At 61.6% G+C, this 57671-nt stretch carries 49 protein-coding genes, 2 tRNA genes and 1 pseudogene (2 of these 52 only partly in view); 32 read left to right on the top strand and 20 right to left on the bottom strand.

What is annotated here, in order from left to right; genetic code table 11:
• Positions 1-621: the 5' portion of a tyrosine-type recombinase/integrase gene (locus ACQUSW_RS12305; RefSeq protein WP_428932597.1), read on the bottom strand. It extends 333 nt beyond the left edge of the window; 621 of the gene's 954 nt are visible here — the first part of the coding sequence; its start codon is at positions 619-621; its stop codon lies beyond the left edge, outside the window.
• A gap of 474 nt (positions 622-1095) precedes the next feature.
• Positions 1096-1172: transfer RNA gene (locus ACQUSW_RS12300), tRNA-Met, on the bottom strand.
• A 127-nt stretch (positions 1173-1299) separates the two neighbouring features.
• Between ACQUSW_RS12300 and ACQUSW_RS12295 the strand changes: the two genes are divergently transcribed.
• A complete protein-coding gene (locus tag ACQUSW_RS12295; RefSeq protein ID WP_428932596.1) occupies positions 1300-2133 on the top strand; it encodes a carbon-nitrogen hydrolase family protein in 834 nt (277 codons plus the stop codon).
• Positions 2134-2201: 68 nt separating this feature from the next.
• Here ACQUSW_RS12295 and ACQUSW_RS12290 read toward each other — a convergent pair whose 3' ends face one another.
• The gene (locus tag ACQUSW_RS12290; RefSeq protein ID WP_428932595.1) at positions 2202-3407 is read right to left on the bottom strand and encodes an aminotransferase class I/II-fold pyridoxal phosphate-dependent enzyme; all 1206 of its coding nucleotides are present in this window, start codon (positions 3405-3407) and stop codon (positions 2202-2204) included.
• Between the two features lie 97 nt (positions 3408-3504).
• On the opposite strand from ACQUSW_RS12290, the gene ACQUSW_RS12285 reads away from it, so the two are divergent.
• From ACQUSW_RS12285 to ACQUSW_RS12275, 3 genes are all read left to right on the top strand, one after another.
• Positions 3505-5010, top strand: a complete 1506-nt coding sequence (locus ACQUSW_RS12285) for a trypsin-like peptidase domain-containing protein (RefSeq protein WP_428932594.1) — start codon at positions 3505-3507, stop codon at positions 5008-5010.
• Positions 5011-5071: 61 nt separating this feature from the next.
• Entirely contained in the window at positions 5072-6376 is a 1305-nt protein-coding gene (locus tag ACQUSW_RS12280; RefSeq protein WP_428932593.1) for a CDP-glycerol glycerophosphotransferase family protein, read from the top strand.
• Entirely contained in the window at positions 6373-7824 is a 1452-nt protein-coding gene (locus ACQUSW_RS12275) for a CDP-glycerol glycerophosphotransferase family protein (RefSeq protein ID WP_428932592.1), read from the top strand. Before ACQUSW_RS12280 ends, ACQUSW_RS12275 begins: the two co-directional genes overlap by 4 nt.
• Positions 7825-7846: 22 nt before the next feature.
• Here ACQUSW_RS12275 and ACQUSW_RS12270 read toward each other — a convergent pair whose 3' ends face one another.
• Positions 7847-8887, bottom strand: coding sequence for a glycosyltransferase family 2 protein (locus tag ACQUSW_RS12270; protein WP_428932629.1), 1041 nt, complete (start codon positions 8885-8887; stop codon positions 7847-7849).
• A 108-nt stretch (positions 8888-8995) separates the two neighbouring features.
• Between ACQUSW_RS12270 and ACQUSW_RS12265 the strand changes: the two genes are divergently transcribed.
• Together ACQUSW_RS12265 and ACQUSW_RS12260 are read left to right on the top strand one after the other, a co-directional pair.
• On the top strand, positions 8996-10243 hold the full coding sequence (locus tag ACQUSW_RS12265) for a CDP-glycerol glycerophosphotransferase family protein (protein WP_428932591.1): 1248 nt from the start codon (positions 8996-8998) through the stop codon (positions 10241-10243).
• 9 nt (positions 10244-10252) lie between these two features.
• Positions 10253-11233 (top strand): annotated as a pseudogene (locus tag ACQUSW_RS12260) (aldo/keto reductase).
• Positions 11234-11263: 30 nt separating this feature from the next.
• Here the strand turns inward: ACQUSW_RS12260 and ACQUSW_RS12255 are convergent.
• Positions 11264-11569 carry a hypothetical protein gene (locus tag ACQUSW_RS12255; RefSeq protein ID WP_428932590.1) on the bottom strand — a complete coding sequence of 102 codons (306 nt, stop codon included), beginning with the start codon at positions 11567-11569 and terminating at the stop codon, positions 11264-11266.
• A 142-nt stretch (positions 11570-11711) separates the two neighbouring features.
• Positions 11712-12404 (bottom strand): phosphocholine cytidylyltransferase family protein, encoded by a 693-nt coding sequence (locus tag ACQUSW_RS12250; RefSeq protein WP_428932589.1) that lies wholly within the window; start codon positions 12402-12404, stop codon positions 11712-11714.
• A 219-nt stretch (positions 12405-12623) separates the two neighbouring features.
• Between ACQUSW_RS12250 and ACQUSW_RS12245 the strand changes: the two genes are divergently transcribed.
• The 3 genes from ACQUSW_RS12245 to ACQUSW_RS12235 are packed head-to-tail and all read left to right on the top strand — an operon-like array spanning position 12624 to position 15949.
• Positions 12624-14087 (top strand): ABC transporter ATP-binding protein, encoded by a 1464-nt coding sequence (locus tag ACQUSW_RS12245; protein WP_428932588.1) that lies wholly within the window; start codon positions 12624-12626, stop codon positions 14085-14087.
• Positions 14063-15640, top strand: coding sequence for a hypothetical protein (locus ACQUSW_RS12240; RefSeq protein WP_428932587.1), 1578 nt, complete (start codon positions 14063-14065; stop codon positions 15638-15640). The genes ACQUSW_RS12245 and ACQUSW_RS12240 overlap by 25 nt, the downstream gene beginning before the upstream one ends.
• Positions 15641-15682: 42 nt before the next feature.
• Complete coding sequence (locus ACQUSW_RS12235; RefSeq protein ID WP_428932586.1) at positions 15683-15949, top strand: DUF3039 domain-containing protein; 267 nt, start codon at positions 15683-15685, stop codon at positions 15947-15949.
• 12 nt (positions 15950-15961) lie between these two features.
• Here the strand turns inward: ACQUSW_RS12235 and ACQUSW_RS12230 are convergent, their stop codons facing one another.
• Positions 15962-17293, bottom strand: coding sequence for a nicotinate phosphoribosyltransferase (locus ACQUSW_RS12230; RefSeq protein ID WP_428932585.1), 1332 nt, complete (start codon positions 17291-17293; stop codon positions 15962-15964).
• A gap of 54 nt (positions 17294-17347) precedes the next feature.
• Positions 17348-18340, bottom strand: a complete 993-nt coding sequence (locus ACQUSW_RS12225) for an N-acetylglucosamine kinase (protein ID WP_428932584.1) — start codon at positions 18338-18340, stop codon at positions 17348-17350.
• Between the two features lie 163 nt (positions 18341-18503).
• Between ACQUSW_RS12225 and ACQUSW_RS12220 the strand changes: the two genes are divergently transcribed.
• From ACQUSW_RS12220 to ACQUSW_RS12190, 7 genes are read left to right on the top strand one after another with little or no spacing between them, the layout of a single operon-like run.
• Positions 18504-19790, top strand: a complete 1287-nt coding sequence (locus ACQUSW_RS12220) for a sugar ABC transporter substrate-binding protein (protein WP_428932583.1) — start codon at positions 18504-18506, stop codon at positions 19788-19790.
• A gap of 6 nt (positions 19791-19796) precedes the next feature.
• Positions 19797-20771 carry a carbohydrate ABC transporter permease gene (locus tag ACQUSW_RS12215; RefSeq protein WP_428932582.1) on the top strand — a complete coding sequence of 325 codons (975 nt, stop codon included), beginning with the start codon at positions 19797-19799 and terminating at the stop codon, positions 20769-20771.
• Positions 20768-21598 carry a carbohydrate ABC transporter permease gene (locus ACQUSW_RS12210; protein ID WP_428932581.1) on the top strand — a complete coding sequence of 277 codons (831 nt, stop codon included), beginning with the start codon at positions 20768-20770 and terminating at the stop codon, positions 21596-21598. The genes ACQUSW_RS12215 and ACQUSW_RS12210 overlap by 4 nt, the downstream gene beginning before the upstream one ends.
• Positions 21595-23169 carry a glycoside hydrolase family 3 N-terminal domain-containing protein gene (locus ACQUSW_RS12205; RefSeq protein ID WP_428932580.1) on the top strand — a complete coding sequence of 525 codons (1575 nt, stop codon included), beginning with the start codon at positions 21595-21597 and terminating at the stop codon, positions 23167-23169. The genes ACQUSW_RS12210 and ACQUSW_RS12205 overlap by 4 nt, the downstream gene beginning before the upstream one ends.
• Complete coding sequence (locus tag ACQUSW_RS12200; protein ID WP_428932579.1) at positions 23166-24410, top strand: anhydro-N-acetylmuramic acid kinase; 1245 nt, start codon at positions 23166-23168, stop codon at positions 24408-24410. The genes ACQUSW_RS12205 and ACQUSW_RS12200 overlap by 4 nt, the downstream gene beginning before the upstream one ends.
• Positions 24407-25339: an N-acetylmuramic acid 6-phosphate etherase gene (murQ, locus tag ACQUSW_RS12195; RefSeq protein WP_428932578.1), complete on the top strand. Its 933-nt coding sequence runs from the start codon at positions 24407-24409 to the stop codon at positions 25337-25339. The genes ACQUSW_RS12200 and murQ overlap by 4 nt, the downstream gene beginning before the upstream one ends.
• Positions 25340-25382: 43 nt before the next feature.
• The gene (locus tag ACQUSW_RS12190; RefSeq protein WP_428932577.1) at positions 25383-26267 is read left to right on the top strand and encodes a MurR/RpiR family transcriptional regulator; all 885 of its coding nucleotides are present in this window, start codon (positions 25383-25385) and stop codon (positions 26265-26267) included.
• On the opposite strand, the gene ACQUSW_RS12185 is transcribed toward ACQUSW_RS12190, so the two are convergent.
• Positions 26255-27187 carry a sugar kinase gene (locus tag ACQUSW_RS12185; RefSeq protein WP_428932576.1) on the bottom strand — a complete coding sequence of 311 codons (933 nt, stop codon included), beginning with the start codon at positions 27185-27187 and terminating at the stop codon, positions 26255-26257. The two genes, ACQUSW_RS12190 and ACQUSW_RS12185, sit on opposite strands and share 13 nt — an antisense overlap.
• A gap of 84 nt (positions 27188-27271) precedes the next feature.
• Between ACQUSW_RS12185 and murI the strand changes: the two genes are divergently transcribed.
• From murI to ACQUSW_RS12165, 4 genes are all read left to right on the top strand, one after another.
• Positions 27272-28129 carry a glutamate racemase gene (murI, locus tag ACQUSW_RS12180; protein WP_428932575.1) on the top strand — a complete coding sequence of 286 codons (858 nt, stop codon included), beginning with the start codon at positions 27272-27274 and terminating at the stop codon, positions 28127-28129.
• Positions 28126-28869 (top strand): ribonuclease PH, encoded by a 744-nt coding sequence (gene rph / locus ACQUSW_RS12175; RefSeq protein ID WP_428932574.1) that lies wholly within the window; start codon positions 28126-28128, stop codon positions 28867-28869. Before murI ends, rph begins: the two co-directional genes overlap by 4 nt.
• The gene (gene rdgB / locus ACQUSW_RS12170; RefSeq protein ID WP_428932573.1) at positions 28866-29507 is read left to right on the top strand and encodes an RdgB/HAM1 family non-canonical purine NTP pyrophosphatase; all 642 of its coding nucleotides are present in this window, start codon (positions 28866-28868) and stop codon (positions 29505-29507) included. Before rph ends, rdgB begins: the two co-directional genes overlap by 4 nt.
• Positions 29508-29578: 71 nt before the next feature.
• Positions 29579-30499, top strand: coding sequence for a cation diffusion facilitator family transporter (locus ACQUSW_RS12165; RefSeq protein WP_428932572.1), 921 nt, complete (start codon positions 29579-29581; stop codon positions 30497-30499).
• A 68-nt stretch (positions 30500-30567) separates the two neighbouring features.
• Here the strand turns inward: ACQUSW_RS12165 and ACQUSW_RS12160 are convergent, their stop codons facing one another.
• Positions 30568-31281, bottom strand: coding sequence for a DedA family protein (locus ACQUSW_RS12160; RefSeq protein ID WP_428932571.1), 714 nt, complete (start codon positions 31279-31281; stop codon positions 30568-30570).
• 53 nt (positions 31282-31334) lie between these two features.
• Positions 31335-31416, bottom strand: a tRNA-Leu gene (locus ACQUSW_RS12155).
• 182 nt (positions 31417-31598) lie between these two features.
• Here ACQUSW_RS12155 and ACQUSW_RS12150 point away from each other — a divergent pair.
• The 5 genes from ACQUSW_RS12150 (at position 31599) to ACQUSW_RS12130 (ending at position 37097) form a co-directional block, all read left to right on the top strand.
• Complete coding sequence (locus ACQUSW_RS12150) at positions 31599-32174, top strand: PadR family transcriptional regulator (protein ID WP_428932570.1); 576 nt, start codon at positions 31599-31601, stop codon at positions 32172-32174.
• Positions 32174-33958 (top strand): sulfatase, encoded by a 1785-nt coding sequence (locus tag ACQUSW_RS12145; RefSeq protein ID WP_428932569.1) that lies wholly within the window; start codon positions 32174-32176, stop codon positions 33956-33958. Before ACQUSW_RS12150 ends, ACQUSW_RS12145 begins: the two co-directional genes overlap by 1 nt.
• Positions 33959-34019: 61 nt before the next feature.
• Positions 34020-35375: an MFS transporter gene (locus ACQUSW_RS12140; RefSeq protein ID WP_428932568.1), complete on the top strand. Its 1356-nt coding sequence runs from the start codon at positions 34020-34022 to the stop codon at positions 35373-35375.
• 148 nt (positions 35376-35523) lie between these two features.
• Positions 35524-36375 carry a CPBP family intramembrane glutamic endopeptidase gene (locus tag ACQUSW_RS12135; RefSeq protein ID WP_428932567.1) on the top strand — a complete coding sequence of 284 codons (852 nt, stop codon included), beginning with the start codon at positions 35524-35526 and terminating at the stop codon, positions 36373-36375.
• Between the two features lie 80 nt (positions 36376-36455).
• Positions 36456-37097: an ATPase, T2SS/T4P/T4SS family gene (locus ACQUSW_RS12130; protein ID WP_428932566.1), complete on the top strand. Its 642-nt coding sequence runs from the start codon at positions 36456-36458 to the stop codon at positions 37095-37097.
• Between the two features lie 5 nt (positions 37098-37102).
• Here the strand turns inward: ACQUSW_RS12130 and ACQUSW_RS12125 are convergent, their stop codons facing one another.
• Entirely contained in the window at positions 37103-40951 is a 3849-nt protein-coding gene (locus tag ACQUSW_RS12125; protein ID WP_428932565.1) for a YobI family P-loop NTPase, read from the bottom strand.
• A 142-nt stretch (positions 40952-41093) separates the two neighbouring features.
• Between ACQUSW_RS12125 and ACQUSW_RS12120 the strand changes: the two genes are divergently transcribed.
• On the top strand, positions 41094-41786 hold the full coding sequence (locus ACQUSW_RS12120; protein WP_428932564.1) for a hypothetical protein: 693 nt from the start codon (positions 41094-41096) through the stop codon (positions 41784-41786).
• Positions 41787-42031: 245 nt separating this feature from the next.
• On the opposite strand, the gene ACQUSW_RS12115 is transcribed toward ACQUSW_RS12120, so the two are convergent.
• From ACQUSW_RS12115 to mobF, 3 genes are all read right to left on the bottom strand, one after another.
• Positions 42032-42205: a hypothetical protein gene (locus ACQUSW_RS12115; RefSeq protein WP_428932563.1), complete on the bottom strand. Its 174-nt coding sequence runs from the start codon at positions 42203-42205 to the stop codon at positions 42032-42034.
• Positions 42206-42254: 49 nt separating this feature from the next.
• Positions 42255-42626 (bottom strand): sulfate permease, encoded by a 372-nt coding sequence (locus tag ACQUSW_RS12110; protein WP_428932562.1) that lies wholly within the window; start codon positions 42624-42626, stop codon positions 42255-42257.
• A gap of 178 nt (positions 42627-42804) precedes the next feature.
• On the bottom strand, positions 42805-46347 hold the full coding sequence (mobF, locus tag ACQUSW_RS12105; RefSeq protein WP_428932628.1) for a MobF family relaxase: 3543 nt from the start codon (positions 46345-46347) through the stop codon (positions 42805-42807).
• Between the two features lie 275 nt (positions 46348-46622).
• On the opposite strand from mobF, the gene ACQUSW_RS12100 reads away from it, so the two are divergent.
• On the top strand, positions 46623-47726 hold the full coding sequence (locus ACQUSW_RS12100; RefSeq protein WP_428932561.1) for a DNA cytosine methyltransferase: 1104 nt from the start codon (positions 46623-46625) through the stop codon (positions 47724-47726).
• 31 nt (positions 47727-47757) lie between these two features.
• Here ACQUSW_RS12100 and ACQUSW_RS12095 read toward each other — a convergent pair whose 3' ends face one another.
• From ACQUSW_RS12095 to ACQUSW_RS12075, 5 genes are all read right to left on the bottom strand, one after another.
• A complete protein-coding gene (locus ACQUSW_RS12095) occupies positions 47758-48453 on the bottom strand; it encodes a response regulator transcription factor (RefSeq protein ID WP_428932560.1) in 696 nt (231 codons plus the stop codon).
• Positions 48450-49658, bottom strand: coding sequence for a sensor histidine kinase (locus tag ACQUSW_RS12090; RefSeq protein WP_428932559.1), 1209 nt, complete (start codon positions 49656-49658; stop codon positions 48450-48452). Before ACQUSW_RS12090 ends, ACQUSW_RS12095 begins: the two co-directional genes overlap by 4 nt.
• Before the next feature lie 54 nt (positions 49659-49712).
• Complete coding sequence (locus ACQUSW_RS12085) at positions 49713-50438, bottom strand: hypothetical protein (protein ID WP_428932558.1); 726 nt, start codon at positions 50436-50438, stop codon at positions 49713-49715.
• 131 nt (positions 50439-50569) lie between these two features.
• Positions 50570-51385: an ABC transporter permease gene (locus ACQUSW_RS12080; protein ID WP_428932557.1), complete on the bottom strand. Its 816-nt coding sequence runs from the start codon at positions 51383-51385 to the stop codon at positions 50570-50572.
• The gene (locus ACQUSW_RS12075; RefSeq protein ID WP_428932556.1) at positions 51382-52329 is read right to left on the bottom strand and encodes an ABC transporter ATP-binding protein; all 948 of its coding nucleotides are present in this window, start codon (positions 52327-52329) and stop codon (positions 51382-51384) included. The genes ACQUSW_RS12080 and ACQUSW_RS12075 overlap by 4 nt, the downstream gene beginning before the upstream one ends.
• A gap of 230 nt (positions 52330-52559) precedes the next feature.
• Here ACQUSW_RS12075 and ACQUSW_RS12070 point away from each other — a divergent pair, with 230 nt between their 5' ends.
• From ACQUSW_RS12070 to ACQUSW_RS12050, 5 genes are all read left to right on the top strand, one after another.
• The gene (locus ACQUSW_RS12070) at positions 52560-53267 is read left to right on the top strand and encodes an ABC transporter ATP-binding protein (RefSeq protein ID WP_428932555.1); all 708 of its coding nucleotides are present in this window, start codon (positions 52560-52562) and stop codon (positions 53265-53267) included.
• Between the two features lie 44 nt (positions 53268-53311).
• Positions 53312-54595, top strand: coding sequence for an ABC transporter permease family protein (locus ACQUSW_RS12065; protein WP_428932554.1), 1284 nt, complete (start codon positions 53312-53314; stop codon positions 54593-54595).
• A 152-nt stretch (positions 54596-54747) separates the two neighbouring features.
• Positions 54748-55608: a helix-turn-helix domain-containing protein gene (locus ACQUSW_RS12060; RefSeq protein ID WP_428932553.1), complete on the top strand. Its 861-nt coding sequence runs from the start codon at positions 54748-54750 to the stop codon at positions 55606-55608.
• Positions 55609-55805: 197 nt separating this feature from the next.
• Positions 55806-56894: an ArdC-like ssDNA-binding domain-containing protein gene (locus ACQUSW_RS12055; RefSeq protein WP_428932552.1), complete on the top strand. Its 1089-nt coding sequence runs from the start codon at positions 55806-55808 to the stop codon at positions 56892-56894.
• Positions 56894-57671: the 5' portion of a bifunctional DNA primase/polymerase gene (locus ACQUSW_RS12050; protein WP_428932551.1), read on the top strand. Its footprint extends 155 nt past the window's final position; the window shows 778 of its 933 coding nt (coding positions 1-778); its start codon is at positions 56894-56896; its stop codon lies beyond the right edge, outside the window. The genes ACQUSW_RS12055 and ACQUSW_RS12050 overlap by 1 nt, the downstream gene beginning before the upstream one ends.

Below are 57671 nucleotides of genomic sequence, written 5' to 3'. Positions count from 1 at the left end.
CCAATCCGGGCCAAGCATGCGGCGCACCCACTTGTAGATCGTGCACGGATGGACATGACCGGTCCCGCTGGTCCCCGGAAAATAGTAACTGTCCGCACCTTGCTCCCGTTCCAGCTCACGTAGCGTGGCCAGTGTGTGGTCATCGAGCGGAATCCGACGAGAGTGACCGCCTTTGCCGGTCACGGTCAAGACACGTTCCAGTCGATCACGTGGATGCAGCGTTGCGATCTCTGTGCGGCGGAGCCCGAGTGTGGCTCCCAAAAGCAAGACAGCACGATCTTTCAGGGGTGCAGATCTCAGTACATCTTCAATGAGTGCATCTGGTGCCGGTGGGCGAGCAAAACGCGGAACTCGTACCACTGGCAAGCCACGCGACGGGTCGTGGATCAATCGCTCTCGTCCTGCCCATCGAAAAAACAGGCGCAAACTAGTGGCAACTTTCTTGCGGTACTCCGGTTTCCATTGGGGGTGCGCAGCGAAATACGCCGTAACATCCGCTGCGGTTACGGCTTCAAGATTGGAAACCGACCGCATGAAGCGTTCTACGTCTCCTACTCGCTGAACAATGGTGTTTGAAGCACGACCGGCAGCGACAAGTGATGCCTTATATTCCTTCAACACAGTTGTCCTCGTTCGCCAGATTCTCAAAATCTACTACTTTGGCGTGTTGAGGCGCCACTATGTCGCATATTTAGCGTAGATTTTGGGGCATGACAACCCGCGCGATCGCAACGACGGAGCAGCAACATATCTCCGTCCGAACGAACTTGCTGATGTTTCTCAACGGAAATATGAAGCTCGCTGGAGTACAGCGGATCACAGGCCTCGACTACAGGACGCTGCAGTACAAGATGCTGGAGCAGAAAAAAGGCCGATGGAAAGCATCGGACGTGAAGAAGCTTGCGGAAGCTTTCGATGTGTCGGAGGAGTGGTTGCGTGGCGAGCTGCCGATCGACCCAATCGTCTACGGCTATGCTGCTGAAAAACTTACAACTGAAAACCAAACAAACCACGAGGAATTAACTTCTTCTACCACCCCCGCGGACAAGAAAGAAGGCCCGACTCCCTCTGGCAAGAGAGTCGGACCTTCGGCACTGGTTGCGGGGGCAGGATTTGAACCTACGACCTCCGGGTTATGAGCCCGGCGAGCTACCGAACTGCTCCACCCCGCGGCACAAGACATAACTCTAGCATGGGCCTGGGGGTGCCGCGAATCGTGTGTGTGGCGTGGTTGTCTCGGGCGTGTCATGGGGCGACATGCCTCTATCGTCGTACGGCGGTGGGCGGCAGTATAGAAGCATGCTTGCTGTTGCCGTGTGCCAATTTGCCCCTACCGATGATGTTGCCGATAACCGGCAGCGTATGAGCCAGTTCACCCGCGATGCCGTGCAACGCGGTGCGCAGCTGGTGGTTTTTCCGGAATACAGCAACTTTTTTGTTAATCCCATCGATGGGAGGCTCGCACAGAATGCCGAACCGCTCGATGGTCCTTTTGTGCAGCACCTGCAGCAGCTGGCGGGCGAGCACGCCGTCACGATTGTTGCCGGTCTCATTGAAGTAGCGCAGAATTCGGGTGCGGGCGGTGGCGACCAGCATCCGGCTCGCGTGCACAATACGGCTGTTGCGGTCACTGCCGACGGTGTTGTTGCCACCCACCGCAAACAGCATTTGTACGATGCTTTTGGGCAGCGCGAATCGCAGTGGATTGCGCCCGGCCCCCTCACAACGCCCGAAACTTTTGTGGTCGCGGGCTTCACGATTGGCGTGATGACGTGTTACGACCTGCGTTTTCCTGAGGTCGCACGAACCCTCACCGATGCGGGCGCCGACGTATTTATTGTGCCGGCGGAATGGGTGCGTGGTCCTCTCAAAGAACACCACTGGCAGACGCTGTTGGCGGCGCGCGCGATTGAAAACACCGCCTATGTTGTGGCCGCCGACCACCCGACGCCCATTGGCGTGGGGCACTCTGCCGTGGTCGATCCGCAGGGTGTGACGATCGCCGCCGTCAGCACGCACGAAGGTATTGCGCTGGCCCACCTCGACACGTCAGAGATCGCGCGTGTGCGCGAGGTCAATCCGGCGCTGCGACTACGGCGCTACCGGGTGAGCCCCATGATGCGCCGGGCATAAATATTCCCGCGACAGAATGTTCCGGATGCTGGCGCCCACCGCCAACGTCGCACCACAGGCCGCCCGTGCTAGGCGCGTCTCATCCCGCTCAGCCGGCGCATGGCTTCATCGATCACCTCGGCAGACTTGCACGCGGCAAAACGGACGAGGCTCGCGTAGAGATGGCGGTTGCGCTCGGTGACGAACGCGGTGAGCGGTATCGCCGCAACCCCCATACGTTCGGGCAGTGCACGACAGAAAGTATCGGCATCGGTGCCGCCCACCCCAGCTGCATCGGTGACGGTAAAGTACCCACCCTGGGGAGCATAAACAGTAAAACCAGCAGCGGTAAGGCCGTCGTGCAGCATCCGGTGTTTGCTGATCATCTGTTCGCGAGCGGCAGCAAAAAAGGCGTCGTCAAGCCCCAGCCCCACCGCGACGGCCTGCTGAAACGGCGTGCCATTGGTGTAGGTCAAAAACTGTTTTACGGTGAGCACGGCGGTAATGAGTGGGGCGGGCCCGTGGATCCACCCGATTTTCCAGCCGGTGACCGAGAACGTTTTACCGGCCGAAGAAATCGTGAGGGTGCGTTCGGCTGCACCCGGCAGGGTCGCCAGGGGCACGTGCGGGCCGGTAAACGTGAGGTGTTCATACACTTCGTCGGTGACAATAATGGCGTCGTGGCGGTGCGCGAGTTCAACAATGAGCTCCTGCGTGGCGCGATCAAACACCGTACCGGTGGGGTTGTGTGGGTCGTTGACAAGAATGATGCGGGTGCGGTCGGTGACAGCGGCAGCGAGCTCATCATGATCGGGCTGAAAATCGGGCAACCGCAGCGGCACCGTACGCAGAGTTGCGCCAGCCAGCGCGACAACCGCAGCGTACGAGTCGTAGAACGGCTCGAACACCACCACTTCGTCGTGGGGCGAATCAATGAGCGCCAGCAGTGTCGCCGCAATAGCCTCGGTGGCGCCGGCCGTCACAACAATCTCACGTTCCGGATCTAGTGGCAGCCCATAAAATCGCTGCTGATGCTGCGCAATCGCCTGCAACAGCCCCGCCTCGCCGCGACCCGGCGCATACTGGTTGTGCCCGCGGGCAATAGCAGACCGCGCGGCCTCGAGGACTTCGGCCGGGGCCGCAGCATCCGGAAACCCCTGACCCAGGTTTGCCGCCCCCGTTCGGGCCGCGAGCGCTGAAATCTCTGCGAAAATAGTGGATGCGACGTTGCCATCCGGCGAAAGTAAACCTGCTCCGGCGGCTGTGCGCCGCCATGCTCCCGTGACGATTCCCATGCGGCCCAGGGTAATGGCTAAGCAGACATTCATCGCAGACATAAGAAATACACAGACTCCAGCGTCACTGTGAAAGTGTCCGATGTGAAGGAGCACCATGAACGACCAAAATTTTCATCCTGACCACGCCACAGGTGCCGGTCACGATATGCCCACTGTGTTCTCGAGTGCACCCGCGGCGCAGCCCACGAACCCGGCGCAGCCCACGAACCCGGCGCAGCCCACTGATCCTGTGCACGCCATTTTTGCGCCACCGTCGGGTGCGGTGCCGAATGCACAGCCGCAGGCGCAATCGAATGCACAACCGGATGCCGGCGGCCCCACGGTGCCGCTGAGCAGCTTTGGGCTTGCCGCAGAGCAGTCTCAGCACGCTCAGCACCCGGAGCACTCTCAGTCCCAGCAGCCGACGGCTCGTCGTGGCGGTACGAAGGCTGCTGCGCTGTTGCTGGCGGCCGCGCTCTTGGGTGGTGGTGCCGGTTATGGCGGTTCGGCTTTGCACGCAATGTTGACCGACAGTGGTTCGTCGACCTCGGCGAGCGGCCCGGGCACGGTCACGGTGAATAACCCTGATTCGGTCGAGGCTGCTACGGCGATCGCTGCTAAGGCGGTGCCTTCTGTAGTGACGATTGAGGTCTCCAGTCGCACGAGCGGCGGGAGTGGTTCGGGTGTTGTGCTCGATAACGAGGGTCACGTGCTGACGAATGCGCATGTGGTGACTCTCGACGGTGGGGTGGCCGAGCCGAATATTCGTGTGACGACCTCGGATGGCCGCATTGTTGATGCCACGGTGGTGGGCGTTGACCCCATTTATGATCTGGCTGTACTCAAGCTGGCCGATGCTTCGGGTTTGACGCCGATTGAATTTGCTGACTCGTCGGCGCTGAATGTCGGCGCAACGACGGTGGCAGTGGGTGCACCCCTGGGACTGTCGAACTCAGTGACAACCGGTGTCGTGAGCGCGTTGAACCGGAGTATTGAGATTGCTTCGGCGGCGGCTCCCGAAGGATCGGGAGACGAGAATGATGGTGATGAGCAGGGCGAGGGTGAACGGCCGTTCCTGTTTGACCTTCCGGGGCAGCGCCCCGGGGCAGCAACAGCGAATGAGACGATCTCGATCGCTGTGATCCAGACGGATGCCGCTATTAACCCCGGTAACTCGGGCGGTGCTCTCGTGAACGATAAGGGCGAGCTGATCGGCATTAACGTGGCGATTGCTACAGCGGGTAATTCGCAGAATGATTCCGGTTCGATCGGTGTTGGTTTTGCTATTCCGTCGAATGTTGCTCAGCGTGTGGCGAATGAAATCATTGATACGGGCGAGGCTTCGCATGGTCTGCTGGGTGCCATGGTGCGTTCGGCAAGTACGGTGAAGGGCGCATCGGTGGTGGGCGCTCACATTGCCGAGGTCACACCGGGCGGGCCTGCCGAAGAAGCAGGGCTCCGTGACGGTGACACGGTGACGGAGTTTAACGGCGCACCGATTACGAGCGCTGCGGATTTGACCGCTCAGGTGCGCGCTGCAGCAGCGGCGAGTGAGGCGACCGTGACGTTTGTGCGCAATGGGCGCACGCAAACCGTGACGGCAACGCTCGGAGCACTGTAGTAACAGTCCGTGTGCGGCCGGGCTGTGTTGCCCGCCCATCAGAGCGCGATAGGCTCCCACCGTGGCGTCGTTCTCTTTTCGGGCGGGCAATGCAGCAAAGCTCGCACGCGTACCCCTGTACATTGCGGGTAGGGCTGCCACGGGCCTGATACCGCGCACCGACAGGTGGGTTTTTGGTTGCGCCGTGGGTGTGGCCGACGGCGCTTTAGCACTGTGGAAGACAGCTCACGCGCATGGTCACGATTCTGTGTGGCTGGTGGCGTCGAGCACGGAGCAGCAGCAGGCTGCACAGCACGGCATCCGCACTGTGCGCAAAAATTCGTGGGCAGGCTGGTGGGCAACGGCCCGCGCCGGAGTCATTGTTGTTACGCATGGCCTCGGCGACGTGAACCGTTTTGGTACCGGCCGCGGTTTTATTGTGCAGCTATGGCACGGTATTCCGCTAAAAAAGATCGGCCTCGACTCTGCTGTCACCGTCGATGTGCCCATACTTTCTCGTTTTCGGTGGGCACGTGCGGCGATGGCCACGCTGTATCGCCGCACGCAGGCGGCTATTCGTATTCTTCCGGCGGCATCGCATCGCGCTCGCGGCCGTTTAGAGTCGGCTTTTGGTTTGCCGTATGGGCGCGTGGTGGTAACGGGTGAGCCGCGGGTCGATGTGCTTTCGGCGGGGTCGCGTGACAAACGTCGTACAACTGCGCAAAAACTATTGCAGCGGGCGGTGCCGCAGGCGTCGCAGCAGCGCGCACGCAGGGTGCTGTATGCGCCCACGTGGCGTGACGGGCAGATTGATCCGGCTGTGCCGAATGCGGGGGAGTGGCAGCGGATCGCTGCGTTCTTCCAGCAGCATGATGCGCAGCTGTTTATTCGCCCGCATCCGCTGGGTCGTGGTGATTATGAGTCGGCGCTGCCGCTGCCGGGGGTGCACATGCTGGGTTCGGATGCCGCCCCCGACGTCACGGTGTTGCTGGCGGCTTTCGATGCGGTGGTCACCGATTATTCTTCGCTGCTGTACGACGCGGGGCTATTGGCAACTCCGGTGGTGTGTTTTGCTCCGGATGCCGAAACCTATGCCGCCACTCGCGGCCTGTATGGAACACTCGCCGAGGTGTTGGCGGGTCGTGAGCCTGCGCGTTCGTGGCACGACGTGTTGGCAACTCTGCAGACGCTGTGGAGCGAGCCTTCGATAGAGGCAGAATATGCACGGGATTCTGCCGAGCTCAGCGCCCATATGCACGCGTTTCGTGACGGTAAAAATACCGAGCGTTTATATCGCGTGATCGTGTCGCGTTACGGTAGTGCTGTACAGTCGCCTGCGCGGTGGCTGTCGAGTCGCCGTCGACTCACAGCGAGAGGAACAGCATGACGAGCGTTCGCGTGGATGAAGAGAGCGCGTCGATCATTGTGTCGGGCGTGGGCGCGCGCCCGGACTGGGCTGTGTTAGAGGGGCCACGGGCACGCGTTGAAGCGAAATTGACCGGTCGTGGCAAGACATGGCGCGCTCTTTTTGTTTTGCGCGCTGCACGCTGGGGCGGGCCGGAGCTGCCGCTGCCTTCGGGTTCGTATCGTCTGGCGATCGCGGGCGTCGATCTCGCCGCCGAAAATACTGCTGTCGATGCGCTTTTACCCTCGCTGCTTGTGACTGTGCGCGGCGACGACGTGACAATTTCGCCGCCGATTGATCCTCGTTTGGCGTCGGCCGATGGACAGCGCACGCTCGAAGCCCGGTATGGCTGGCAGGCAGGGGCTACCGAAAATGCTGTATTTTTCGAAAGCTTTTATGGTTTTTCTACCGGATGCAACCCCCAGGCGCTCGACCGTGAAATAGCCCGGCGTGCACCCGAGATCACGCGCTACTGGAGTGTGACCGACTATTCGGTGCCCGTACCCGAGGGTGCTGTTGCCGTTGTTGAGGGTTCGGCGCAGTGGTGGAGGGCGCGCAGTGAGTCACGTCTGCTGATCGTCAACGACTGGCTGCGACGCCGGTATGTGCGTAAAAAGGGTCAGCGCGTGCTGCAAACCTGGCATGGTACGCCGCTCAAACGGCTGGCTCTGCACCGCCCCGGGTTTGATCCGCGGCGTATGGTGGCCGTCATTCGTGAGTCGCGTCGCTGGGATATTTTGCTCGCCCAAAACGCCTACGCTGCTCGCATTCTGCAAAAGGCATATGCGTTTTTTCGCAGAACACTGTGGGTTGAGGGGTATCCGCGTAACGATGTTCTTGTGACGGGTACTGCTGATGGTACTGCGGCTGCTGTGCGCCAGTCGCTGGGCATCGGAGCCGAGGAGCGCGTGGTGATGTATGCGCCCACGTGGCGTGATGACCGTACCGAAATCGTCGACTTTATCGACCTCGAAAAACTCGCCCGCGACACGGATGCTGTTGTGCTCGTGCGCGGCCATTCACGAACCCTTACGCACGGCAAAGACCAGTCGGGTGCGCGGGTCATTGATGTCACTGGTTTTTCTGACACGTCGCTGCTGCTACTCATTGCCGATGCGTTGATCACCGACTACTCCTCGGTGATGTTCGATTTCAGCGTTACCGGCAGGCCGCTATATTTTTTGGTTCCCGATCTTGAGCACTACCGCGGCGAACTGCGAGGTTTCTACTTTGATTTGAGCGAGAGAGCGCCGGGCCCCCTTGTGAGCACTCAGAATGAGTTGACCGAGGCTCTCAACGACCCGGCTGTCAGTCAGAACTTTGCGCAGAAGTATGCCGCGTGGCGCGCGCAGTTTAACTCGCTCGATGATGGCCAGGCGGCCTCACGCGTGGTTGATCGCCTCTTTGACCAGGGCTATCTGCGTCGCTAGGGCGCTGCGAGCGCACACAAAGCTATGGCAGGGGAGTGTTGCGGGTGCCGAGCCTGGAAGCATCGACGGTGTCGTGCGCGCCGTGCATAACGCCGATAAGAAAACCGCACCCCCACGACAGGTGCATGGTGGGCAGCACCGCGAGGGTCCATAGGCGACCACGCAGACCCCGGCGTACGGCGTGGGCACCAGCATCCGGAACACACGCGGTGGCGGCGATAAGCAGCACATACAGCGCCAACGGAACATAAACAATGCTTGACCACAGCAACCAGGGCCCAGAAAACAGCCCTGTCATCTGCGCTATTGCCACCGCAACAGCAATAATGAGCGCGACAAACAGCAGGGGCGGGGCAAAAAACCGGATGCTGTTGCTACGCCCATAGCGGCGAACAAGTTCGCCGCGCCACGTACCCGTGGCCCGAAACTGTCGTGCCAGTCGCAGCGGACTCTCACGAGGCCAGTACGTGACCGAAAGAGCCGGATCAAACCACACCCGAAACCCCGCCTGTCGCAGCCGCAGATTGAGCTCCCAGTCTTCGCCTCGGCGCACCGACTCATCAAAGAGTCCGACGCTCTCAATGGCTTCGCGCCGCATCACCCCGAGGTACGCGGATTCTGCTTCTTGCTCTTCATCACCACCGTGATACGCACCACCACCGAGTCCGACGCGCGAGTTATAGGCCCATGCTGCCGCCCGTTGAAACGGGTTGCGCCCCTGCGCGTGCATAATACCGCCGACGTTGGCAGCGCCCGTGCGATGGAGAGTCTCGATCGCCTGCACCGTGTACCCGGGAGCAAGCTCGGAATGTGCATCGACGCGCACGATGATGGGATGCTTGCTGGCACGAATGGCCAGGTTTAAACCCACCGGAATATGTGCCTGCGGGTTATAGACAACCCGTACGCGTGGGTCGGCTGCAGCAATGCGTTCAGCCAACTCCGTTGTGCCATCACTCGACGGACCCAGCGCCAAAATGAGCTCGGAAGCACCAGGAACCTCTTGCTGCAATACCGATGCCACTGCGGTTTCGAGGTAATCGAGTTCGTTCAGCACCGGCATCACGAATGACACTGCATCTGCACCGTGGCGGTTGGGCTTCACCCTGTGATCATCCCATGCCAAGCAGATACGAAGCTGAGTCACGACAGGCCTCGGTAATCTAAAGGGATGGGTGTGATGTCGGATGCACGAAAGTCGTATGACCTGTTACGACGCGCTTTACAATCGCGATCGGCAGTGCAAAGGGTCAGGCGGCAATTAGCAGCCCTCCCGCGGCACAGTCCCGGCGAATACGTGATCGGCGTTTATTTTGCCGACGGCGCGGTGAACATTTATCAACTGCGCCAGTGGTATCGACCGCTACAAGAATTGGCACGTCACTGGCCTGTTGTGCTGATTGCACGGTCGGCGACCGGCGCCGAACTGCTGCTCAAAGAAAGCGGACTCCCGGTAACCTTCGTGCCCACCGTGCGTGACGTCGAACGCTTTGTTGCCCAGCAGCCGCTGAAGGTTGTGCTGTACGTCAACCAAAACACCCGCAACTTTCAAATGTTTCGTTATGCACGCCGCTGGCACGTATTTATCAACCACGGCGAGTCCGACAAGATGTATATGACCACGAACCAGTACAAGGCCTATGACTATGCCTTTATTGCTGGTCAGGCCGCTCGCGATCGCCTGAGCCGTGTGCTGTGGAATTACGACCTCGATACGCGCACACGCGAGATCGGACGACCGCAGGCCGATCATTACTCGGGAGCGCTGCCCTATGAGCCCGACGACCGAACCGTGGTGCTGTACGCCCCGACGTGGGAGGGCGACCGCCCGCAAGCACACTATGGTTCGATCGGTACACATGGCGAAGCTCTCGTGCGCGAACTGTTGGCAACGGGCAAGCACCGCATTATTTATCGCCCGCACCCGCGCTCGGGCGTTGTGCGGCCCGAGTACGGAGCCGCTAACCAGAGGATTATTTCGGCGCTCGCTGCCGCGAACAAGACCGACCCCGCAGCGGCGCATGTCTACGATGACGGACCCGATTTGGGGTGGCAGTTAGCAGCAGCCGACGTAGCCATTGTCGATATCTCTGCCATGATCTATGACCGCCTGGCAACAGGAAAGCCGCTGATGGTAACTATGCCGAGCGATAAAAATGCTGTCGTTGACACAGGAGGATATTTATCGGCCTGCGAGTGGCTTCACGCTGATGCTGCCACTAGCATCGTCGACGAGGTGGCCCGCGTACGCGATGACACCCGTGCAGTCGAACGGCTACGTTACTGGGCGACGCACTATTTCGGCGACACGAGTCCGGGCGCGGCGACAGCAAAGTTTCACGGTGCAATCGAGGAGCTTTTGCACGAGTGGGATCGCTGGCATGCGCACGAGAACGGTCAGTCATACGGCATGCGGTAGGAGAACTCCATGAAATATCAGCGCGTTGGTTCGAGCGGTTTAACTGTTTCGGCGGTGACGCTCGGGTGCATGAGTTTTGGTGAACCCGACCAGGGCCGACACGGTTGGACGATGCCCGAAGACGAGAGCCGCCCGTTCATTCGCAGAGCGCTAGAACAGGGCATCACCACTTTCGACACGGCCAATGTGTATTCGGCCGGACGCAGCGAAGAAATTCTAGGGCGAGCGCTCAAAGACTATGCGCGACGCGAAGAGGTTGTTATCGCAACCAAGGTTTTTTCGCCGATGCGGTAGGGCCCCGGTGGGCGAGGGCTGTCTCGCGGCCACATTCTCGAACAGGTTGACGCGAGCCTGCGTCGCCTCGACACCGACTACATCGATCTGTATCAAATTCATCGGTGGGACTACGACACTCCTATCGAAGAGACGATGCAAACGCTTCACGATGTGGTCCGTTCAGGCAAGGTGCGCTACATCGGTGCTTCGTCGATGTGGGCCTGGCAGTTCGCCAAAGCCCAGTACACGGCACGACTGCACGGCTGGACCGAGTTTATTTCTATGCAGGCCCAGTACAACCTGCTCTCGCGTGAAGATGAGCGTGAGATGTACCCGCTGTGTCGTGACCTGGGAGTAGGAGCCCTGCCGTGGAGTCCCCTTGCACGGGGCAAGTTGACGCGCCCGTGGGACGAACACTCCGCTCGGTTCGAAACTGATCCGCTCGCCGCTGTGTTGTATCAGCAGAACGAGGCCGGAGATCGGGCAACCGTCGAAACCGTGTTTACTGTTGCGCAGGAGCGCGGCGTGAGCCCTGCGCAGGTGGCACTGGCGTGGGTCATGCACCAGCCCGTCGTATCATCGCCCATTGTCGGCACGACCAAACCGCACCACCTGGATGACGCAGTGGCTGCGGTTGACCTTGAACTGAGCGACGAAGAACTGCAGCAACTGGGTGCACATTACACGCCGCGGCATCTCGAAGGCTTCGTGTAAGTCACCGTTGTGCTGACGCGGCGGCGAGGGTCACGGCGTAAACGACCAAATATGCTCGTCGCCGCCGCGTTCGCGAAACCACGTGATCGACACTGTTACGTCGTCACCCGTGTAGGCGCACAGGCAAAGATCGAGCACTTCTCCCGGGAGCACACGGCCCCACAATTGGGCATCGTCCATGCGACCGTCGCCTCGGGTAAAAACCGTGACAAAGTCGACGGGCTCCATACCGCGAAGTGCGAGTCGAGGGTGCCGAAAATCACGCACATCGGCTGACCATGGCAGGGCATAGGCGGGTTCGTGAGGTACCGAGGATGAGTCGTCGTGAAAAGCCATGCCAGCACCGTAAAAGCGAGCACTGACACGGCAGATATTGTGCGCGCGGTGGTTGTGCTCACGGTGCATAACCGTGAATGTTGAGTGGTTGGGGAGGAACCGTTATCGGCGCCGAAAAGAGAGCGGACGGTCGCTTCTTCGGTTAAACGAAGAGGTTGGCGCGCTCCAGGTCTTCAGCAAAGTCAACCTCGACGGCATACAGATCAGAGATATCGAGCGGCTCGATGAGCACGCCATCCTCAGCGATCGCAAGTTCTAAACCGCGCTCGAAATAGTCTTGATCGCCGACGCGCTGCAGTTGACGCATAAACGCTTTTTTGTGCGTAGAAGAAACATAGTTGATGCCGACGGCTTCACCGATGCCACCAACAACCGTCTTAGAAAGCTCGTTGATAAAGCCTTCTGCCGTAACGGTGTATTTGACCTCTTCATCGCTGACCTTTGCCGTGTTAACGGCAACAAACGACTGATCGCGTTCAATCAGGTCAATAGCGCGGCCCAGTACACGTGGGTCGAAAACGACGTCACCGTTCATCCAGAGAACGCCACCACGGCCCGTGGTGTGCAGGGCACGCAGCAGACTCTTTGACGTGTTGGTTTCGTCGTAACGCTCGTTGTGCACGTAGTGGGCGTGCGGGAAAGCTTCAATGATGGTCTCTGCTCGGTATCCCACAACCGTCGTGATACGGGCGGTTGAGCCGAATGCAGCGCGAATATTGTCGTGCTGCTGCTGCATGATCGACCGACCGTCGTTGAGCGCTGTCAGCGGTTTGGGCAGGGCACGGCCCAGGCGCGAGCCCATTCCTGCTGCGAGAATGACGGTCTGAAGAGCCACAAATTACTCCCGAAAGAAGATGATGTTTTACGGTGAATTCACCGAAGCGACACATCTTCGTGTCGGGTACATGGTAACGACGAGTGCTGAGTGGAACCATAAAACGTCGACGGTGTTGCTGTTTCGTAATCGAGTGCACGGCATATCTTCAGGAAGAACACGGGTGAACGCGCGTGCGTGCGCCGATGAATCTCAAGCGTCGGTTGATACCGTGGTGGGGTGACAGCTGCCTCTGACGATCGCTCACCCGCCGAAACTGATACGGCACGACCCGGTGCTGCCGCTACGACTGCCGCGCAGAAACAGGCTGCGCGAGAAGAACGTGCCAGGGTTGCGGCGGTAAAAAAGCGCACAGCCACGGTAACGACAGCGCAGAAAGCGCGTGCTCGCGCGGCTGCGCAAAGGCAGGCTGAAAGAGCAGCCGCAGTGAAGAAAAAGCAGGAGCAGGCGGCGCAGGAACGTACAGCTGCCGAGAAAGAAGCAGCGAAAGAAACCGCGGCTCAGGTGGCGGCAGCAAAGCGAAAAGCGAAGCTTGCTCAGGCGCGCAAGCACAAGGCTGAGGCAGCGGCCCGGGCCAAGGCTGAAGCAGAGGCGCGGGCAAAAGCGGAGGCTGAAGCGCGGGCTGAAGCTGAGGCGCTGGCTGAAGCCGAGGCGCTGGCTGAAGCCGATGCAGAAGCTCAGGCAGTCGCAGAAGCAAAGGTGCACGCTGAGCCAGTAGCCGCGGAGCACGAGCACGACGACGAGCGAGACCCCGAACCCGAAGACGACGCTGATGTCGTTACTGAGATTTTTGCGGTGGCAGAACCTGTTGCGGTCGATGAACCGGATGCCGTGGCCGAGCCGGTACTTGCCGCACAGCCTGCGGCCCCAGCAGACCTCCTTCCGCGCCCGCGGCCGGTGGTTATTCCGCCCGATGCGGATGCGCCTCTGGCGGTGGAAGCACGCGAGCTAACAAAAACATATTCCGGTTCGACCGTGCTCGACAGGGTGTCGTTGAGTGTGCCGGCCGGTAGCTTCTACGGCCTTGTCGGGCCGAACGGTGCAGGAAAAACGACGACGCTGTCGATTATTTCGGGCCTTCTTCGCGCCGACGGCGGTTCGGTAACGGTTGCGGGTCATAGCCTAGAAACCGAAGCGATGGCAGCACGCAAAGCCATCGGTGTGCTGCCCGACCGGCTACGCACTTTTGATCGACTGACCGGTCGCCAGCTGCTGTACTATCACGGGATGCTGCGGGGACTCACCGCCGACGTGGTAGAAACGCGGGCGTCCGACCTTGCTCAGGCGTTTGATTTAACCGGTGCTCTGGGCCGTGTGGTTTCTGATTATTCCGCGGGTACGCTGAAGAAAATCATGCTCGCCGGTGCGCTCATCCACTCGCCGCGGGTGCTCATTCTCGATGAACCTTTTGAGTCGGTTGACCCTGCGTCGTCTGAAGCCATTCTTGATGTGCTCCACGCTTATGTCAGCCATGGCGGCACCGTGATGCTCTCGAGCCACGGAATCGACCTGGTGGAGCGCGTGTGCTCACGCATAGCGATTATTGGCCGAGGAGTTGTGTTGGCCGAGGGGACCGTCGACGAGGTGCGCGACGGTTTGTCGTTAGCGGAACGATTCACGCAGCTTTCGGGTAGCGGTAGCGATCTGGAGGGCCTGGAGTGGCTGCACTCATTCTCCGGCTAAGGGTCGATCTGCTGCTGGCACCACTGCGCGGTCAACGTCAGCGCACAGCACGATTCATCACCTCGTTTCTGCTGCTGGTCATCGCCACCGTTGCCGCAGCACTCGCTGTGCGCGCGCTAGCGGCGACAACGGCTACCGTTGCCGAAACAGTTGTTGTACTTGTCGGTGCCGCAATCGTTGTGGGTGCCTGCGCAGCCCCCGTGGTTGCTGGAGCTACTGACCCACTCGACCCGCGAAACTTTATCGGCCTGCCCATCGAACCTCGGTGGTTACCGCTGACACTGCTGGGTGCTGCGTTTATCAGCGTTCCGACGATCGCGCTGATGATCGTTCTTGGCATCGTCGCCGGCGTTACGATCGACCACGGTGCGCCACCGGCCGTTGCTATTGCGAGCGCCATCTGCGCGCTCTTTACCTGTATTATCGGCGCGCGGCTCGCACTGGTGATCACGGCACGTATTCTTCCCGAACGCCGCTCACGTGAACTCACCGCGCTTTTTGCCCTGGCCGTGATCGTGGTGGCTATACCCACGGCGCTGTTGCTGGTTTCTTCCACCTGGGGCGATGGCGGAGTACCCACACAGCTGCAGACCGCGACAGCCATCGCGGCTAACACGCCATTCGGTGCAGCTTTTGCGTGGCCTTTTGCCGCGGCATCCGGCAACTCTTCGCAGGCGCTGCTGAGTGGGTTCATTGCCGTCGGTACGGTGTTTGTTTTTGCCGCCCTCTGGCAGTGGCGGGTTATGCGGGTTTTCTCGGCCGGACAAACGCGTCAACGCTCGCAAGAATGGGGCGGACTGGGATGGTTTTCGCTCTTGCCAGCAAATGCGTTTGGGGCGGTAGCCGCGCGCAGCCTCACCTACTGGCTGCGCGACCGACGCTATATCGCCAATGTCGTGATTATTCCGGTGGCCGCGGTTATCGCTATCGTTCCGTTGCTGGTGGCGGGGGTGCCCATGGTGCACGCCGCAGCCCTGCCGGTTCTCATCCTGGCACTGTTTCTTGGTTGGCTGCCGCATAACGACACGGCATACGACTCCACGGCACTGTGGACCCATGTTTCCGCCGGTGTTCGCGGCACCGCTGACCGCTGGGGAAGGCTTGTTCCGATCATTCTTATTTCTGTGCCGCTGATTGCGATTGCACTCGCGGGTACGCTCGCGGTGATTGGCCGCTGGTCGCTGCTACCGACACTTATCGGCGCAACGTTCGCGCTGTTCTTTAGTGGGCTCGGGTTGTCGTCGATTGCTTCGGCCGTGTACCCCTATGCGGTCACTCACCCCGGTGACAGCCCCTTTAAGCAGCCGCAGCGATCGTCGCTGTCTCACGGTGGCTGGGGGCAGGCCGGAACCCTCTTGGGAGCACTCGTGCTGGCAAGCCCCACCCTGTGGCTCGCATGGCAGGCATTGATTGACCCGACGCGGTCGGTCACCACGGCGCTGGTAACCGGCGTGATCACGGGAGTTGTTGTCGTCGCCCTGGGCACGGTCATAGGCGGGGTCTTGTTTGAACGTCGAGGCACGCGACTGATGGAATTCATCGACTCGTTCTAGACAACAGCGCCCGCAGGTGCACCAGCGCAGTAGAATCACGACATGAGTACTCCTTTGGACGCCCCTGAACAGGGTGGTATTGCCACCCTCGACCGTGAACTCGAAGAACTGCTCGAAGAAGAGTTACAAGAGCCCGGCGACCATGAGCGTTTCTCGCACTATGTGAAAAAAGAGAAGATCCTCGAATCGGCGCTCACCGGTAAACCCGTACGAGCGCTGTGCGGAAAAAAGTGGACTCCGGGCCGTGACCCCGAGAAATTTCCCGTGTGTCCGACGTGCAAAGAGATCTACGAATCACTCATGAAGTAGGCGCGTGGCTTCTTAGTGAGCCGCGTCAACAAAAACCGTCGGGATAGCCGGGTCTGATTTACTCAGCGCAAGAGCGCGCACAGGCAGTTCTTCACGAACACGCAGGTGATGTTCGCGCGCCAACTGCGTACCAGCGGGGCCTTCGTAGGTGTCGTTGATGTGACCGTTGTCGACCAGGGTTACCTGTAGTGCACGGGCATCCGGATGGTCACTGGCGGTATCGCTGTGCTCGTAACCCGACGAGACTGTCACGGTCTCTTCGCGCGCGACACCGTCGGCAATCGTGCGAAAAGCCGTTTTGCGCCCGCCCTGTGAAGCCTTGTCGGACGACGCTTTGGCCACGGGAATCCATTCCCCGGATGCCTCTTGTCGGGCGACGAGCTTATAAACCATGCTGGCTGTCGGGTAGCCGGAGCCGGTGACAACAGAGGTTCCTACGCCGTAGGCGTCAACGGGCGATGCGGCAAGAGCGGCGATGGCGTATTCGTCGAGATCGCTGGTAACAGTAATCTCGGTGTTCGTGGCACCGAGAGCGTCGAGTTGCTCGCGCACTTCGGCGGCAACAATCGGTAAATCGCCGGAGTCAATGCGTACGCCCCCGAGGTTTTTTCCCGCCACCCGCACGGCTGTTTCTACGCCGCGCTGAATGTCGTACGTATCAACGAGCAGGGTGGTTGCAAGGCCGAGCGCGTCAACCTGGGCGCGAAACGCATCTTCTTCGCTGTCGTGCAGAAGAGTCCAGGCATGCGCTGCGGTTCCCATTGTGGGAATGCCCCAACGTCGTCCGGCTTCAAGGTTGCTGGTTGCGCCGAAACCGGCAATATAGGCGGCACGGGCGGCAGCAACCGCCGATGCTTCGGCTGCGCGCCGCGACCCCATTTCGGCAAGGGGTCGTTCACCTGCAGCGATGCTCATACGCGCGGCAGCCGTTGCCACAGCGGAATCGTGGTTGAGCACGCTCAACGCCAGTGTTTCGAGCACGACGGCATCGGCAAAGTTGCCTTCGACGGTGAGCACAGGAGAACCAGGAAAATAGAGTTCTCCCTCGCGATAACCGCGAATCGTGCCGCGAAACTCGTACGCTTCGAGATATTTCAGTGTCTCGGCGTCGACCACGTTCTCGTCGCGCAGGAACCGCAGTTCGTCGTCGCCGAAACGAAAATTGCGCAGCATGCTCAAAAGGCGTCCGGTGCCGGCGAGCACACCGAAGCGTCGGCCGCCCGAGAGCCTGCGCGTAAAGAGTTCGAAAACGCAGGGGCGCGAAGCTGTACCGTCGCGGAGGGCAGCGCCTAGCATGGTCAGTTCGTAGCGGTCGGTCAACAGCGCAGTCGAAGCGAAGGTCATGCGCTAAGTGTAATAACCCGGGCGGGTAAAAACAGTTCTGGCAGCATCGATGACTCAGCGTCGGGTCGGGCTGCTTGACCACGCGAGCCCGGGGTGGGTGGTAACAGTCTGCTGTGCTGTTCGGTGCGCCAGGATCAGTGCGCCGTCGAGGGGCGTGCCGGTCGACCGGTGCCACTGCACGCTTTCGGGGTCAGAAAGCAGGTGCGCCTGTGCGAGTACGGCGCGCTCGACAGCGTCGCAAAAAACCTGCGACCGCGCAACGCCACCTGTCAACGCCACGCGGGTCGCCGCGCCGCGTCGTGCGCACGAGATGATTGCCGCGGCAACATGCTCGGCTGCCTCATCGACGATTTCTCGTGCCGCCGAGTCACCGGATGCTGCAAGCTCTGCCACTGTGGCAGCAAAGGCTGCTATTCGTGACACCCCGTCGCCGTGCGGGTAGATAGCGGCGGGCCAGTCGTCGACGGCACCGAATCGTGCTTCGGCTGCATGAAGGAGAGCGTGAGGCTCGGCGTGAGGAGTGGGTATTTCTTCTGCGAAGCGAACAGCGCGAGAAAGCGCCTGCGCGCCGATCCAGAATCCTGAGCCGTGATCGTCGTAGAGAGGGCCCCATCCACCGGCGCGGATGAGGCTGCCGTTGGTGTTCGTGCCGAGAGTGATGCATCCGGTGCCTACCGCCGAGACAATGCCGGGCATGCCTCCCAGGCAGCCTTCGTGGGCCGCGACAGCATCGGCAACGATAGTCACGGGGCATCCGGTGGTATGTGCCAACTGCTGAGCGAGCGCATGAGGCTGCGCGACCAGCGACGCGACACCACGACTGCTGATTGCGATGGCGGTGAGTGTGGTTGCGGGTGGCTGCAGTGTGATGGCTGTTGTGGTCGCGCCCGTAATAGTGTCGGCAAGATCGGTGTGCGTGTAGGCGGCATCGAGTTCATACTCGGTGCGCGCGACATCGGCGGAACCTCTGGCGTCGGCCGACTGAAATGCACCCCGGATGCCGCTGCCGCCCACGTCGATGGCCATTACCGCGGCTCTGCTCGTCATACACAGAGAGTATCGAAATGATCACGCTCATGAAAATTGTTTGCATAGATGTGGTGCTGGGTGAATACTACTTACACCGGCGGGGTTGAACCCGCGGCTCATTTCACCGAAGAAACAGATGTTTTCAATGAAGAAACCGGGGTCACCTATGAAAATTCGTCTCATGTCAACGCTCGCTCTGGGCACTGTTGCGGCTCTGGCTCTTGCCGGTTGTTCGAACGGCGATTCGGGTAATAGTGGCGATGGTCCTGTCGACGGTGAAGGTAAAACCATTACGGCATGGATCATGCAGGGAACAAACCCCGACTCCACTGCCTATCTCGACGCTGTGGCGAAGAAGTTCAATGAAGAAACCGGCGCAACCGTCAAATTCGAAGAGGTGCAGTGGGCCGACGCCCACAACCGTTTTGTGACGGCGATCGCTGGCGGCACCTCGCCCGATGTTGCCGAGACCGGCACCACCTGGACTCCGGAGTTCGCCGACGCCGGAGCACTGGTTCCGATTGATGACTTTGTCGACGCCGAGTCTGGCCTGCGCGATGACCTCGTGGCCGGCCTCCAAGAGTCGGGGGAGTACGACGGAGAGCTGTTCGGTATGCCGTGGTATGCCGGGGTACGTTCGATTGTTTACCGCGCCGATATTTATGAAGAGCTCGGCCTTTCGGCACCTACGACGTGGGACGAAATTGTTTCGAACGGCGAGAAGATTAAAGCGGCATACCCCGAGATGGCAGCATTTGCTGTGCCCGGTAACGCCGAGTTCCAGGTGTACCCGTGGGTATGGGGTGCGGGCGGCGAGGTCGCGGTACAAGACGGTGACGAGTGGGTTTCTGAGCTCGACTCGGATGCCTCTATTGAAGGTCTGACGTTCTATGCCGACCTGGCACTCGAACACGGTTTCTCCACCGCGGGGGCGACAACGTGGAAAGAAACCGATGTGCGTGATGCCTTCACCCAGGGCACCGTAGCCACCATGCTGTCGGGCTCGTGGACGCCAAAGTCGCTGATTGAAGCCAATCCCGAGATGGAGGGCAAGATCGGTGTTGCGGTGATTCCTGGTAAAGACGGTGGTATTGCTCCCTCGGTGCTGGGCGGTTCGCACCTGTCGATTTTTGAAGACTCGAAGGAACCCGAGCTGGCGTGGGAACTGGTCAAGATCATGACGACGGGTGAACTGGCCTCAGAGTGGGCAGATGCTACCGGATACTTCCCCGGCGTGGAGTCGCTCATGCAAGACGCCCTTGCTTCGACCGACCCGCTGGTTGCTCCCTTCGCCGAGCAGATGGTTGATGGCGGCGCTTCGGTACCGGTAACACCGCAGTTTGGTGCGGTGCAAGCCAAGCAGACCACCAACACGATGATGCAAGAAATTCTCAGTGGTCAGCGCACTGTTGCCGACGCAGCAAAAGCTGCCGCGGCAGAAATGACTGAACTGCTCAACACGAAGTAGGTAGAAGTGAGTTCATCGCTGGCTCCAGCGACGGCTCCGCGGGGGAAGACACAGGGTTCTTCCCCCGCGGGTCCCCGCGAGAAGAAGACGTTTTCTGTTACCCGGTGGCGTCCGTGGATGCTGCTGACCCCGGCCCTGGTCATCCTGGGAGTGCTGCTGCTGTGGCCGCTGGTGAAGGTTGCGCTGCTGTCGTTCCAAAACTATGGCATCCGCGAAATTCGCAAGAACTCCACAAACTTTATCGGCCTCGACAACTATGTTGAGGCTCTCACCGATCCGCAGCTGTGGAAGGTGGTTGTTCCTAACACCGTCGGCTTCGCCGTCGTGGCAGTTTTTACCACCGTGGCATTTGGCACGCTCGTGGCGCTATTGCTGGCACGGTTGGGATTAGTGTGGCGGATGCTGGTCGGCAGCGCCATTATGGTCGCCTGGGCGATGCCCGCGGTTACCGGCACCTACGTATGGACCTGGATTTTCGATGCTGATCGAGGAATTTTTAACACGGCACTCCAGGGAATGGGGGTCATTGATGGCCCTGTCAACTGGTTTACGAACCGTTGGGCGTTCTACGCCATCGTGCTGATCAACGTCGTGCACCACGGTTTTCCATTCGTGGCCATCACCATTCTTGCCGGGCTTCTTGGGGTACCTCGCGAAATGCTCGAGGCCGCAGAGATCGACGGTGCGGGTGCGTGGCGGCGGTTTTGGAAGATTGTTTTTCCTACCCTGCGCCCCGTTTTCTCGGTCGTCATTATTCTCTCGACGATCTGGGACTTTAAAGTCTTCACCCAGGTGTTTCTGATGCCGGGAGGCTCGGGATCGAATAGATCGGTGCTCAACCTCGGTGTGTGGTCATACGTCGAGTCATTTGGGCAAAATCGCTACGGATTCGGTTCGGCGCTCGCGGTACTGCTCACACTCGTGCTCTTAGCCATCACCGTCGTTTATATTCGAACGCTGCTCAAGGAGGACCAGCTGTGAGAAAGCCATCTGCTCTGGGCCGGGTGGGTATTGGAGTGGCCGTCGTCGCACTCTTGCTGTTCACACTCTTTCCCGTCTACTGGATGATCATGAGCGCTTTCGACAAGAAAGCCTCCAGCGGCGGCGGTTCACTGATTCCGCGCGAATTCACCTGGGACAACTTCGCTTTCGTGCTCACCGATGGCGGATTCGGTATCTTTCTGCGCAACTCGGCAGTCGTCGCCATTGTGACGGTGCTCGTGAGTGCACTGGTCGCACTCCTGGCATCGGTCGCTGTCACACGATTCCGCTTTCGCTTGCGCACCTCGATGCTGCTGATGATTCTGATCGTGCAAATGGTGCCACTGGAAGCACTCGTTATCCCGCTGTTTATTCAGGTGAAAAACCTGGGGCTCTTAAACTCACTCATCGGCCTCATGATCGTCTATGTTGCACTCTCGCTGCCCTTTGGTATCTGGATGCTGCGGGGCTTCGTTGCGGCCGTGCCGGTAGAACTCGAAGAGGCCGCATATATTGACGGGGCATCGTGGGGACGCATGTTTCGTTCGGTCATGCTGCCGCTGGTAATGCCCGGGCTCGTTGCCACGAGCGTGTTCTCATTCATCACGGCGTGGAACGAATTCATTTTCGCCATGACCCTCTTGGGCGGTGAAAAGAGCCAGTACACGGTGTCGATCGGGCTTCGCCAGTTCTTCGGGGAACACTCCAATGAGTGGGGCTTCATCATGGCCGCCTCGACACTCATCACCCTGCCCGTGATGATCTTCTTCATCATCGTGCAGCGACGACTGAGCGAAGGACTCGTAGCAGGAGCAGTGAAGGGATGACCACCGACAGCACGCTGCGCCGACTGGCATCCGGAGTCTTATGGCCCGGGTTTATCGGAACCCGTGTGCCGCCATGGTTAGCGGCGGCACTGAAAGAAGGGCTTGCGGGAGTCGTTTACTTCGGCCACAACATCAGCGCTGACACCACGGCACTGAGTGAACAGATTCACCAGCTGAACCCTCACGCACTCATTGGTATTGACGAAGAAGGAGGCAGTGTCACCCGGCTCGAAGCAGCATCCGGGTCGACACTGCCCGGCCACGCGCAACTGGGCATGGTAAACAGCCTGCACGCCACAGAAAAAGTTGGCTACGAGCTCGCACGTCGCTGCGCGACCGAGGGCATCGATATAGTGATCGCCCCCGTCGCCGATGTCAACACCAACGCGGCCAACCCCGTTATCGGTGTGCGCTCATTTGGCTCTGACACAGCAACAGTCGCGGCACACACGGCCGCCATGATCACCGGGATTCAGCGCGGTGGGCTCAGCGCCTGCGCCAAACACTTTCCGGGCCACGGTGACACCGCAGTCGACTCCCATCACGGCATGCCCACGATCACGGCATCCACCGACGAGGTTTGTTCCATTCACCTGCCGCCCTTCGTCGCCGCCATCAACGCCCACGTCGATGCGATCATGACCGCTCACATCCGCATCCCTGAATGGGGCGACGAACCCGCCACCCTCAACCCCACGATCCTCGCGCGCCTGCGCGACGCACACTTCACGGGCGTTATTGTGACCGACGCCATTGATATGGCAGCCATTCGCGACACGCGAGGCCTCGGTGAAGGCGCTGTGCAAGCACTCGCCGCAGGCGTCGACCTCGTATGCATCGGCAATCCCACCAATCCCGGTGCAGCAGCCCGCCCCGACCAAGACGAACACGACTATCGCGAAGCGCTCGACGCCGTCGTTGACGCACTCGCCACCGGACGCCTCTCGACAGAACGCATCGAGCAAGCGCACGCCCGGGTGGCAGCCCTCGCCGCACAGGCAGCACAGCGCCGCAGTGCGGCATCCGGCAACCATCCGCCCCTGGACACGGCAGAACTGCACCGCATAGCACAGGCGTCCGTGCGCATCCACGGAACACCATGGACCCACCCCGACCAGCCGGTGCCCGTGCTCGACATACGGCGCCATTCGACCCTTGCCGTTGACAGCACCTCGAATCATGTTGCCCGTGCGCTTGCCGCAGGAGGACCCATATCGCGCGTGCATCCCGATGTGCAAAAAAACGGCACCCTACGCGACGAACTGAGCGAACTATTGTCTGCTGACACATCGGTTGATCCGGCACCAGCGGCGGGGCCCGTTGTGGTGGTGGTTGACCGCTTCGAACTCGGCTCGCCGCAGAGAGAACTTGTGCGGGCATTCGCGCGCGAGCACGACGACCTCACGGTCGTCAACGTGGGGCCGTACTGTACCGATGCATCCGGCACCCTCGGTAGTGACGGCCCCAACGGTCGGCCAGCCACGGCGCTCATCGAAGTGGGGGCCGCAAGCGCACTGGCCGCGCAGGTGGCACGCGAATATTTTGTTTCCGGACGCCAGGAGCCAGCGTGACCCGCCTGCGCATAGCCTCTGTGCAATCAGGCACATCTGCCGACGCTATCGACGTACTTGTGGTCGAGGTAGAAAGCGTCGACGATGCCGTGCACATGCATCCGGTGACGTCACAGGCACACGCCTGGCCCGACTACGTGCGCCGAGAAATTCTTGCCATAACCCAGGGGGAGCCAGCGGATGCTGCCCGCTGGTGCCGGCTCGACACAGCGCTCGGCGAGTGCTTTGCCGAGGCCACCGCCGAAGTCCTGCGCGAGTCGGGTCCGTGCGATTTTGTCGTCTCTCACGGACAGACCCTGTACCACTGGCACGACGGCGAGCGCACGCGCGGAACCCTGCAGCTTGGCGAGCCATCCTTGATTGCCGAGCGATGTGGTGTGCCCGTACTTTCGCATGTGCGTCACGCCGATATCGCGGCTGGCGGCGAGGGCGCCCCCTTGATGGCAGTGTTTGACCGGCTGTGGTTGGGTGCCGAAGCAGCACAGCGCAGGCGCAACTTTGCCAGTGTGAACATTGGTGGCATAGCTAATGCGCAGGTGATCAGCCCCGACGGCACGCTGACGGCGTGGGATACCGGGCCGGGCAATGCGCTGATCGACGCGGCTGTCATGCGCGCGACCGAAAACACCATGGCTTACGATCGTGACGGAACGCTGGCCCTGCAGGGTCGGGTACAGCAGCCACTGATCGAGCAGCTCATGCTGCACCCTTATCTGCAGCGAACTCGCCCGAAAACCACCGGGCGGCACGAGTTTGGTGACGACCTGCTCGACGCCATCGGGATCGGCAACTATCGCAGCGAAGACGCGATCGCCACCCTCGTGGAATATACAGCCATGACCATTGCGCGCGATCTCGTACCGCACAGCCCGGCCGAGGTGATTGTTTCGGGCGGGGGAGTGCATCACCCGCTGCTCATGCGGCGGCTTGCCGAGCTTATGTCGGGTGGCGCTGCAGAGATCAGCACGGTGGATAACACTACTGTGCACAGCAGCGCCGAGCGCGGTGTCGGTCCCGATATGAAAGAGAACCTGCTGTTTGCCCTACTGGGAGCACACAGCTGGTATGGCATACCGGTAAGCCTCGGCGTGACACCGGCGCGCATTGCGGGGCGCTGGAGTACAGCACCACATTTCTTAACACGGGAGTCACCACTATCCCGGATGCCGCAGTCTGTGCCGGCACCCCCGTTGCAGCCGAGCACGGTCACACCCTGGAATCGATTGGAAGTTGTCGCATGAACAGGTCCGACGAGCTGCGTGCCGATCTCGAATCCCTCGCGACAGAGCGTATTGATCCGCAGTTGAGCACCTTTGACGCCTGGAGTGTGCTCGAGCAGGTTGATTTGATGACCGAACACACGGCGCACGTGGCCACCGCCGTTGCAGCGCAGCGAAACACGATTGCGCAGGCAGTTGAGGCGATCGCTCACCGACGAGCACAGGGAGGCCGCCTTATCTATGTCGGCGCGGGCACAGCGGGCCGTATGGGAGTGCTCGATGCCAGTGAAATACCGCCCACGTTCGGTACCGATCCCAGCGAAGTGCTGGGTCTTATTGCCGGTGGTGACTATGCGCTGCGTCACGCGGTAGAAAATGCTGAAGACGATACGGATGCTGCGCGAAAGGCGCTCGCCGAGGTGGGCGTGACTGCCCATGATGCAGTGGTGGGTATTTCGGCATCTGGGCGCACTCCGTTTGTTGTTGCAGCGCTCGACTATGCGCGGGAACACGGGGCGCTGGCGGTGGCCGTGGCATGCAATACGGATTCAGTGATCGCAGCACACGCCGATGTGGCGATTGAGGTCGAAGTGGGGCCAGAAGCAATTGCAGGGTCGACGCGGCTGAAGGCAGGAACCGCGCAGAAGACGGTGCTCAACATGCTGTCGACCCTGGTGATGGTGCGCGAAGGCAAGGTGTTCGGCAACCTTATGGTCGATGTGCAATCGACCAACGCCAAGCTGCGAGCACGGGCCGAATCTATTGTGATGACCGGTGCCGGATGCAATGCTGCCACCGCCGTTGCTGCTCTGAGTGCCGCCGCCGGCGACGTCAAGTCGGCCATTGTTGTGGCTGCTCGTGGGGTGAGCGCCGCGCAGGCGCAGGAGTTGCTGGATCAGTATCACGGGCACCTTCGGAACGCCCTTGAGAGCGGTAGTAGCGCCACATAAATAATGGCGTACTCTCGCAGAAGAGGGGAAGAACCGTATGCGCATGAATGATCCACTGGCAGCGCTACGTATCGACCCCAGCGGCCTGAGTGCTGCCGAGAGTCGGCTGGCCAAAAAGATCATGGCCGACCCAACCATCGTTATCGACCTGACGATTACCGATCTGGCCGTGCTGGGCGAAACGTCTCCTGCTACGGTCGCGCGTTTCGCGCAGACGCTGGGTTTTTCGGGTTATCGGCAGTTTCGCTTAGAAGTGGCACAGGCGCTCAGTCGAGAACAAGCCGAGCGAGAGCGCTTCGGTCTCGAAGAAGACGGTGTTCTCATTGATGACTCTGCAGCAGAGGTCGCATCAAAAATCGCGTATCAAGAGATGCGTGCCATCGAGCAAACAGCGCAGGGACTAGACAGTGACGATATTGATGCCTGCGCGCGACTGCTCGGCAGCGCGCAGCACATCGATGTCTTTGGCGTGGGAGCCTCGGCCCTGGCGGCCGCCGATTTGCATCTCAAGCTGACCCGGATTGGCCTGGCCGCCTGGCACAGCGTTGACGTGCACTTAGCTCTTGTGCAGGCCGCGCATCGGGGTGCTTCGGATGTCGCGGTAGGAATCACGCACTCGGGTATGACCCCCGAAGTTATTGAACCATTGCAGCTGGCACGATCGCGGGGCGTGCGCACAATTGTGATCAGCAATGCACCCGGGTCACCGGCAACCGCCCATGCCGACTATGTGCTGGTAACAAAAGCCCGGGAATCGGCTTTTCGTATCGGTGCGATGTCGAGTCGCATCGCGCAGCTGGCCGTCATCGACATTCTTTTTACTCGGATTGTGCAAAAGCACAGCGGTGGCAGCCGCGAAGAGTTGCAGCGCACGCGTCGAGCTATTGACCAGCACACGGGTTTGTTCCGCGACACCTATTCAAGATGATCGTGCGTGCTTGCCATTACGCGGCTAGCAAGACGATTGGCCCGTGCCAGTGATCCGGCCGGTGACAGCCCACTGAGAACCCCCGCGAGAAAGCCGGCAGCTATAGCGTCACTGCCGCCAATGCTCTCGATAAAACGGTGCTCGACCATGGGCGCGTCGGCCCGGTCATCACCAAAAAACGCTGTTGTGCCGCCGCGATGCGAAACGAGCAAATAGTGTGGCTCGCGAAGCTCTGAGCGCAGCGCGAGCGGATCATTGAGCTCAAAAACCTCGCGCATTTCTTCTTCGCTCACCAGCACCAGATCGGCACGGCGTGCCAGAGTCGCCAGCGCTTCGTGACCTTCCTGTTCGCGGCCGTGCCAGAGCGCCGCGCGCCAGTGCACGCTAAAGCTGCGAATGACCTCGCGAGAAACCGCGGGGTTATCGCGGTCAAACAGGTGAAGCTGCAGCTCACGGGCGGTCGAAGAAAGAGCCGTGGTCACGCCACTGGTGTGCACTGCCCGGGCTGACTGCAGCATCCGGATGGCAGAGGGCGTTTCTATGTCGGCGTGCGAAAGGCGACTGCCAGCGGATGCTGCACGGTAATAGTGCATGCGGCTATCGACGCCGCGCCCATTGACAGCCAGCTCTTTTATGTAGAGGCCGGTGGCTGCCTGGTCATCATAAGCGACAGCGTCGGTGGCTACACCGTGGCGCTGTAATTCATCGACAATAAAATGCCCGAAGCCGTCGTCGCCCAGGCGAGTGATCACCCCACTGGAGATTTCTGCATGGGCAAGCGCTATTGCCGTGTTGAGCTCGGCACCGGCCAGAGACCGGGTAAACGTGCGGGCGTGGGCGAGTGAACCGGCCGAGTCAGGAACAAAGACAACGAGCCCTTCACCAACACACACAACGGTAACCCCGGGTATTTGCGACACAATCAGACACTAGGCCGTGCCGTGCCCTGCACGCAACGGTGTGCTCACCCGGAACCAGCGGTGGGGCCGGTAGGCTGGGGAATCATGAACGACGCACCGATCGGAATCTTTGACTCTGGTGTTGGCGGGCTCACAGTGGCCAGAGCTATCCGAGCGCAGTTGCCCCAGGAATCGTTCGTTTATATCGGTGACACGGCACATTCTCCCTACGGTCCGAAGCCGATTGCCGATGTGCGTCGCTATGCACTTGAAGTGCTCGACACCCTCGTCGACCAGGGCGTAAAAATGCTTGTCATCGCATGCAACACGGCCTCGGCCGCAATGCTGCGCGACGCCCGTGAAAGATATTCCGTGCCCGTTATCGAAGTGATCGGCCCCGCCGTGAAACGTGCGATATCAACCACGCGGAACGGCCGCATCGGCGTTATCGCCACCGAGGGAACAATCTCTTCACGCGCGTATCAAGACATGCTCGAAGTCAACGAAGACATCGACGTTTTTACTGCCGCATGCCCGCGTTTCGTGGAGTTTGTTGAGGCCGGAGTCACCGGAACACCCGAAGTGCTTGCCGTGGCCGAAGACTATTTGGCACCTCTTCGCGAAGCCGATGTCGACACGCTCGTTTTGGGATGCACGCACTATCCGTTCTTGCGCGGCGCGATCAGCTACGTCATGGGTAGCGGCGTAAGCCTGGTCTCGAGCGACGACGAAACCGCGGCGGGTGTGTATAAGCAGCTCGTGCGCGCCGACCTGCTGGCACCAGAAAACTCTGTGCCCACCTATGTCTATGAGGCCACAGGAGCCTCGGCCGCCGAGTTCACGGCGCTAGCCAACAGACTCATGGGAGCAGAAATTCGCGATGTGCAGCTGGTGCAGACGGGTGTTATCGACCTGCCCGACCTCAGCGCACTCCACGACCACCACCGTGAAGGAGCATCATGACCATGACCGTTCGCGCCGATGGGCGCACACCCGACCAGCTACGTCCCGTCACAATTGAGCGCGGCTGGAGTGCTCACGCAGAAGGCTCGGCACTTATTTCATTTGGCGATACGCGGGTGCTATGCACGGCATCGTTTACGAACGGCGTGCCGCGCTGGCTGACAGGAAAAGGGCGCGGCTGGGTGACTGCCGAGTACTCGATGCTGCCGCGAGCCACGCATGACCGCAGCGACCGCGAGAGCGTGAAGGGGCGCATTGGAGGGCGTACGCACGAGATTTCTCGTCTCATTGGCCGAGCGTTGCGTGCCGTGGTTGACACACGAGCGCTGGGCGAGAACACGATTGTGATCGACTGCGATGTTCTGCAGGCCGACGGTGGCACACGCACGGCCGCCATTACCGGCGCATATGTGGCGCTCATGGACGCCGTCGCGTGGGGGCGTGAACAGAAGTTCATTGCACAGAAGGCTCGCGTTATCAGTGACTCTGTCGCTGCCGTATCGGTGGGCATCGTCGACAACGAACCGCTGCTCGATCTTGCCTATGTCGAAGACGTGCGGGCAGAGACCGATATGAACTTTGTGGTCACCGGTGATGGCCGCTTTGTTGAGGTGCAGGGAACCGCAGAGGGCGCACCTTTTGACCGTGATGAACTGAACGCTCTGCTCGACCATGGTCTGGCCGGCTGCGCACAGCTGCGCGATATTCAGCAGCAGGCACTGGCGGAGCACAGCGCATGAGTGTCGTCCGTGCGCCGCGTGATAGTTCCGCCCCCACCCGGGTGGTGCTGGCCACGCATAATCCGCACAAGGTGGCAGAGTTTCAGCAGATCGTTGCTCGCACGCATCCAAATATTGACGTTGTGGCCTATGACGGACCGGAGCCGGTAGAAGACGGCGTCACTTTTGCCGAGAATGCCCTGATCAAAGCGCGTGCGGCTGCAGCACATACGGGGCTGGTGGCAGTGGCCGACGACTCGGGTATCTGTGTGGATGTTCTCGGCGGTGCGCCGGGAATTTTTTCGGCGTACTGGGCCGGACACAAGAAAGATGCTCGGGCAAACCTAGAGCTGCTGCTCGATCAGCTCTCTGATGTTGCCGACCCGCATCGCAGCGCCCAGTTTGTGACAACCATTGCGATGGTGATCCCGGATGCCGCAGACCCCCGCGAGCACACGGTGCAGGGCGTCTGGCCCGGCCGCCTTGCCACGAAGGCACGCGGCGAGGGCGGTTTTGGTTATGATCCGGTGTTCATTCCGGATGGCCAGCCGCACGGTGCAGAACGTTCGGTGGGAGAGTTCAGCGACGAAGAAAAACAGTCACAGTCGCACCGGGCACGCGCCTTCGAAGCGCTTCTGCCGCTGCTCGCAGCTCTCTGATGAGAACCGTTACCGTTCCCGACTAGGTGCGAAAGATGCCACACATCGTGTTCTCTGCCTAGCCTGTAAGCATGCACGATCATGCTCCCGCCGCCACCGACTTTCGCAGTGGTAGTCACCGCCGTCTTTTGGTGTTGTCTTTGGCGATCACTTCGACGGTCATGGTGGTTCAGGTTGTCGGAGCGATCCTTAGCGGTTCGCTCGCTCTGCTTGCTGACGCCGCCCATATGTTTACCGATGCCTCGGCGCTGGTGATTGCGATCATCGCCAGCACGGTGGCTGCTCGCCCCGCCGACGACCGTCGCACCTTCGGCTATCAACGCGCCGAAGTATTTGGGGCCCTCATCAACGCGATCATTTTGACCGTGCTGGCAACGGTGGTTGCCGTGCAGGGGATTGGTCGGCTGCTGCATCCGGGTGAGGTGGAGGTAGCCGGCCCACTCATGCTGGCGGTGGCGGCTGTGGGAATGCTTGCGAACGCACTGTCGATGTGGCTGTTGTCGCGCGCACAAAAAACGAGCATTAACGTGCGCGGCGCGTACCTGGAGGTGATGGGCGATCTGATCGGGTCGATCGGGGTTATCGTGGCGGCCATCATTATTATTGCCACCGGCTGGGTTCCGGCCGACGCGATCGCGTCACTGTTCATTGCGGTCATGATTGTGCCGCGGGCCGTGTCACTACTGCGTGAAGTGTTTTCGGTACTGGCCGAATCCGCACCCAAGGGTACGGCGGTGAGCGAGATTCGCGAGCACCTGCTCGGGTACGACGGTGTTGTGGGTGTGCACGACGTGCACGTGTGGCAGCTGACGCGGGGAGCCCCCGTGTTCACAGCGCATATTCGCGTCGACCCGCAGGTGCTTCGCGACGGGCGTGCGGGGCCGCTACTGGCGGAGTTTGAACAGTGCCTCGCCGACCATTTCGACGTTGAACATTCGACGTTCCAGCTCGAACCGGCCGACCATGAAGAGTGCGAAGCTCTCCACGACTAACCCTGTACCACCACAGTTCGCGGCACACTAGAAGTACTGGTTGCCGGAAGTGCTAGTTGTCAGAAGTACTAGTTGTCGGTGCCTGCGGTCGCGGCGGTTTCCGCCTGCTGTTTCTCTGCCGCAAGAGCCTGTGCGTCTTTTTGTGCGTGGCGGCGTTCGATCAGCACGTGGCCCACAGCGATGAGCGCGGTGCCCACAACAGCCGCCAACAGAACAAGGTCAATGTAGGCAACGACAAGGTCGCGAATCCACGGAATATAGGCCACAACGTAGCCGAGGAGTGTAAGACCGTAACCCCAGACGACAGCGCCAATGAGGTTGTAGAGCGAGTAACGCTTCCACGGCATGTGGCCGATGCCTGCCGCAACCGGCGTGAACGTGCGAACGACGGGAACAAACCGCGCAAGAATAACCGTGAGGCCACCGAAACGCTCAAAGAAGGCGTTGGTTCGTTCGACGTTGCGCTTACTGAAGACACCGGACTCTTTGCGTTCAAACACCGCAGGGCCACCCTTGTGGCCAATAAAGTAGCCGACTTCACCACCCACGAACGCAGAAATCATGATGAGCGTGCCAACAATCCAAATGTTGGTGCCAAAAACATTGTTGGTGTGGGTGAGTAGCCCCGAGATAACCAGCAGTGTGTCGCCGGGAAAGAAGAAGCCGACGAGAAGACCCGTCTCGGCAAAAATGATGAGGCACACAACGAGCAGAGCCCACGGTCCTGCCGAGTGGATGATCAACTGGGGGTCAAGCCAGGGGATCAAAGCAAGTTGGTGCACAGTGGGGTCCTGTCGTTAAGAAAAATGTGAAGAAAAAACGGTGCTGTTCACTGTGCGGAAGGTGGGACTTGAACCCACACGCCCAAAGGCACAGGAACCTAAATCCTGCGTGTCTGCCAATTCCACCACTCCCGCGGGCATGAACAGTCTACGGCAGGCCAGGTCACGCTCACCTGTATATCTCCCGTCAGTCGCGCTCGAGAGCGATCTTTACTTTCGGAGCTCGTCGTGTCTTGGCGATAAAGAGTTGACTCAGTAGCCAGATATGTGACTATGCTCATAGGTGCACTTGCACATAAGGAAGTCAAAGGAGAGCCGTGAAACTCGAATTCATCTTGTTGGGTGTGCTCGCGTTTCGGTCGTACTCGGGGTATGACCTCACGAAATGGTTTGATCGCGAAGGGCAGTTTTTGCGGTCCAACGTGCATCACAGTCAGATATATCGCGCGTTGGGGAAGATGGTCGCGAACGGCCTGGTGGAGTACACCGTGCATTCCAGTGAGGGGCGCCCGGATGCAAAGGTCTATCGGATTACCGAGACCGGACGTGCCCTTTTGGTGGAGGTTGCTCGTTCGCCATACCAACCGCCGAGCAGGTTCCAAGATCCTGAATTCGTTAGTCGTTTGTGGTTTCTCACCATCGTTGCTCCCGACGAGATCGTTGACCTCATCGACACGGAGCTTGCGTTTCGTACCGCGCAAGTTGCGGCTAGCCGTGGTCGATCGTTGAGTATCGACAGCGCCGATGCGGTACCTGATGACGTGCGAGCCCGCGCTCACGATATTCATTTACGCATTCATGAGCATGGAAAAAATGCCGTGGACGCCTGGATTCAGTGGCTCGAGACCACCCGGGCGGAACTACAGCAAAACAACAAGCAGGAAGGCAACTGATGAAAGCCATCGTCGTCATGTTTGACACTTTGAATCGCCGGATGCTGCCGCCCTATGGCGCAGAGGGGATTGTTGCTCCGAACTTCGAGCGACTTGCTCAGCGCTCCGTGATCTTCGACAACTGCTACGGCGGATCGATGCCATGCATGCCTGCGCGGCGAGAACTACACACTGGGCGCTACAACTTTTTGCACCGAAGCTGGGGACCCTTGGAACCGTTTGACGATTCCATTCCCGAGATGCTCGGTGAAGCGGGAGTGCATACGCACTTGAGTACCGATCATGCGCACTATTGGGAAGACGGTGGAGCGACGTATCACACACGCTTTACGACGTTTGAATTGTTTCGGGGCCAGGAAGGAGACCCCTGGAAGGGGCAGGTGCGTGATCCGGAGATTCCCGATAGCGTTCCCAGCCTCAACCGGGCGTTGAAAGCTGACCTGTGGCGTCAGGACTGGATCAACCGAACGCACATGCAAGAGAAGTCCCAGCACTCTCAGACGCTCACGTTTGATGCGGGGATCGAGTTTATTGACACAAACGCCGCTGAAGACGGCTGGTTCGTTCAGATTGAGACGTTTGATCCGCACGAGCCGTTCTTCAGTTACCCCGAGCACAAACGCCATTACGACACGGGCTATCAGGGTCCGCGATTTGACTGGCCTGACTACTCACGGGTCGTTGAAGATGACGATGTGGTTGAGCATGGCAGGGCGGAATATAAGGCTCTTCTGACGATGTGTGATGAGTCGCTCGGACGAGTGCTCGATGCGATGGACGAGCACGATCTGTGGAAAGACACCATGCTCATCGTGTGCACAGACCACGGACTCCTGCTCGGTGAGCACGGGTGGTGGGGCAAGATGGTGCAGCCATGGTATGACGAGACCATCCATACGCCCCTATTCGTATGGGACCCTCGCACGCGTCTTCGCGACGAGCGGCGCGGGGCTCTGGTGCAAACGATCGACCTCGGCCCCACACTGCTTGATTTTTTCGGAGTCGCACCCACAGCCGATATGCAGGGTCGCTCGGTCGCGCCGGTTCTGGAATCGGACACGCCGGTGCGTGACTACGCACTGTTTGGCACGTTTGGCGGCCACGCGTGCATCACCGACGGCCGATATGTGTATATGCGCTCCAGCGCAACACCGCAGAATCAGCCGCTGTACGAGTACACGCTGATGCCCACTCGTATGCGCGGCTTTTTCAGCACGCAGGATCTCGCCAACGTGACCCTCGCTGAGCCGTTTTCGTTCACGAAGGGTTTGCACACGCTGCAGACGCCGGGGAGCACATATTTCAACCCGTATTCGTTCGGCACACTGCTGTATGACCTCGAGCATGATCCTCATCAGCGTGACCCTCTCATTGATGATGAGCTCGAGTTACGGATGGCTACGGCGCTCAGAGACCTTTTAAGAGCCACCGATGTTCCTTTGTCGCAGTTTGAGCGGCTGGGCTTACCTTCGGAGGGCGCTCTGACATCCGAACACTTGCTCATTCGGGATCAATGGACCCAGGTTGAGCAGTCACGCCAGCCTGCAGTGAAGCCGGGTGATTTTGGTGAACTCGGTGAAGTGCTGGCGGTTCCTGTGTCGGAACTCATGGCAGAAGACGCACATAAATCGGTGTTGTTAGCGCATCTTCCCATGCTGAGCGACCCGCAGTATCAATCCTTCGTTGGTGCGCTGACGTTATTGCAGATCGCAGCTATTGCGAACGGAATGATTTCGCGACCACAACTGTCTGCGTTGGCCGAGGCGCTCACGCAGTCGAAATGACCCTTCTCCCTGACGGCCAAGCATTCGCACGGCCGCATTCTTCGGTACACAAAGGAGTGACATGTCCGAAGCGAACATGACAGTCGATGACTCACGGCCCCAGACGATAGCAACACCGACGGATCCGGGCGTGCGTCATCGCGTACGCAACCTTTTCGTTGTCGGCGGTTCCATGACCGTCGATGGCGGAGAAGGTGGCGTGGTCAATGGGCTTTTCCCCGTGATTCAGGCGTCTTTGTCACTGGGTATGAGTGCGCTAGGCATATTGACTGCGGCAGGCCGCCTGGTCAATATGATCGCCGGTCCTTTCTGGGTGTGGTTAGCGCGCAAAACCAGCCGCAAATTCGTTCTTGCTCTGGCCACGGGGTTCTGGGGCGCTTGGGCATTTGGTGCGGCGCTGTCACAGAACTTTACGCAACTGCTGATTTTTTACACGATTGCTGCAGCTGGTTTCGCGGCCAGCCATGCCATCATCCCCGAGGTGATTGGTGACTCTTTCGAGGATCGCAAGCGCGGGCGGGTGAGCGGCCTGTTGTATGGCGGTACGGCTGCGCTTGGTTCGCTCTTGGCACCGCTGATTGGCCAGCTGGCAAACGTGGAGGACGGGTGGCGGTACGGTTTTGCTATCTTCGGCGGACTAAACATTGTGTTTGGTTTGCTCATCGTGATCTTTTATCGTGACCCCGCTTCTGGCAGTGCGGAGCGGCAGTTAGCTGACCTCTCGGCCGAACAACGGTCGAAGACGTCGAAGGTGACGTGGTCCTCGGTTGTTTCACTGATGAAGATCCGAAGCTTTACGGTGCTGCTGCTGAGTCGAATGCTCTCTAGCCATATGCTCTTTGGTGCGTTTGGCGTGGTGTTGCTGGTTCAGGACTTCGGGTTGACTACGGCTTTGGCAGCCAGCGTCATGGCACCGTTCGGCATTGGTTACTTAGCCGGAACCTTTATTGGTGGGTTCCTCAGTGATGGGCTGAACAAGCTTTCACCCAACTATGGTCGTGTTGGTCTTTTACAGGGTGCACAGTTCTTGTTCGCCCTCGTCGCCGCTATCACCCTTTTTGGTGGGTTCTCGGGCCTAGCGCCGTTCCTGCTGATGTTTGGTCTCCTCGGTGTTGCGCAAGGTCTGAACCCAGGGGTGAACCGACCGCTGGTAATGGCCATTGTTCCTCCGGAGTTGCGGGGCGCAGCATTTGCGATTTTTGTCTCGATTGTTGAGTCACTTGGTTTTGCCATCTACTCGCTCGTCGGTGGATTCCTTGCGGAAAGTATTGGTTTGACCGCCGTGATGTTTTGGCTTGTCGTTGTCGTGATGACGATCAACGGTGTTGTGCTGACGGCTCTTTACCCGATCTATCATCGAGACCGCGACGCGATGACCGCTGAGCTCGAGCAACGGCGTCGCCAGGTGGTTCGATAACTCGATACGCGTTCCGCCAGATGACATTCACGATTGTCCACAGCATCCGACCCGGTGCTGTGGACAATCGTGTGCGGCCTGCGGGCGCCGTGATCGTGCACTGGGTAGGTGATCGGCGTGCCTGCGACAGCCGATTAGGGTTGTGAGCATGCACGATCGGGTCGCTTCGCGCGGGTTAGCGGATTCTTCTTTCGACGCTGTGGCCTTTCTTGCCGCACTGATGGTGTGTGCGGCCGCTCCTGTGCTGTTCGTGGCGCAGGTGCGTTGGGGCGGTTGGATTTTGTTGGTCGTGGGTGTGGCGCTGGCGTTGCTGCGAGAGCAACGGCGGGTGTGGCATCCGGATGCTTCGCTCACGCGCGACCTTTCGCTGATCGCCGCGGGTCTTGCGGTCGTGAGCACCATTTCTTTAGCGGCTGAGCTTGATAACGCTGCGATGGTTCGGTTTACGCTTGCTCTTGGCGGTGCGGTTGTTGTGCCGTATGTGATCTCGCGGTTTGTGTATCGGGATCGTGCAATCTCTTTTCCGTGGCGTGCAGGCGCACGATGGGGCAGATTGCACTGGGGCTGGCTGATCGCGGTGCTCGTTCTAGGTTGGCTTATTCTGCCGTTCTATTTCATAACCAGCGGGGTATATACCAACTGGCCCATCGTAGATACTCCCGAACTCATCGCCCGACTGTTTGTGGGTGTGGGAGCTGTGGGTATTTGGGACGAACTGTTTTTTATCTGCACCGTGTTTGTGCTGCTGCGCCGCCACTTCCCGGCGGCAGTGGCGAACGGTTTGCAGACGATCGTGTTTGTGTCGTTTTTGTGGGAGCTGGGATACCAGGCGTGGGGGCCCGTGCTGACGATCCCCTTCGCGCTGCTACAGGGCATTATTTTTATGCGCACGCGGTCACTCGGCTACGTGGTCACTGTGCACCTGCTCTTCGACGCGGTCGTGTTTGCCGTTCTCGTGCACGCGCACAACCCCGGTATGCTGCCACTGTTTCTCGTGTGATGGTCGGCCCGGATGCAGCATCCGGATGTGCCTGTGGATAGTTTCTGACTCGTTTTCTGCCAACTTGCCATGATGCTCGGGTGACCCAGCCTTCAGTTCTCGTCGCCGAGCGCGTGCGTGAGCGTCTGCGCCGCGAACATATTGACCCCACGGTGTCGGCGCAGATGACGCGGCGAATCGCGCAGGCCGAGGTGCGCCACTACAACGACCATGCGCTCTCGACGGGTGCGCCGACGGTCGACGACGAACATGCGTGCGTGCGCGATGTGCTGGCTGCTGTGAGCGGTTTTGGTGCCCTGCAGCCGCTGCTTGATGACCCGACGATTGAAGAGGTGTGGCTCAACGGCGACGGCTGGGTGCATGTGGCGCGCAGTGGTCAGCATGAGCGCATATCGTTGCGGTTAGAAGCCTCGATGATTCGCGACCTGGTAGAGCGGATGCTGCAGACGACAGGCCGTCGTGTTGATTTTCACCAGCCCTTTGTTGACGCCTCGCTGCCAGACGGTTCGCGGTTGCACGTTGCTATTGCCGATGTGGTGCGGGGCGGCTGGTCGCTGAACATTCGTAAGTTCTTGCCGCGGCTCAAAACGCTCGACTCACTGGTGGAGCAGGGTGCAATGCCCGCCGCGGTTTCCGACATGCTGGCGCAGGCGATGCGCGCCGGGCGCAGTGTGATTGTGAGCGGGGCAACCCATGCCGGAAATACCACATGGGAAATCTGACGCCACTACGCTGGCGCGGAATCGTCACCTTTCTTGGGTGGTCGCCGTCGCCAGACCCGGGTGAAATCGTCCACACGCTTCCATGACGTGACAGCTCCACCTCCATCGGTCTTGAGCTTCTGGAGCGCGGTCTCGAAGTCCGGATCTGCTGGGAGGTCGACCGCCGTGGTTCCGCGCTCAAGCAGGTCGCGATAGGGGCTCGGGAGTTGCTGGATGTACCCCACGAGCTCATCAATGGCACTCTGCGATGCGCTGAGGTTTAGCATTGCGGCCTTTAGCGGCGTCGAAACGGTGCTCTGTTGCACGAGTTGAGCGGTGTCGTGAGGCAGCGGCGTCGAGGTTGTGGTTGCCCATTCTGCGGCTGCTTCGAGGACGTCGTCGGTGGCGTTCTGCGGAGTCTGGGGCAGTCCGTTGACGATCAGCGTCTTGATTCCGTCCTTGACGTGATCATCGCGCAGGAGGAGTGCCAGGACCGCTGGTGTGAGGGAGAGCTGCGCGAAGTAGTTTTCCGCGTCCGTAGAGCTGATGATGAAGGCCACCTGCGCGCCCTGGGACTTGCTCAGTGCGGCGAACGTGTCGGGGTCATCCGCGAGCAGTCCAGCTTGCATCAGACCTGAAATGAGGTCTGGTTCTCGTGCAGAGATTCTGCTGATCGCGAGGGGTTCGCGTGCGATCGACTTGGCTAGGTTCAAGCGGTTGGCTACGGTGAGCGTTTTGACGTTCAGGAGCTGAGTCGCAAGCAGTTCTTGTTGCTCAGTGCTGGCATCACTCGCGTCGATAGACGGTTGAGCTTCCAGGAAGTTGACCAGTGCTTCGTCGATGGTGCATGCCTCGATGTATGCGTTGACGTTGGAGAAGTTGAGCGCGAAACGCTGGGCTCGAGCGAGCAACGTCTTGAGGCTGTCGGGGACGGTAGTGAGGTCTTGGACTTTGGCGCCCCTGGGAAGACGGGTGAGCAGTTGCATCGACTCTCCCGATTTGGATGCCTCGACGGCTGTCATGATCTCGATGAGGGAGTCCATGTTGCGGAGGCTTGGCTCTGACGGATTCGTGCCGTCGAGTGCGGCGAGGTACTCGTCGAAGTGCGCCAGGACGTGATCGGATACGTCCTGTCCTGCTTCGAAGACCTTGTCGATACCGATCTCGTCAGTTCCGTCAAGGATGATTCGAAGGTTTTCTTCGGTTACTCGGTATTGACGTGCCGCAATGATTTCTTGGAGTGCTGTGCGAGACAGGTCTCGAAGCGACGGTAGTCGGACTCCAAGATGTTGGAGGACTTCGACGGTCAGGGTAGCTTCACGGGCGTCCTCGGTGAGGTTCCGGATCTTGTTGTAGTTGGCGGCGATGCGCTCGCGCACGGGTTCCGGTACTGGATACTCGGTGGCGAGATCAACTCCGTCAAGTGCCGCGATCGCGAGCCGTGTGATTTCATCTTCGGCCTGTTCAGAGATGAACACGAATACCTCATCCCACAGCGGGGCGAGGCGCTCGAAGAGCTGCTCTTGATGCTTACCTTCTGCGATGTATGCCTCGATGAATTCAGCACCGGACGGTCGGACCCACGAAAGGAGCTTCAGGTTGCGTTCGAGCCGCGTGTCGGAAGCTTTGAGGAGCGTGTCATACACGGCGATGTTGAAGAGACCGGTCGAGTTGAAGACTCCTGGGCCTCCTTCACGCAGGACGGCTTCAACTTCTTCAGGCTTCAGTGGGTAGCGGTACGAGGGTTGTTCAGCGCGCACATGCTGGATGAGGAAGCTCATCGCATCCGCGGAGGCCACCTCACCATGGAACTCGGACATGTAGAGGTGGTAGTTGCGATCGATGTGCCCGTCAAGAAGGAGGTCCTTCAGGAGTGGATCGGCTACTGCCTCGACGTACGTCGTCCGGAAGTCAACTTCCGTCTTGTCCTTGCGGTGCAATTCTCGTCTTGGATCGGTGAGTGCGTGGAAGTCCGCGGAGCGAAGCCACTGCTGAATACCTCGAAGGCGCTGCAGTTCCGCGATGTGCGCTGCCTTCTTCTGGACAGCCCAACGTTCTGGCACTGTTGTTCCTAGCTCAGCTCGCAACCCGGCGGCATCAATGTTGAACACCGCCGTTGAAGATGCCAACACTTCGATAACAGTTCCCTTATCGATGACGCCTTCCCAGAATTTCGGTGTGCTGATCTCGGTGGTCGCTTGAACCTTGCCGTTGACCGCGAACCGGAGATTCTGCGGCTGATGACCGAGTCGGGGCAGCCAGCGTTCGGCGAGTGTCTGGAGTGCTGTCCCGAGCTGTTCCGCACGGGCGACGGTCTCGGCGACTGGATCGGCTTGTGCGTCGACGGTGGCGATCTCGTCGGCCACTTCTGCCAAACCCTCGTCGATGATCTCGCGAGAGATCCGATAGAGGCGGTCGAGGGAGCTGTCTCCCACACGTATGAGTTCGAAGTCAGCGAGGCGCGTGTTCTTGAACGCGACCATCGCGAACAGCTTGCTCGGGGTGAGCCCCTTGAGCTTCTTCGGAACGAGGACACGGGTCTGAAATACGCGGTACTCGTTGATGATGTTCAACAGCAACCGCATGTCCGTGACATGTTTGGCGACGATGCTGAGCACTTCGATCGACACGGAAGAGTCGACCTTCTTCATCATCTTCACCAGAAGGTCGCGCGAGTTCTGATGGGTGATGAACGGAACGATCGGGACGACGAGATCGAAGAACTTGGTGCGCTGCGTCGGCGGATTGGATAGCGAGCTGTGCGCTTGCCAGACTCCGGACTTCTCTGCCGGGTCAGGCTGAGCTGGTTTCTTCTGCGGGGGTTCGGCCGGTGGTGAGGGTGGCTTGGTCAGGTCTTCGAAGATGCTGTCCCGTACGGCGTAGATGAAATGGACCGGGCGTCGATGCAGCTGCCGTGATGTGTTGAGGATGGTGTTGAGGGCTCGTAGGGATCCGTAAATGGCGGGATTTTTGAATCTGTCGAGGTCTTCGATGATAAGGATCGTCCGTCGCGTTTTTTCGAAGAAGTAGACGATCTCGTCAAGGTATTTGTCGAAGAATGATCCGTCCTCTCCCGCACTGTCCGTTTTCAGGCTGACGGATGCCGATGCTGTGCCCAGTTTGTCGACGCTGACACGATTGTGGAGCAACGACTGAAGGGCGAAGGCAAGGATTGCCACGCCAGCACCGATTGCGAGCAAGAGGAACAGCCGCTCGCTTTCTCGCTCAGGTGGGAGATCCAGCGGGGCGCCGAGGCCGGTGAGCCAGAGAATCCCTGTCGCGACCGCACCGATCACGGCCGAGATGAGGATGGTCCGCCAGAGCGGGAGGCGGCTGATGCGACGAAATCGTGACCCGGGTAGCTTGCTCGTTCGTTCTCGGTAGAGGAGCTGCTTGACGATTTCCTTCTGGATCAGGTTGTTGGTCTCGTCTTCATCGGCGTCAGCTTGGACGCCGATGTCGCTGAGCGATGACAGGGAGATCTCGACGACCCTTCGTGGAAGCTCTGCACGGACCGAAGCGAGAACACTGCTCTTCCCGCTGCCGTAGCTGCCGGTCAACGCGATGTTCCAAACGTTGTGGCGACGCTTCCGGTCACGGAGGAGCGAGACGAGTTCCGTGCTGTATACGTCGTGCTGCTCTGCGATTGGTTCGGGAGTGAGCGGCCGAAGGCTTAGGGGCTGTGAGGTCCGTGCCTGCCAGAACTGCCACCAGCGCCGCGGCTTCTCACTCTCGGCAATTTTTTCGACTGGCAATGCTCCTCCTTTGGACGTGAGGCAGCACGGTGCGTGGTCGACAGTCTCCAGATTCCTCAGGGAGTTGAGCCAGATACTGGCCTCGTGTCCGATGTTATCGGCAGGCACATACATCCCCATGCAATCGCATCCTTACCCGGCGATCACGTCGGAGGGAGGTCGAGAGCGTGAGTCTCCCGCTCACGCCTGAGCACTTCTGAAAGGCTAGAGCTGTTGGCCCATGATTGGGCCGCCAGTTTTCTTGGGTGAGAGGTGGTCGAGCGTGACTTCGGTGGCTGACAAGACCCTCCTGCTCTTCTCGACGTTCGCGCACATGCAATGGCAGGTCGATGAGCTTGCTCGACGCTGCACGGGCGTTGATGAAGCTGTCCGCGCGGCGTTCGAGGAGGTAGGCCGTTGGAACCCCGATCAGGTGATCCGAACGTGGCGGAAGCGCAATCAATCGTTCCTACATGAGATGAGGGACAAGACCTGGTTCAACGAGGAGAGTTGGCACGCACTCGTGCTGTCTACGCGTCTCAACGATCAGAGCCGACCGCTGTTCTTCGAGTTTTATTCCGAGCGTGAGTTGCCGGAGGAGGGACGGCACGGTGAGTTCGTCGCGACCTACTTGCAGGTGAAGCGCCTGCGGGACTTCCTTGCGCACAACATGTACTTGAGGGCTTCATCCGAAGAGGAACGGTTGATGGTGACGTGGTTCCACGACACGGCGTTCGGCAGATGGATGGAGGAGGACAAGACTCGCCTCAACCTGACCTTCATGACTGAAGCAGTCGAGGTCGCGGGTTGGCTCTCGGATGTTGCCGCTTGGACGATGTGGCGGCTCGGTTGGAACGGGAGCGCGAAGATCAAGGACTCGAACGGTGTCGTGTTCTCCGATGAGCACGCCCCGACGCTATCTCCCCCTCATGAGCTTGGGGTGCCAACCGACGAGCGCGAGGAAGAGGCGCAATAGCGAGTAGCGCCCAGAGGCTCGCTGGCACCTCGCTCGTCTAGGTCGGAGCCGGTTTAGCCCGATCGTGGCGATCGCCGCCTCGGTTGGCTGGGTTGATCCCGACTTCGCTACCCGCCAGTTTCGTCGTAGCGTCGGCGTGTCCCCGCGAGAGTATTGGCGGATCAGCAGGCGACCACCGCAGCCAACCTAGACGGAGTAAGACACTGGATGACCTGATTCGGCTGTGAGCGGCCGGCTTCGACTGCTCAGGTGTCGAGTGTCCGAGTATCGGCGAACGGGTCCACGACGGTGTGGACTCCGTGGATGGGGCAGATGAACGAAACGCCGACGCGGTCGCCGGCGCTGTCGAACGGTGCTGGATTGCAGTCGCGCCCGCACTGAGGGCAGATGCGGTAGTCGTCTCCATCCGGCATGAGCATGATTCGAGCCTATTGACCAGTCCGGGAACAGAGCTTATGTCCCGAGCCCTTATGACCCGATGGTTGCGTAGCGGGCGGACTTCATCGCGTCGCTTCGCCGGCGGACACGGCGGCGTTCGGAGGCTTCGTGGACGTGGGCGCGGATCAGGTGGGTGAGGCTGACGGGCCCGTTGAGGATGAACTTGAGTGCGTTCCAGATGAACAGGATCACGAGGAGGTTGAGCCAACCGGGGCCGCCGTCTGCGATGAGGTTGGTGCAGATGTTCGCGGCGAGCAGGTAGGGGGCGGCGAGGAGCATCGCGGGTAGACCCCATTTGAGGCCGCGGCGGGTGCGGATGCGATCGAGCAGGATGTTGGTGGGCATGTAGCGGCGTAGGAAGTAGCGGGTGCGGACGCTGGCCGCCCAGAGCAGTCGGAGCATGGTCGGGCCTCTCATCAGGACGTGTTTCTCCGTCGAGGAGGCAGAAACTTTGATGAGTGGCCCCGAAGGGACTGTCCCGAAGGACCCGCAGAGATGTGAAACGCTGCCTCCCTTCCAGGGTACGACTTCCCGGCGACATTCGTAAGGGCAGCCACGGGTTCGGTCCGGTTGTGAGCGACTACAGCCTCGGTCCGAGCGGTCGCGTCGTGGCGCGTCGAGGCTGTTCACGTTCGGTTCGGCCAGTATCGGCCAGGGCGCGGGCGCGGTCGAGGGCTGCGCGGGCGCGGGCAGCGTCGATCTTCTGCGCGTCGTCCTCGGCCGGGGGACCCAACGGTGAGGCATCCGTGATGCTGTAGCGGTCGCGGTACGCGATGACGGTACGGGCGGCCTGCCGCCACGCGGCCATGGTTCGGGACTGCTTCGGTGGAGAGCCGAGAGTCTTGGTCCAGCCGTCGTGTTCGGTGAGCGCCGCGTCTAGGAGTGCGTCGGTTCGGGCCTCGATGAGGTCGCGTCGCTCGGTCAGCGCGTGGCGGAACTCGGCGCTCATGGTGCCGGTGGCCTCGGGGATGAGCCCGGCGATCAGCCGCGGCGTCTTCTGGGTCCGGCCCGATCCCGCAGGCCGTTGTGTCGCGCGGGTGAGGCGGTAGTGGAGGACGGCGGCGATGTCGTCGGCGTCCCGGAACCCGCGCGCTTGCACGAGGCGCGGCACCAGGTTCTCGATGTCGTGGTGGTTCGCCTCGGCACGGCGCAGTTCTGCGGTGAGTGCCCCGAACGCCGGGGAATGGATCGCGGACTCGGTCTCCTCGTCGGTGAGCCCGGAGGAGGAGATGAGCGTGACCCAGCGGTCGCGTTGCGCGGAGGCGGCGATCGTCTCGTACTCGGCGGCGAGCTGGCCGATGTTCGCCCAGGCGTCTTTCTCGGCGGTGATGGTTTCGTGTGCGGAGAGCTCGGCGCCGACGTGTGAGAGCACGCCGAACAGCACGCTTCGTGCGGTCGCTTCGGTGTTGTCGCCGGGGTGCGGGCCGTCGTGGGAGGCGTCGGGCTTGTCAAGGGCGACGTAGGCGAGGTTCGCATCCCGGCCGCGGGTGAGCGCGACATACAGGTTCTCCCTCGTCATCGCGGCGTCGACCAGGACGTGTGAGGTGTCCACGGTGATGCCTTGTGCGCGGTGAGAAGTGACGGCGTAGCCGAGGTTGAGGTGTTCGGCCACGTAGTCGGCGGGGAGGACGACCGATCCTCCCCAGCGGGCCGTGGCGCGACGCAGCGTGAGCGACCCGTCGTCTCGGACCTCGGTGACCGTCCACCTGTCCCCGTTGCGTACCCACCCGCGGCCGGCGCGCAACCTTCGGTCGTTGCGGCGGGTGATGACGGAATCGCCAACCGCGGCGCGGGTGCCGTCGTGGAGTTCGACTTCGCGGCGGGGGTTCACGGTGCCGTCGATGATCAGGTCGGTGCGGGCACGCTGGTTGAGGGCGAGGACGGATTCGTTCGAGTCGGAGACCAGCACTGTCGCGCGTCTGGTCTGCCGGTCGGCCCGCCATGCGGCGTAGGCGGCATCGACCATCGCCTCCGTGCCTCCGCCGTGGATGCGGTCGTGGTCGAGGTAGGTGTCGATAACCTCGGTGCGGCCGTGCCGCAGGCCCAGAGAGGCGGTTTTCTCCCACTCGTTGGCGAAGCGGTACACGTCGATCAGTTCGGGGGCGTCGTCGCGGTCGTGGACGAGGAGGGAGAATGCGCCGCCGGCATCGACGGACTGGAGCTGTGCGTGGTCGCCGACCAGCAGCACCTTCGCGCCGGTTTCGGCCGCGAGGTGGGTGATGCGGTCGAGGGAGAGGGTACCGGCGAGGGAGGCTTCGTCCACGATGACGAGCTGCCCCGGGCGGAACGTCTTGCCGGTCGTGAGGTGGTCCTGCCACCACTTTGCGGTGTTTTCGGTCTGGATGCCGAGGTCGTCGGAGAGGACCTGCGCGGCGACCGCGGACGGCGCCAGCCCGACCACGCTGCCTGCCCCACGCTCGTGCTCCCACGCCCGCCGCAGCGCGGACATGGCCGTGGTCTTGCCCGCGCCGGCAGGGCCGACAAGGACATCGACGAGCCGGCCGGAGACAGCGACCTTCGCCAGCGCGGCGGCCTGGTCGTCGCCGAGGGTGTGGCCCTTTCGGTCCGGTCGCGCCGCGATCTTCTCTACGGTGGCGAGCGGGACGGTCGGGCCGGTGGTCGTGCGGGCACGCTCGAGGAGCCGGTCTTCGGCGGCCAACAACGTCTCGGAGGAGAACACCGCCGAGTGCTTCGGCCGGAACACGCTGGTCCCGTCCGGCCGGCGAAACACCGCCGGGCTCGATGCGAGCTCGGGCGGTGTCAACCGCAGGGAGGCGGCTTCGGCGGCGTCCACGACCATGCCGACGATCGCTTCCCGATCCATTGTGGACGCGAACCTGTAACGCATCGTCTGCCGGGCCGCTTCGGCCGTGAGGTTCCACCGCCGCCACGTCGATCGCTTCTCGCCCACGACATCCACGACCGACTGCCCGAGCGTGCCGATCACGTCCAACGGCACGTCATCAGCGCGCAGCAGCAGAGGCGCGTCGTTCGCCATCACGGTGCGCGCCCATGAGGTTGCGTTCTTCCCGAGAATGCGCCCCGCCCGCGCCCGCCACTCGGCAGTCAGGTCCGCGAGAGAGCGGACCTGCTTCTCCGGGCGGGTGCTGAGCGTGGCCTGCGCGCGGAGCTTGATGATCGTCGCCGCAGACGGCTGCCGACCATGCCGGGCGACGTACTCGGCGATCAGCCGATCCTTCTCGACCTCGATGTGCCGAGACCGGGACGAGAACTCCGCCACCAGCTCCTCCGGCACCGACGCGACCGCCCAGGCCGGGTTGCGGTCGCGACCCATCTCCCGCGCCTCCCACTCCACACCGAACGTCCGGGTCAGGTGGTCGGCGAACACCGCCTCGTGCAACTCCGAGAGCGCGACGGTCGCGGCGTGCATCGGCCGCCCGTCGAGAGAGCGCCATTTGCCGTCGAGGACGGTCTGCACCTTGTTCGAGATGACGACATGCGTGTGCAGGTGCGGGTCACCGGCGCGCGAGTCGTAGTGGTCGAACGCGGTGGCGATCAGACCGTGGACATCGACCTGCGCAACCGCGCCGTCGCGGCCGGTTGCACCGGCACGGGTGGCTGCAACCTCCCGCTCCATGAACGCAACCACCTCCGCAACCGCCGAATGATGCGCGTCTGCAATGAGGGCTTGCGTCCCGGCGTCTGAGACCGCCCACAACACGCTTGCGGACTTCGGGATCGAGAATGTGAAGTCGTAGCCGGCGACCGCGCGGCGTGTCCCACGGGCTGCCTCCTCGGACTGGATCGCCGCCGCCTCCGTACGGGCGAGCGGCCCGAGCGTCGGGTCGAGGGCCGAGACGCGCTCAGCGACTCGCTCGGCCACCGGCCGATACTCGGGGTACGCCCGGCCCAATGGTGCCCCGGTGATCGGGTCACGCCCCATGCCGACCAAGAGCTGGAGCTGGGCTTCGGAGACCTGATCGCCCTGGGCGATCTGCCCGCCACCGAGAGTCCTCACGCCGGAGCCGAGCCAGAAACCGGGCGGGCTTCCCTCCTCGGCGTAGTAGCGCGTCAACGGTGTCGAGAGCGACCTGTCACCGTCGCCCGCAGCGACGGTGCGCAGCAAGTACTTGTAGCCATCACCCGCCGACATCACACGCATCGAGACCGTCACTCAGGTCGCCTCCCTCCGCTCACTGAGGAGGTGAGCGGAGGCGGTCTGTGACATCAGATGCGACACGACGAATCACGCGGCGCCCTCGATCTGCAAGACGCGTGGCAGCTCAGAAGCGGGGACGTGGCGACGGCTCCGGGAGTAGACGGCGGGCGGGGTCGACAGGGACCTGGGAAGCGCGGTGAGCACCTGGCAGGTGACCAGCCCGGCGTCGAACTCATGTGCAGGAGACCGCCGGGGTCACCCGATCCGGCGGAGTCCGCATGTCAGAAATCGAGAACACCAACGACGGTCGCCTACGGGTCGGGTCGCTGTTCTCCGGCTACGGCGGACTCGACCTCGCCGTCGAGGAAGTCTTCGACGCCCGCACCATCTGGTTCTCCGAAATCAACGACCCCGTCGCCCGCGTCTTCTCCCACCACTGGCCCGACGCCCCCAACCTCGGCGACATCACCACCATCGACTGGAGCAACGTTCCCCCGGTGGACATCCTCTGCGGCGGGTTCCCCTGCCAGGACGTCTCCACGGTTGGGAAGATGGCCGGCCTCGCTCCCGGCACTCGCTCCGGGCTCTGGGCGCACATGGCGGCGGCGATCGACGCCCTGCAACCGGAGTGGGTTGTGATCGAGAACGTGCGCGGGCTGCTCTCGGCACCCGCGATCCGCCCGCCCTCGGAAGGAGACGACGATGAGAAACGCAACCCCTACTCAGCAACCCCTGGCGACGTGGAACCCGACCCGTGGGATATGGGAGCAACCGCAACTCGACCTCTTCGGGCGGCGGGCGCAGTTCTGGGAGACCTGGCCGACCTCCGGTATGACGCGCAATGGATCGGTCTACCGGCTTCCGCTATCGGCGCACCCCACCCCCGATTCCGGGTCTTCATCCTTGCCCACCGCGCTCTTCCGCACACCACTCGCGTCGGACGCCTCACGCGGCGGGGAGAGTCTGCAACGGGTGAAAGCGCGTCGAGGCACGATCGCGCTCAGTCATCAGATCATCGACCTCGCCCTCCACGGACCCAGCGGGTACCCGCGTTCCGAGGACCCCGAGAGCCTATGGACGTTGATCGGGGAGCTCTTCGACGCTGGGGAAGATACGCCGAAGCCGTGACCCGATGGGAGCACATCACCGGCCGTGCTGCACCGTCGCCGACGCTTCTGAGCGACGAGACCGCCCCGCGCCCCGCCCCCGCGTTTGTGGAATGGCTCATGGGGCTTCCGATGGGTTGGGTAACAGATGAGTGTCATGACCTGACCGTGGCCCAGCAGCTAATGGCTCTAGGAAACGGTGTTCTCCCGTCGCAAGCAGATCGAGTTCTTGACCATCTACTTAATGTTTCCCTGAACGCGGCGCAACAAGGTTAGTTCAGGCGACCCCTGATTACGGGAAACACCACTATAGATTTGGCCATGTCTCTCTCGCGAGGATGACTGCGTGCACCCGGTCTCGGAGGTGAAGCTTGGCGAAGATCGAGTTGATGTGCGATTTTACGGTGCTTTCTGCGAGATGCAGTTTGGTGCTGATCTCTTCATTCGTGTGTCCTCGCCCGATTTCGATGAGTACATCGGTCTCTCGTCGGGTGAGTTCCGCAAGGGCAAGAGCGTGCTCACTGTCGCCTAGCGCGTCGTCGCCCGTGCGGTGGCTTGTGACGTAGTGATCGATGAGTTTCGCGGTGAGGCGTGGGTCTACGACTGCGGCCCCCGTCGCGACGGTTCGCACGGCGTCGATGAGGGCTTCGGGTTTGGTGGATTTCAGCAGGAAGGCGCTAGCCCCTGCCCGCAGGCTTCCGAACGCGTACTCGTCAAGGTCGAAGGTCGTGAGAACGATGGTCTTCGTGTTCGGGATGCGCTCGCTGATGATCTTCGTGGCCTCGATGCCGCCCATTCCTGGCATGCGGATGTCCATGATGACGATGTCAGGTTGTCGTTCGATCAGGATCGGGATGGCTTCTTCGCCGGTTGCCGCTTCTGCGATGACGGTGATGTCGTCGGCGGAGTCCAGGATGAGTGCGATGCCTGTGCGTTCGAGTTCTTGATCGTCCACGACCGCGACGGTCAGTGCATTTCGCGTTTCTGATTGAGTGTCGCTCATCGTCGCCTCGGCTTCGTCAGCGGCAGCACTGTGCGGGTTTCCCAGCCGCCTCCGAGTCGTGGGCCTGCGTCGTGGGTGCCGCCAAGCGCCGCGGCGCGCTCGGCCATGGCGCTCAATCCGGCCCCCGATCCCAGGCTCTGTGCCGGGGGTCCGGGGCGACCGTCGTCGGTCACAGTGATCGTGAGGGTGTCGCCGTCTCCGGTGATGCGTACTGCAACTTCGCCTGGCTTGTCGGCGTAGCGGAGCGCGTTCGTGAGTGATTCTTGGACGATCCGGTATGTGGCGTTCTTGAGCGTCAGGTCATCGGAGGGGAACCCGGTTTGTCTGAGCGTCACGGGGAGCCCTGTGGCACGAAAGGTGTCTGCGAGTTCTTCCAGCGTGGGCAGATTGTGCCCTGATCGGTGGAGGGCCTTGTCGAGATCGCTGTCCCCGGAGCGGAGGACGTGGAGGATGGTCTGCATCTCTCCGAGCACGGTTTCTCCGACGTTCCCGAGTTGTTCGAGCGCGGCGGTTGCTCGTTCCGGGTGCTTCTGCCAGGCCGCCCGCGCACCGCCGGCGAGGGCGATCATGACGGTGACGGAGTGGGCGACGACATCATGCATTTCGGCAGTGATGCGGCTGCGCTCGTTCGCGGCGGCGGCTTCGATTCTCGTGTTGACGAGAGCGGCGAGGGTTTCGCGCTGCTGCCGTCTGGATCGCACGGCAATGCCGAGGAACAGCGCGGCGAGGAGGAGCGGTTGCACAAGGGTCGGAGAGAGCTCTCCGAAACCGATCCACTGCCGGAGTGCGGCTGCGGCGAACGGTATGCCGAGGCTGAGTCCTAAACCGATCAGTGCGTGTGTCAGCGGTCGCAGGGAGGCGACGGTGTAGACGACGACGAACGTTTCGATCAGTAGCGGGCTGAACCCTGGTTGCACGAGAGGACTCATGCTGGCGCACGCGACGACTATCGCGAGAACGAGGAGCGGGTGGGTCCGTCGCCACCACAGCGCGATCCCGGTGGCAGCGGTGAGTACGAAACCCGCCCAGGCATACGGGGGCTGGATCAGCACCAACCCGATACACGCAGGTGCGGTGCATGCGAGGATCACGAGGATGTCGATGATGCGTGGATGATGGCGCACCCATTCCAGCGGTGCCCACAGAGACGGGGAGAACGCATCCGCCTCAAAGGGCGCCGCCTCCCGCCCCTCTGTACTCCGCACGGTCGTCCTTTCCTGTGACCTCATTTTAGCTTTGTGACCTCGGGGATTCTCTGGCTACGCGTCTCGCAGCTTGAGTGTGAGCCCGGCGATGATGAGTGCCCCGAGCGCCCAGATGCTCATTACTCCATACCCTTGCCAGCCGGTGAGACCAGCCCCCGATTCGATGGTGCTGATCAACAGGCGACCCGCGACGCTGGGGAAGAACTCGACGGCATTGCGGATGGCGTCGACGGGGATCGAGCGGATGATCTCGGGTAGGATGCTCAAGAACAGGACGGGAACGATGATCGCGACGATGACGTTGCGGACAAGGAACGCGAAGCCGGTCACGAATACGGCGACGCCCGCGAGATACAACCCGGACTTGGCGGCGAGGAGCAGCGCGTTCTCCCAGGTGAAGTCATAGCTCACGTCTGAGTTCGCGAGAATCGCGACCGGTGTGGCCTGTGCCAGCAGCGCCGCAACGAATCCTGACGCGAATCCGAGCACGGCGACCGCGAGTGCTTTTGTCGCGAGCACGGTGAGACGACGCGGCACGGCGAGAAACGTCTGCTTGATCTGGCCCGAGTTGTACTCGCTGGTGACGAAGAGCGCGACGATCACCGCGAAGAGCATCTGTACCCACAGGATGCTGTCGATGAACATGATCGGTTGGACCTCGGTGAGCGAGGTCCCCGGTGCGCGGTTATCGCTGGGGGAAGCGAAAGACAACGCGAGCATCGAGGCGGATGCGGGAACGAACAGCGTCATGATGGCGATCAGGATGCGGTTCGAGGTCAAGGTGAAGAACTTGACGAACTCCGCCGTGAGTGAGCGAAGGAACGTTGCGCGGTTACGCAGCAGGTTCGTTGATAGAGACGGGCTGTAGGTGGTCATAAGAGGGTTCTCCGATGTGGGGTCGAGGTCAGGTTTCAGGCGTCGCGACGCTGCAGGAGTGCCGTTCCGGCTCCCCAGAGTGCTACTGCCCAGATGGCGAGCACTCCGAGGCCACCCCAGGGCGACAAGGCACTTGTTCCGGTGTCGGGGGCGAAGATCATCTGCCCGGCGATGCTGGGGAGGAACGTGATGACGTCGCGAATGATCTCAAGCGGTACTGCAGCGAGCAGCAACGGGGCAACTGTGAGCAGCACCAGGACGGTTACGAGAGTTCCGACGGGGTGACGGATGAGGAACGCGAGGCCGATGGCCAGCACGCAGGTGCCAGCGAGATAGAGGCCGGAGCCCACGACGAGCTGGGCGACGAACTCCGTCGGCAGATGAGTTTCAATGGCGTTCTCTCTGCCGACGAGCCAGCTCGCGAATAGTGCGATGCCGGAGGCCGCCGAGCCGAGAAGCAATCCGATCAGCGCGAAGACGAGCGCTTTTGCTGTTGCGACAGAGGCTCGCGCCGGGACAGCGATGAGTGTCGTGCGGATCGCGCCCGAGGTGTACTCGCTCGTCACGGAGAGCGCCGCGACAACCGCGAGAAGCACCCCGCCCCACACGACCCCCTCGTGGAGCTGACTCGCAAGCAGCACAGGGTCCGCGACATCGCCTTGCACGATCGTCGTCGTGAGTCGAAGCGCTGCGACGGCGAGCATGAGCAGCATCGCCGCGATCACGGTGAGCCACTGTGACGGCAAGGTGGCGAACTTCACCCACTCCGACTGCATGACGCCAAGGAACCGGACTTCTCCGGACGCTGCCCCCGTGCTCGAAGAGGGTTTCGTGGAGGCGATGAGGCTCATCGCTGCTCCCGTGGGTCTGATGCGTCGGTGGGAAGCGCGGATGTGTGTTCGGACTGGTACTGCACAGATTCGCGGGTGAGATCGCGGTAGGCGTCTTCCAGGCTGCGCTGGATCGGGGTGACCTCAAAGAGCACCAGTCCCGCCCCGGCCGCGGTGGTTGCGATCTGCTCCGCGGTCAAGCCTTCAACGTCGAGATAGCCGGAGCCGTCGTATTTTGTGGTCACGTTCGGTGCGGCGAGGACCTGGGCAAGTCGCCCGGCATCCGGGGTCTTTACGCGTACGAGATCGCCAGCCTGGACGAACTCACTGACGGGCGCGTCTGCGAGGATCTCACCTTTGCCGATGACGACGATGTGGTCGGCGATCAATGACATCTCTCCCAGGAGGTGCGAGGACAGGAATACGGTGCGTCCTTCGTCCGCGAGTTCGCGAAGTAGGTTCCTGATCCAGGTCACACCGTCGGGGTCGAGACCGTTGACCGGCTCGTCGAGGATGAGGGTGTGCGGGTCGCCGAGGAGCGCAACGGCCAGTCCGAGGCGCTGGCCCATGCCGAGAGAGAACCCGCCGAGCCGTTTGTTCGCCACGCTGGTCAGACCCGCGAGGTCCAGCACCTCATCGACACGTCGACGGGAGATGCCGCATGTCGCTGCGACCGTCCGCAAGTGGTTTCGTGCCGTGCGCGACTTATGCGCGGATTTCGCGTCGAGAAGCGCCCCGACCTCCCGCAGTGGGGCACGCAACTTGGCGTAGGTTCTGCCTCCGATGGTCGCCGAACCGGAGGTGGGGTGATCTAGCCCGACGATGGCGCGCATCGTCGTTGATTTCCCAGCACCGTTTGGTCCGAGAAAGCCCGTCACTTGCCCCGGTTGGACCTGGAATGAAGCGTCTTTCACGGCGTATGTGGAGCCGTATCTCTTCGTGAGATTGCTGACTTCGATTGACACTGCGGGGTTCCTCTTCCTGTCGAGCGAGACCGTGTGCACCTGGTGGTGGCGGTGTCTTCACGCTACGAATTGACGCCTCCCCAGGGGCACCACCCACGGGTGGAACTGTCGCTTGTCGCGACGTTCGGAACTTCCACCCGTGGGTGGTGCCTCGAACGATTCGGGGTTCGTAGCGTCGGAGGTATGTCGCGATGGCGGCATCTCGAAGTGTGTGCAGGCAGGAGCAGTTCATGACGGAGCGGAAGCAGGCGCGTCTTCTTCATGCCAGGAACGTTGAGGTTCGCTATGGCGACACAGTCGCGCTGCACGATGCGACGATCGACGTTTTCGCTGGCGAATCCGTTGCGATCATGGGGCCGAGCGGATCAGGGAAGAGCACTCTTCTGCATGTCCTCGCGGGGATCATCCATCCCCAGTCAGGACGAGTCACGCTCGCAGACGAAAAAGGCGGTACGGATGTCGATATCACCGGCCTCTCGGACGACGACCGTTCGTCGCTTCGGCTCCGCCGGTTCGGATTCGTCTTTCAACAGGGCCTCCTGATTCCTGAGCTCACAGCAGCGGAGAACGTCGCGCTTCCGCTTCTGCTTACCGGCCGGTCTCGTCAAGAAGCCTTCTCCCGCGTGCATGAAGAACTCGCGGCGCTGGGGCTCGCGGGACTTGAGAACCGTCGTATCGGGCAGCTCTCTGGCGGACAGGCGCAGCGTGTTGCTGTTGCTCGTGCGCTCATCCATCAGCCTCAGATCGTGTTCGCCGACGAACCCACTGGAGCGCTCGATTCCCAGACCGCTGGGGAGGTTCTGACTCTCCTCATCAACGAGAGAAGAGGGCACGACTACGCGGTGGTCATTGTCACCCACGATGAACGGGTCGCCGCGCGGTGCACCCGAGTCATTCGGGTCTTTGACGGGCGCATCGACAGTGGAGCGGGTCAATGACAGCGCTGTGGATGCTCCTGCGCCCACGCCGGCACTCAGGTGTCATGGCCTGGCTTCAGATCGTCGCATCGGCAGTAGCGACGCTGCTGTCGTTCACTGTTGTCACGTTCGCAGTGCGTCTCTGGGCGGTGCCCGATGAATCGGGGGCGTACCGCGTGCTGGCGGTCGCATTGTCGGGTCTGCTTCTCGTTCCACTGCTCACGCTCGGAAGCGCCGCCACCCGGCTCACTGTTCGCAGCCGTGACGAGAGACTTGCGAACCTTCGGCTTCTGGGTGCGTCAACACGCATCGTTCAGGCCGCGTCCGTTGTGGAAGCCACGGCGCTACAACTGTTCGGCGTCGTCATCGGTGCCGTGCTCTCCGTACCGGTGCCCCTCGCTGTCGCGCACCTACCGCTCGCGAACGACACTTCGGCTGTCGAGACAGCATGGCTTCCTGTATGGGTTACCGTCGTGCTCCTGTTCATCCTGGTTTCCCTGGCACCCATCAGCGCGATGATGGGCCTTCGTCAAGTGGTGCTCAGCCCGCTCGGAGTGGCGAACCGCACCAATGCTCCTCGAATGAGCTGGGTACGACTCGCTATAGGCGCTGCCGCCCTGGTGAGCGGCATACTCCTCACGCAGTTCGCTTCGCCGAACTGGGGCATCACAGGAATCGTCATCGGATTCACGATCGCCGTGCTCATCATCATGGGCGTGCTCGGAATCGTAGGGCCGTTCGCGATCAGCCTCACCGCACGTCGACGCGCCAACACCACATCCGACGCAGCACGGTTGATCGCTGCGCGTCGCAACCTGGAAGACCCAAGAACCGCGTGGCGAGGAGTATCGGCAATCGCGTTGACCAGCTTCATTCTGCTTCCCAGCGGTGCAATGCTCGGCTTCCTCAACGCGGTCGAACGCAGCGACTCCGTGCTCACCCACGAACAGATCATGCTGTTCGCGGATGCCCGGACCGTGCTGTTCATTCTTGTTGCCATCTCATACGTTCTCACTGCTTGCCAGATCGGTATCACTCAGACCGCAGCGATCATCGAAAACCGGGAACTCTACGTCGCGCTCGACCGAATCGGCATGCCGCGACGCGAAATGGACCGCGCCCGCAAACACCAAGCTGCGGGTCCCGCCATCATCGCTATCGCCGGTTCCGCTGCTGCTGCCGCCGCGCTCACCCTTCCGCTTCTCCTGGTTGCCACGACCAACTCGCCGCTCTTCGTCGCCGCGACGCTTGTCTTCCTCGCGTGCGGCGTACTACTCGTGCGAGTAGGTGTCTCGGCAGCTCGTTCAACCCTTAGCCGTGTTCTGGCGGCGCCTTCGCGGGGCGAGTGAGTGATCGAATCTGTCACCAGTTGCGCTCAGAGATTCCATCCATCACTTGGACCACGAGGACGGACGATGGTCGTGCTCGGAGGACGTACTCGCCGGTAGAGGCCCGGACCCAGACTGCACATTCGCCGATTGACCCCGTCGCGTTTGATTGCGTGAAGGTCATCGTGGTGCGCTCTGGGGCCGCGATTCTGTTCAGTGAGTTCGGAACTCGTCACGTCCGTCTTGGCGATGTGGTGGTGCTGGCGGCGAACACGCTCTGCGGGGCGGAGCCGGAGGGCTGGATCACGACCACCACGCTCTACCTGGATCGCGATTACATCGTCGACCTGGTGTTCTGGCAGTACGCCGCCCGCTTCGGCACCCGCGACGATGCGAGCGAGTTCCTGGAAGTGCACTACGCGGAGCCGGCGCAAGTCGTCCGGCTCGGCGAGCACCGGGCGGGGTTGTTGATGCCGTGGCTGGATGAGCTCGCGGCCCTGAGCGTGGACGGGGTGCCTCCGGAGCGGTTCTACCGAGCGCAAGCGCTCCTGTCTGGCCTTCTCGATGTGGTCGTGCCTCGGTTGGCGATGACGGGTGAGCGCACCAGCCCGACGCAACGCACTGCCGTTCTGCCGTCACGGCCGCGGCACCGGCAGTTCCGCCCCCTGCGGGCGGAAGCGCGAGCGGTGGAGGCGCTGTTACGGGGCGACCTCGCCCGGAGGTGGAGCGTGGTCGAGCTTGCGGATGCCGTGCATCTGTCGTCGTCGCAGTTGCGACGGGTGTTCACGGAGGCGTTCGGGAAGTCTCCGATCGCGTTTCTGACAATGCTGCGCGCCGAGCATATGGTCGTGCTGCTGCGGGACACGGAGCTGCCGGTGGCGGCTGTGGCGGCATCGGTGGGGTGGGTCGATGCGGACTTCGCCGCCCGGCAGTTCCGCCGTAGCGTCGGGGTCTCCCCGAGCGGATACCGGCGGATGGTTCGTGAGGGCGGACCCGGAGCAAACGCGCGTGGTGACCGGACGAAACGGGCATGATTTTAGGCTCGGATCACCAGGCCTGTTGCCTGTGAGGTAGTGGTGGGTTGACCACGTCGGGTTCAGCGATGCACCTGGCGGTCGCTCACTGTTCTTGTCCGCCGTCCGTCTCGATCTTCGCTGTTCCTCTTGGTGCACCTTCTGGTCGCAGGAGTCATCCGCCGTGTGCGGTGTGACACGCCGGGAGGAGGACACAGATGGTTGCGACCGAGGAACAGCGTGCGGCGCGGGATGCGAAGCTCGACGCGCTGCATGAACGGCTGGCGGCTGCGGTCGGTCAGCTCTCTTCCGGGGACGACTGGCGGCGCGCGCTCGAGTTCGCGGCTCGGTTCCGGTCGCGGTCGTTCGGGAACACGCTGCTGATCTGGGCTCAGCATCTCGATGCTTTCGAGCAGGGGCGGGCGCCGGCGCCGGAGCCGTCGTATGTCGCCGGGTACAAGCAGTGGCAGACACTCGGCCGTCAGGTGGAGAAGGGTCAGCCGGGGTACATGATCTTCGCCCCGGTGACGGGCCGGTTCGCGTCCTCGACTCCGCAGGACTCGTTGTCGTGGCGCCGGTTGGGGCGGTTCGAGAAGCCGAAGCCGGGTGAGGCGGTGCGCTCGCGGATGGTGGGCGCGAAGCCCGCCTACGTCTGGGACGTGTCGCAGACGACGGGTGATCCGATCCCTGAGCGGGTGGCCCCGGTGCTGTTGGAAGGCGCTGCGCCCGAAGGGCTGTGGGACGGCCTGGCCGGGCTGGTGGAGGCGGAGGGGTTCGCGGTGCTGCGGGTCGAGCACGCCGGGCTGATCCGTGGCGCGAACGGCCTGACCGATTACACGAATCGCACGGTCGCGGTGCGGGTGGACATGGACGATGCCGCACAGGTGAAGACCCTCGCGCACGAGCTCGCGCATGTGCGCCTGCACGGCCCGGACAACCCGGATGCGACGCGGCATCGCGGGATCGGGGAGGTGGAGGCGGAGTCGGTGGCGTTGATGATCGGCGCCGCGCACGGCATGGATACGAGCTCTTACACGATCCCGTATGTGTCGGGGTGGGCCGGGACGGTGAAGGACAAGGAGCCCGCTGAGGTGGTGCAGGCCACTGGCGAGCGGGTCCGCAAGACCGCCGGGGCGATCCTTGATGCTCTCTCGACCGTGCAGCTCGGCGGGGGCGACCCGCCCGGCCTGACCCGCGACGCCCCGCGCACCCAACGTGACGCACGGCCGGAGCGGCCTGCGGCGTCGCTGCGGGTGGATCGACCTCGGGCGTCTCGGGCGGCGGATACCGCGGTGAGGGGCTTGTGATGCGGGCCGCGTCGCTGTTCACCGAGGCCGCGGGCCTGCCGTTGCCAGCGGCCGCGGCACGGTTCGCGGACGCCGGGGTGCCGGTGTTCCCGTGCGTGCCGGGCGGCAAGCGCCCACTGACCGAGCACGGCTTCCACGAGGCGAGCACCGATCCCGCCCAGGTATCGGCATGGTGGCGACGCCGGCCGGCCGCGAACATCGCCATCCCGACAGGTGAGGCGACCGGGCTGGTGGTGGTGGATGTGGACGTGCACGGTCCGGTCGACGGGCGGGCGAGCTTCCGCCGCGTCCGAGACGCCGGACTGGCCGGCGGGTGGGAGCTGCTGGTGCGCACCCCCACGGGCGGCATGCACGCCTACTACCCGGCGACGCCCGGCGCCGCGCAACGGTCCTGGCAGGCAGGGCGCGCGGGAGTCGATTTCCGTGGCGACGGCGGCTACATCATCGTCCCGCCCTCGACCCGACCCATCGGCACCACCACAGTCGGATACCGCATCGTCCACGTCGCCCACGATCCGGGACGAGAGCTGGATGCGGGCAGGTTGCGGGACTTCCTCGACCCCCGCCCTCCGATCCGCCCCCGCCCTGTCGGCGGGCAGCAGGTGGGGCGGGAGGATGCGGAGCGGTTGGCGCGGTGGCTGGACCGGCAGGACACCGACCGCAATCTCAAACTGTTCTGGGCGTCGTGCCGACTGGCCGAGGGCGGCGTCCCCTTCGCTGATGCGCTCGATGCGGTGCTGACGGCAGCGAAGTCGGACTTCGGGCCGCGGGAGATCA

The organism is Microbacterium luticellae (assembly GCF_050408645.1).
GTDB lineage: Bacteria > Actinomycetota > Actinomycetes > Actinomycetales > Microbacteriaceae > Microbacterium.
This window is presented reverse-complemented; position numbering and strand designations above follow the sequence as displayed.

Bases quoted from the DNA above. Each gene is read 5' to 3' on its own strand.
- ACQUSW_RS12295 (WP_428932596.1), top strand. From the start codon at position 1,300: ATGCTTGCTGTTGCCGTGTGCCAATTTGCCCCTACCGATGATGTTGCC.
- ACQUSW_RS12290 (WP_428932595.1), bottom strand. From the start codon at position 3,407: ATGGGAATCGTCACGGGAGCATGGCGGCGCACAGCCGCCGGAGCAGGT.
- ACQUSW_RS12285 (WP_428932594.1), top strand. From the start codon at position 3,505: ATGAACGACCAAAATTTTCATCCTGACCACGCCACAGGTGCCGGTCAC.
- ACQUSW_RS12275 (WP_428932592.1), top strand. From the start codon at position 6,373: ATGACGAGCGTTCGCGTGGATGAAGAGAGCGCGTCGATCATTGTGTCG.
- ACQUSW_RS12270 (WP_428932629.1), bottom strand. From the start codon at position 8,887: ATGCCGGTGCTGAACGAACTCGATTACCTCGAAACCGCAGTGGCATCG.
- ACQUSW_RS12265 (WP_428932591.1), top strand. From the start codon at position 8,996: ATGGGTGTGATGTCGGATGCACGAAAGTCGTATGACCTGTTACGACGC.
- ACQUSW_RS12255 (WP_428932590.1), bottom strand. From the start codon at position 11,569: ATGGCTTTTCACGACGACTCATCCTCGGTACCTCACGAACCCGCCTAT.
- ACQUSW_RS12235 (WP_428932586.1), top strand. From the start codon at position 15,683: ATGAGTACTCCTTTGGACGCCCCTGAACAGGGTGGTATTGCCACCCTC.
- ACQUSW_RS12230 (WP_428932585.1), bottom strand. From the start codon at position 17,293: ATGACCTTCGCTTCGACTGCGCTGTTGACCGACCGCTACGAACTGACC.
- ACQUSW_RS12225 (WP_428932584.1), bottom strand. From the start codon at position 18,340: ATGACGAGCAGAGCCGCGGTAATGGCCATCGACGTGGGCGGCAGCGGC.
- ACQUSW_RS12220 (WP_428932583.1), top strand. From the start codon at position 18,504: ATGTCAACGCTCGCTCTGGGCACTGTTGCGGCTCTGGCTCTTGCCGGT.
- ACQUSW_RS12205 (WP_428932580.1), top strand. From the start codon at position 21,595: ATGACCACCGACAGCACGCTGCGCCGACTGGCATCCGGAGTCTTATGG.
- murQ (WP_428932578.1), top strand. From the start codon at position 24,407: ATGAACAGGTCCGACGAGCTGCGTGCCGATCTCGAATCCCTCGCGACA.
- ACQUSW_RS12190 (WP_428932577.1), top strand. From the start codon at position 25,383: ATGAATGATCCACTGGCAGCGCTACGTATCGACCCCAGCGGCCTGAGT.
- murI (WP_428932575.1), top strand. From the start codon at position 27,272: ATGAACGACGCACCGATCGGAATCTTTGACTCTGGTGTTGGCGGGCTC.
- rph (WP_428932574.1), top strand. From the start codon at position 28,126: ATGACCATGACCGTTCGCGCCGATGGGCGCACACCCGACCAGCTACGT.
- rdgB (WP_428932573.1), top strand. From the start codon at position 28,866: ATGAGTGTCGTCCGTGCGCCGCGTGATAGTTCCGCCCCCACCCGGGTG.
- ACQUSW_RS12165 (WP_428932572.1), top strand. From the start codon at position 29,579: ATGCACGATCATGCTCCCGCCGCCACCGACTTTCGCAGTGGTAGTCAC.
- ACQUSW_RS12145 (WP_428932569.1), top strand. From the start codon at position 32,174: ATGAAAGCCATCGTCGTCATGTTTGACACTTTGAATCGCCGGATGCTG.
- ACQUSW_RS12140 (WP_428932568.1), top strand. From the start codon at position 34,020: ATGTCCGAAGCGAACATGACAGTCGATGACTCACGGCCCCAGACGATA.
- ACQUSW_RS12135 (WP_428932567.1), top strand. From the start codon at position 35,524: ATGCACGATCGGGTCGCTTCGCGCGGGTTAGCGGATTCTTCTTTCGAC.
- ACQUSW_RS12125 (WP_428932565.1), bottom strand. From the start codon at position 40,951: ATGGGGATGTATGTGCCTGCCGATAACATCGGACACGAGGCCAGTATC.
- ACQUSW_RS12115 (WP_428932563.1), bottom strand. From the start codon at position 42,205: ATGCTCATGCCGGATGGAGACGACTACCGCATCTGCCCTCAGTGCGGG.
- ACQUSW_RS12110 (WP_428932562.1), bottom strand. From the start codon at position 42,626: ATGCTCCGACTGCTCTGGGCGGCCAGCGTCCGCACCCGCTACTTCCTA.
- mobF (WP_428932628.1), bottom strand. From the start codon at position 46,347: ATGCGTGTGATGTCGGCGGGTGATGGCTACAAGTACTTGCTGCGCACC.
- ACQUSW_RS12100 (WP_428932561.1), top strand. From the start codon at position 46,623: ATGTCAGAAATCGAGAACACCAACGACGGTCGCCTACGGGTCGGGTCG.
- ACQUSW_RS12095 (WP_428932560.1), bottom strand. From the start codon at position 48,453: ATGAGCGACACTCAATCAGAAACGCGAAATGCACTGACCGTCGCGGTC.
- ACQUSW_RS12080 (WP_428932557.1), bottom strand. From the start codon at position 51,385: ATGAGCCTCATCGCCTCCACGAAACCCTCTTCGAGCACGGGGGCAGCG.
- ACQUSW_RS12070 (WP_428932555.1), top strand. From the start codon at position 52,560: ATGACGGAGCGGAAGCAGGCGCGTCTTCTTCATGCCAGGAACGTTGAG.
- ACQUSW_RS12065 (WP_428932554.1), top strand. From the start codon at position 53,312: ATGGCCTGGCTTCAGATCGTCGCATCGGCAGTAGCGACGCTGCTGTCG.
- ACQUSW_RS12055 (WP_428932552.1), top strand. From the start codon at position 55,806: ATGGTTGCGACCGAGGAACAGCGTGCGGCGCGGGATGCGAAGCTCGAC.